Raw genomic sequence first — 57,671 nt, 5'->3', positions numbered from 1 at the left:
GCGCGCCGCCAACCTCAAGCAGACTGCAGGCGATCTGTACAACGCCTCCTCGCCTCGTCTCAAGCGCTTCTTCGAAGTCTACGCGCGGGGCGTCAACGCCTACCTGTTCCGCTACCGCGACAAGCTGCCTGCGGACCTGGCCGATGCTGGCTACAAACCCGAGTACTGGAAGCCGGAAGACTCGGCGCTGATCTTCGCCCTGCTCAACTTCAGCCTGTCGGTGAACCTGCAGGAAGAGATTTCCTCGCTGGTACTGGCGCAGAAGGTCGGACCCGAGAAGCTGGCGTGGCTGCTGCCGACCTACCCTGACGAAGAGTTGCCGTTCGCCGAGGCCGACAAACTCAAGGGCCTGAACCTGGGCACTCAGTTGCCTGGGTTGAGCGATCTGGACAAGGCCGCCCTGCAACTGTCCGACCTCAATCTGCTGGGCGTGTCGGCCTCCAACAATTGGGTGATCGCCCCGCAACGCGCCCGTGCCGGCAAGAGCCTCTTGGCCACCGACAGCCAGTTGCCGGCCACGCTTCCGTCGATGTGGAATTTCGTGCAGATTCGCGCGCCCAAGTACTTGGCTGCAGGGGCCACCGTCGCTGGTTTCCCGCTGGTGCTGTCGGGCTTCAACGGCAAGCTGGCCTGGGGCATGGGCCCGGCCATGGGTGACAACCAGGACCTGTTCCTGGAGAAACTCAAGCGCGAAGGCAACCGCCTGATGGTCATGGCCGACGGCAAGTGGGTGCCGGCTGGCGCCCATGAGGAAACCTATTTCGTGCGAGGTGACCGGCCCGTGCGCGAGGCGGCCTACACGACGCGCCATGGCGGCCTGCTCAACGGCGCTTCGGCGCAACTGGCCAACGGCCTGGGCATCGCTCTGCAGACCCCGGACGCCAAGGACGACAAATCCCTGGACGCACTGTTCGACCTGACCCGCGCGCAGAACGTGGAGCGCGCCTTCGACACCACCCGGGAAATCCGCGCCATTACCCTGAACATGGTGTTCGCCGATCCCTCGAACACCGGTTGGCAGGTCACTGGCCGCTACCCCAACCGTCGCGAAGGCCTGGGCCTGATTCCGTCGCCGGGCTGGGACAGCCGTTTCGACTGGGACGGTTACGCCGACGCCATGTTGCATCCTTATGATCAGGATCCGCAGCAAGGCTGGATCGCCACGGCCAACCAGCGCACCATGCCCAAGGGCTATGGCATGCAGTTGTCCAACTCCTGGGATTACCCCGAGCGTGCCGAGCGCATCGCGCAACTGGCTGGCAGCGGCAAGCAGGACACCCGCAGCACCATTGGCATGCAGTACGACCAGACCACCACGTTCGCGGCCAAGCTGAAGAAGATGTTCGAAGCGCCGGGCATGGCCACGCCGCTGAAACAGGCCATCGACGCACTCCCGGCCGGCGACCGCGACAAGGCTCGCGAAGCACTGAGCCGGCTGATGGCGTTCGACGGGCGCCTGTCGCCGGTGTCGGCTGACGCGGCGATCTATGAGCTGTTCCTGCAGGAAAGCGCGCGGCAGATCTTCCTCGATGAACTGGGCCCTGAAAGCAGCCCGGCCTGGAAAGCACTGGTGCAGAGCGCAGACCTTTCCTACTCGCCACAGGCCGACCACTTGCTGGGGCGCGAGGACAGCCCTTACTGGGATGACGTCAAAACCCCACAGAAAGAGGACAAACCCGCGATCCTCGCCCGCAGCCTGGCGGCGGCGATCACTGCCGGCGAAAGCCAGTTGGGCGCCGATCACAAGGCCTGGCAGTGGGGCAAGTTGCACCAGTACAAATGGACCTCGCAGAGCGCGCAGATCACCGCAGCCCTTGGTGGTAGCAAGGCAAGCACGATCAAGGGGCCGATGGCGGCCGGCGGCGACCACACGACGCTCAACGCTTCGGGCTTCCACTGGGGCCAGGACTTCGACGCAGCGGTGATCCCGGCGATGCGCATGATCGTCGACTTCGCCCAGCAGGAGCCGATGATGGCGCAGAACGCGGGCGGCCAGTCGGGCAACCCTGCCAGCCCTCATTACGCCGACGGAATCGATCCGTGGGTCAAGGGGCTGTACATGTCGGTGCCGATGCAACCGGAGAATTTCGACAAGGTGTATGGCAAGCAACGGTTGACGCTGACGCCTGGGAAATAACCCCAGGCAACACGCAAACCTGTAGGAGTGAGCTTGCTCGCGATTCGTCCTTTCAGGCACATCACCGCTGCCTGACACACCGCAATCGCGAGCAAGCTCACTCCTACAAGGGCGGCGGCAGGTCAGATGTTGATGATGCATCTGGCCCAACGCCGTCGCGGGCATGCGCGCTCCTACAGGTAAACAGACCGAACTTCTCGATCCCCCCGCTGCTCTACCTGACAAGCCCTCCACCCCGGCCAAGCCCATGGACCTTGTCATCGCCCGCCCCGAAGGCCTGTACTGCCCGCCCGGAGATTTCTACATCGACCCGTGGCGTCCGGTCGAGCGTTCGGTGATCACCCACGGCCACGGCGACCATGCCCGCACCGGCAACCAGCACTATCTCGCTGCCGCTCCCGGCGAAGGCATCCTGCGCTCGCGGCTGGGCCGGGACATCAACCTGCAGACTCTCGAATACGGCGAATCCATCACCCACCACGGGGTGAAACTGAGCCTGCACCCGGCCGGCCACGTGCTGGGTTCGGCGCAGGTCAGGCTCGAATACGGCGGCGAAGTCTGGGTCGCATCCGGCGACTACAAAGTCGAGCCCGACGGCACCTGCGCTCCATTCGAGCCGGTGCGCTGCCACACTTTCATCACCGAATCGACCTTCGGCCTGCCCATCTACCAGTGGGAGCCCCAAGCGCACATCTTCGCCGGGATCAACGACTGGTGGCGGGCCAATGCGGCCGTGGGCAAGGCCAGCGTGCTGTTCGCCTATTCCTTCGGCAAGGCCCAGCGAATCCTCCACGGCATCGACCCGAGCATCGGCCCGATCCTGGTCCACGGCGCAGTGGAGCCGCTCAATCGTGTCTACCGCGAAGCCGGGATACGAATCCCCGAAACCCAGTACGCAGGCGATTTCAAGAAGACCGACCCCGCCCTGCGCCATGCCCTGATCGTTGCCCCGCCTTCGGCTGGCGGCAGCACCTGGATGCGCCGCTTTGGCGACTTCAGCGATGCCTTTGCCAGCGGCTGGATGATGTTGCGTGGCACGCGGCGCCGCCGTGGGGTGGACCGAGGTTTCGCGTTGTCCGACCACGCCGACTGGCCCGGCCTGTTGTGGGCCATCGAAAACACCTGGGCCGAACGGGTGATGGTCACCCACGGCTCGGTCGCGGTGCTGGTGCGCTACCTGCGTGAACTGGGGCTGGACGCACAGGGCTTCACCACCGAGTACGGCGATGAAGAAGACGACGCGCCCGCCAAAGAGCCGGCCGAGGAGCAGTCCGAGCAAGAGACTGCGTCATGAAAGCCTTCGCCGAACTGTACGCTCAGCTCGACGCCACCACATCCAGCAACGCCAAGCTTGCGGCGATGCAGCACTACTTCGCCCACGCAGCACCGGAAGATGCCGCCTGGGCCGTGTACTTCCTCGCCGGCGGCCGTCCTCGTCAATTGGTGCCCACGCGCCTGCTGCGCGAGCAGGCGATGCAGCTTTCGGCGTTGCCCGAATGGTTGTTCGAGGAGAGCTATCAGGCCGTGGGCGATCTGGCGGAAACCCTGTCGCTGCTCCTGCCCCAGGCCGAGCACAGTTCCGAAGAAGGCCTGGCGAGCTGGATGGAGAACAAGCTGCTGCCCCTGCGCGGCCTGCCACCGGAAGAGTTGCAGGAGCGGCTGCCGACGTTCTGGGCGCAACTGGATCGCCAGTCGCTGATGGTCTGCCTGAAACTCATCACCGGCAGTTTTCGCGTCGGCGTGTCGAAATTGCTGGTCACCCGGGCACTGGCCGCACTGGCCGAGATCGACAGCAAACGGGTGGCCCAGCGCCTGGTGGGCTACACCGACCTGTCCCATCGCCCGAGCGCCGAAGGCTACCTGAAGCTGATCGCCGAAGAGTCGGACGACGAACACGCCCAGCGCGGCGGCCAGCCCTACCCGTTTTTTCTCGCCCACGCACTGCAACAACCGGTGGACCAGTTCGAGACCCTGCTCGGCCCTGCCGAAAATTGGCAGGTGGAATGGAAGTGGGACGGCATCCGCGCGCAAGTGGTCAAGCGCGAAGGACGACTGTGGATCTGGTCGCGGGGTGAGGAGCTGGTCACTGATCGTTTCCCGGAGCTGCACAGCCTGACCCCATGCCTGCCCGATGGCACGGTCATCGACGGCGAAATCGTCGTATGGAAGCCGTCGAATCCCGCCCCGGACGGCGAAAACGCCTTCGCCCTCAGAACGCCCTCGCCTGCCGAACCGGGCCAATCGGCACCCTCGGTCCAGCCTTTCGCCCTGCTGCAACAACGCATCGGCCGCAAGACCCTGGGCAAGAAGATCCTCGACGAGGTGCCGGTCGTGGTCCTGGCCTACGACCTGCTGGAGTGGGATGGCCACGACTGGCGCAGCCGGCCGCAGCATGAGCGACGCACTCAACTGGAGCAGGTGATCGCCCAGGCCAACAGCCCGGTGCTGATGCCTTCGCCGGTGCTCACCGGGAAGGACTGGCTCGACCTGGGGCGCCAGCGCGAAGCGTCGCGCAGCCTCGGCGTCGAAGGGATGATGCTCAAGGCGCGGGATGCGTTGTATGGCGTGGGGCGCACCAAGGACATGGGCGTGTGGTGGAAATGGAAGATTGATCCGTTCAGCGTCGATGCCGTGCTGATCTACGCCCAGCGTGGCCACGGACGCCGCGCCAGCCTGTACAGCGACTACACCTTTGCTGTGTGGGACGGCCCGCCAGAGGCCAGCCAACGGACTCTGGTGCCTTTCGCCAAGGCCTATTCAGGGCTCACCGATGAAGAGATGCGCAAGGTCGATGCGATCATCCGCAAGACCACGGTGGAAAAATTCGGCCCGGTGAGAAGTGTTACCCCGACCCTGGTGTTCGAGCTGGGGTTTGAAGGAATTGCCCTGTCCAAACGCCACAAGAGCGGCATCGCCGTGAGGTTCCCGAGGATGCTCCGCTGGCGGCTGGACAAGCCCGTGGCCGAGGCCGACACCCTGGCGACCTTGCAGGATTTATTGGCTTGAGCACCTTTTCGGTGCGTACGCCTCCCCTCGGATCACCCCGACGCACCCCGTAGCAGCACGGCTTGCCGGCGGGGGCGATCTTGAATACGTCACCGCCGGCAAGCCGGACTGCTACGAATCTATGCAGCGTCGGGTGAGGTGGTGTGCGCACCGTGCATCAACGGATTTTTTACGCGCCCTTTTTGGTCATTTCCGCTAATCTCCCCCTGCCTGCGGCGCCTGATAAAAAGACAATAGATGGCTCAAAGTCATCATTGCGACAACTCCGTACATTTAAAACGCACGTTCGTCTCTTTGGTTCGGAAATTGCTGTCTTTTTTCAGTCTGGCACCCGCCGGTAGCAAGCCTTCGCGTGTTCCCAACGCTCAATTTGGTTTTAAGGACTGAACGATGAAAAAAGCATGGCTGACCCTCTCTGCACTGGCCATCTGTCTGGCCGCTGGCAACGCAATGGCCAAGGAGTACAAGGAGCTGCGTTTCGGCGTTGACCCTTCCTACGCTCCGTTCGAATCGAAAGCTGCCGACGGCAGCCTGGTGGGCTTCGACATCGACCTGGGCAACGCGATCTGTGCCGAGCTGAAGGTCAAGTGCAAATGGGTCGAAAGCGATTTCGACGGCATGATTCCCGGTCTTAAAGCCAACAAGTTCGACGGCGTGATCTCCTCCATGACCGTCACCCCGGCTCGCGAGAAAGTCATCGACTTCTCCAGCGAACTGTTCTCCGGCCCGACTTCCCTGGTCTACAAGAAAGGCTCGGGCCTGTCGGCTGACACCGCGTCGCTCAAGGGCAAGACCGTTGGCTACGAGCAAGGCACCATTCAGGAAGCCTACGCCAAGGCCATTCTGGACAAGGCTGGCGTGAAGACCCAGGCCTACGCCAACCAGGACCAGGTTTACGCTGACCTGGTGTCCGGTCGTCTGGACGCCTCCGTACAAGACATGCTGCAAGCCGAACTGGGCTTCCTGAAGTCGCCACAAGGCGCCGACTACGAAGTCAGCAAGCCTATCGACGATCCACTGCTGCCAGCCAAGACTGCCGTCGGCATCGCTAAAGGTAACAAAGACCTGAAAGCGCTCTTGGACAAAGGTATCAAAGCGTTACACGATGACGGCAAATACGCCGAGATCCAGAAGAAGCACTTCGGCGATCTGAATCTGTACAGCGGTAAGTAAGAAAACAAACGCCTGTCGCGTTCAGGGGGTCATCCGAATCCCCCCTCTAAGCACGATGGGCGTTTTTATTGACTGCATAGGTTCCACATGTTCGAAACTCTCCTGCAAAACCTGGGACTGTCCGCGTTCAGCCTCAAGGGCTTCGGCCCGCTGCTGCTTCAGGGCACCTGGATGACCGTCAAACTCTCGGTAATGTCGCTGCTGCTGGCCATCGTGCTTGGCCTGCTGGGCGCCAGTGCCAAACTGTCCAAGGCCGCGATCCTGCGGATTCCGGCACAGGTCTACACCACGCTGATCCGTGGCGTACCGGACCTGGTGCTGATGCTGCTGATCTTCTACAGCCTGCAAACCTGGCTGACGACCTTTACCGAAGCGATGGAATGGGACTACATCGAGATCGATCCCTTCGCCGCCGGTGTCATCACCCTGGGCTTCATCTACGGCGCCTACTTCACCGAAACCTTCCGTGGCGCGATCCTCGCGGTGCCCCGTGGCCAGGTCGAAGCCGCCACCGCCTATGGCCTGAGCCGCAGCCAGCGTTTTCGCTTCGTGGTGTTTCCGCAGATGATGCGCTTCGCCCTTCCAGGTATCGGCAACAACTGGCAAGTGGTGCTCAAGGCCACGGCACTGGTGTCGATCATCGGCCTTGCGGACCTGGTCAAGGCCTCGCAGGACGCAGGCAAAAGCACCTATCAACTGTTCTATTTCCTGGTGCTCGCGGCGCTGATCTACCTGGTCATCACCAGCGTCTCCAACTTCGCCCTGCGCTGGGCTGAACGGCGTTACGCCGCAGGCAGCCGGGAGGCTCAACGATGATCGAATTGCTGCAAGAATACTGGCGCGCGTTTCTCTACACCGACGGGCAGAACATCACTGGCCTTGCCATGACCATGTGGCTGCTCAGCGCCTCGATCGCCATCGGTTTCATCGCTTCGATCCCGCTGTCCATCGCTCGCGTGTCACCCAACCCGCTGGTGCGCTGGCCGGTGCAGTTCTACACCTACCTGTTCCGCGGCACCCCGCTCTATATCCAGTTGCTGATCTGCTACACCGGGATCTACAGCCTGGAGGTGGTGCGCGACCAGCCCATGCTCAACACGTTCTTTCGCGATGCGATGAACTGCACCATCCTGGCCTTCGCCCTGAACACCTGCGCCTACACCACGGAAATCTTCGCCGGTGCCATCCGCAGCATGAACCACGGCGAGGTCGAGGCGGCCAAGGCCTACGGCCTGACCGGCTGGCGCCTGTACACCTACGTCATCATGCCGTCGGCGTTGCGTCGTTCGCTGCCCTACTACAGCAACGAAGTGATCCTGATGCTGCACTCCACCACCGTGGCCTTTACCGCCACCGTGCCGGACATCCTCAAGGTTGCGCGGGACGCCAACTCGGCGACCTTCCTGACCTTCCAGTCGTTCGGCATCGCCGCCCTCATCTACCTTGCGGTCACCTTCATGCTGGTGGGCCTGTTCCGCCTGGCCGAACGCCGCTGGCTGGCCTTCCTCGGCCCGACTCACTAGGACTCGCAGATGCGCCACCAGACTCATGACCTGCTGTCGCCGGTGCCAGGCACCGCGCGGCAGATTCACAGCTTTCACTATGGCCCGCAGGACGGTGCCTGCAAGATCTATATCCAGTCCTCCCTGCACGCCGACGAACTGCCCGGCATGCTGGTGTCCTGGTACCTCAAGCAACGCCTGGCCGAGCTTGAAAAGGCCGGCCAGTTGCTGGGGGAAATCGTCATCGTTCCGGTGGCCAATCCGATCGGCCTGGAACAGGTCCTGATGGACACCCCACTGGGCCGCTACGAGCTGGAAAGCGGGCAGAACTTCAACCGCTGGTTCGTCGATGTGGCGCAACAGGTGGGCGACGAGGTCGAGCCGCTTCTGGGCGATGACCCGAAAAGCAACGTGGCGCTGATCCGCAAAAGCCTGCGCGTTGCACTGCAGGCACGCAGCGGTTCCACTCAACTGGATTCGTTGCGCCTGGCCTTGCAGACCCTGGCCTGCGACGCCGACATGGTGCTGGATCTGCACTGCGATTTCGAATCGGTGGAGCATCTGTACACCACGCCGGAAGCCTGGTCCCGGGTCGAGCCGCTGTCGCGCTATCTGGGCGCACAGGCGAGCCTGCTGGCGACCGATTCGGGCGGGCAGTCGTTCGACGAATGCTTCACGCTGGTCTGGTGGCAATTGCAGCAGCGCTTCGAGAAGCGCTTCCCGATCCCGCTGGGCAGCTTCTCCGTGACCCTGGAACTGCGCGGCCAGGGCGATGTGAACCACGCCCTGGGCAGTCGCGACTGCCAGGCGATCATCAGTTACCTGATGCAATACGGCGCCATCGCCGGCGTGCCTGCGCCGGCCCCTGAACTGATTTATCCGGCGACGCCCCTGGCGGCGGTCGAACCGGTTGCCACCCCTGTAGGCGGCCTGCTGGTGTTCTGCACCCTGCCGGGCGAATACGTCGAGGCGGGTCAACTGATCGCCGAGGTCATCGACCCGATCAACGATCAGGTGACCCCGGTCCACGCGACCAACGCCGGACTCATGTACGCCCGCTCCTTGCGACGCATGGCCACGGCCGGCATGGTGATAGCCCATGTCGCCGGCACCGAGGCCTTTCGCAGCGGCTACCTACTTTCTCCTTGAGGATTGCCTGACATGTACAAACTGACCATCGATGGTCTGCACAAAAGCTACGGCGACCACGAAGTGCTCAAAGGTGTGTCGCTCAAGGCCAACGTCGGTGACGTGATCTGCCTGATCGGCGCCAGCGGCTCGGGCAAGAGTACCTTTCTGCGCTGCATCAACTTTCTCGAACAGCCCAACGACGGCGCCATGACCCTGGACGGCAAGCCGGTCAAGATGGTCAGCAACGCCAGCGGCATGCACGTGGCCGACCCTGCCGAACTGCAGCGCATTCGCACACGCCTGGCCATGGTATTCCAGCACTTCAACCTGTGGAGCCACATGACAGTGCTGGAGAACATCACCATGGCCCCGCGCCGGGTGCTGGGCGTGTCCAAGGCCGAAGCCGAAGACCGTGCGCGCAAATACCTGGAGAAGGTCGGGCTGCCTGCCCGCGTCGCCGATCAATACCCGGCGTTCCTTTCGGGCGGCCAGCAACAGCGCGTGGCGATTGCCCGGGCGCTGGCGATGGAGCCGGAAATCATGCTCTTCGACGAACCGACCTCGGCGCTGGACCCGGAGCTGGTCGGCGAAGTCTTGAAGGTGATTCAGGGCCTGGCCGAAGAAGGCCGCACCATGATCCTGGTGACCCACGAGATGGGCTTTGCGCGCAAAGTGGCCAATCAGGTGGTGTTCCTGCACCAGGGCCAGATCGAAGAAATCGGTCACCCGGACGACGTGCTGGGCAACCCCAAGAGCGAGCGCCTCAAGCAGTTCCTGAGCGGCAACCTGAAGTAAGCGACACGTGGCCTGCCCGCCGTCAGGGGCAGGCCACTATTGCAGCAACGAAGTAGCCAGCACCTTCGACGGCTCGCCAATCACTCCGGCGGCAAGCTGCACGAAATCCTCGGTGCTCACCTTGCCCATCCGCACCAGCCCCTGAATCACATCATCCAGCGATTTCTGGTCGCGGGTCTGCTGACGGATTTCCTGATCCAGCGCCGACAACAGCATCGCCGCTCGGGCGGTCATCCCCGGATCGACGTGCTCGGCACGCAGGGTCGTCACCTTGCGCCCCAGTCGCGTGAGAATCGATTGCCAGTCCTCGAAACGATCCTGGGTCATGCCACCGGCCCGACGCAGCAATTCGACCGAGTAATACTCGGCGACGCCTGCGCGGATCCAGTCGCTGCGATCACGCACCTGAATGCGCCCGAACACCTGCACCAGCTCACGCAGCAACGGGCTGGCCCCGCTCTCGCTGATCAGCGGGCGATTGGCGTTCAGGTAGATCGAGTCATGGGCGGCGCTGGCATTGCGCGCCATGGACTCACTGGCGCCGACCACCAGCAGTTTGTCCGGGGTGCGCGGGAACACCGCTTGCAGCCTGGGCCACACGAACGTGAGCAGGGTCAGGGTTTCCATGCGGCGCATGCCCTGCCCTTTCGGCGCACTGACCGTGACGTCGGTCTCGCCCAGCCTGGCGCGGCGATTGATCAGGTTGCCGGCCAGCATCCAGCCGTTGGGGCGGGCGAACAGACGCGAGACGTCATCGATGCGAAAGCGGTTCTTGCCGATGCGCGGCCACGAGGTTTCGACGTTTTTCCAGCCGGACGGCAAATCGACCGTCATGCGGGTTTGCAGGCGGATGCCGTCCTGCTGATCCAGACGCGCCCTGGGCACCAGGTCTTCGCCGCGAAACAGCGCCCAATCGGCGGTCATACGGCTTGCATAGCGGGGTTTGCCGTTGAGCGGGTCGGGGGCGTGGCGGTCGATGTGCACGCGGTAGGTCAGCGTCGCCTTGCCGCTGGCGGGCTTCCAGACGCCGCGCAGTGCGTTGCCGGTGCGAGCGGCGGCGGTTGACCACTGGCCGTCGGCGCTGAAATCGCTGAACTGGCCCTGCTCACCCAGATCCAGGTCCAGGCTGCGCACTGCCGTGCCCTGCTCAAGCGTGAGGCGCACCTGGGCCTGGTCGCTCTGGGGCAGCAACGTGATGTGGTAATCCAGATCGACTTTCTTCGCCGCCCATACCGGCAGGCTGAAAACAAGAACAGCAGCACACAACGGCAGTTGATAACGCACGAGCAGACCACTCCTGAAACCACAGGCTGTTGGATCGGGTGACGAGGCGCCGGGCGAATCAGCCCGCGCGGAAGATCAGGTAATCCTCCCAGTCATCTTCGGCCACGCTCTTTTCGCTGAGCATGCGCCCGGACTGGGAAATGCGTTGCTTGTGAACCTGCTCGCGGTCGCCACACACCAGGTGGTGCCACAGGGGCAGGTCCTTGCCTTCGCTGACCAGACGGTAGCCACAGGTCGGCGGCAGCCACTTGAATTCATCGGCCTGACCGGGCGTTAACTGAATGCAATCGGGCACCAGGGCCTTGCGATTCGGATAATCGGTGCACTGGCAGGTGTTCAGGTCCAGCAACTGGCAGGCGATGCGGGTGTAGTAGACGCTGCCGTCGTCCTCGTCTTCGAGCTTTTGCAGGCAGCACAGGCCGCAACCGTCGCACAGGGATTCCCACTCGACCGGATCGAGTTGGTCGAGGGTTTTGCGCATCCAGAACGGTTCGACTTTGGCGGCCATGATTTCGCGAGGATCGGTATCGACTAATGAAAAGGCCGCCAGTCTAGTGGCACATCGCAGCCGGGCCAAGCGTTGGCGACTGTCGGTAAGCGCGCACTTGTCAGTTGCAGTGCCGCGCAGTAGCTTTATGCCCTCGCACGCCCGCGCCAGAGCGCCCCTTGCGACACGCGCACGACCCCGTATTTTCGACGATGCCTGCCGTCCACGGCCCATCCGATCGTCCTCGCAGGCCGCACCCGGCCCTGCGATTCATTCAACCTTCAGGACCTGCAAACATGAGCGCCAACCCTCGCATTGCCGAATACGCCATTGACCCGCAATTCACCAATCGCTGGTCGCCACGGGCCTTTACCGGTGAGAGCATCCCACAGGAAACCCTGCTGAGCTTCTTCGAGGCGGCCCGCTGGGCGCCGTCGGCCTACAACTCGCAGCCATGGCGCTTCCTCTACGCGCGCCGTGACACGCCGAACTGGGAGCGCTTCCTGGGTCTGCTCAATGAATTCAACCGTGGCTGGGCACAGCATTGCCTCGGCCTTGGTGATCGTGATTTCCAAGACCACCTTCACCGCACCGGGCGCCAGCGAAGAAACGCCTGCGCTGTGGCACACCTTCGACACAGGTTCCGCCTGGGGGCATCTGGCGCTGCAAGCAAGCCTGAGCGGCTGGCACACCCATGGCATGGCCGGTTTCGATCAGGAACTGACCCGCAAGGAGCTGAAGATTCCGGAAGGCTACGCGCTGCACGCGGCGGTGGCGATCGGCAAGCTGGGCGACAAATCGACCCTGGCCGAATACCTGCAAGCCCGCGAAACCCCAAGCCCACGCCGGCCGTTGGTGGAATTGGCGGCTGAAGGGGATTTCAGCCTCTAATTTCCATCGATCAATGGAGATCTGTGGGAGCGGGCTTGCCCGCGAAGGCGGTGGGTCAGCCACCATCGATTCGTCAGGTCCGACGCCTTCGCGGGCAAGCCCGCTCCCACATAGACCCACCCCAGAACAATCAATACCCCTTCGCGAAATCCACTTCGCCGCGCAGCGCCTCACCGGCCGTGTAGGCCTTGAGGTTATCGACGAACAGCTGGGTCATTGCCGCAGGCGAGGTCGGCGCCGAACTGTGGCCGGTCAGGAGCAGGCCCCAGGCGGTCCAGAACGGGTGACGCTGGGGCAATGGCTCCTGACGGCAGACATCGATCACCGCCCCCGCCAGATGGCCTTCCTTCAAAGCCTCGACCAGATCGGCATCCACCACCGCCACGCCCCGCCCGACATTGATGAACAGCGCCGAAGGCTTGAAGCTGGCGAACAGTTTCGCGTCGTAGATATCGTGGGTCTGCGGCGTGTTGGGCAGCAGGTTGATGACGAAATCCACCTCCCCCACCAGACGCGGCAGATCCTGCAACGCCGCGACTTCCTTGAACGGAGCCAGCTCGCGAGCGGTGGAGGCTATGCCGTAGACCTCGACGCCGAACGGCACCAGGAACTGCGCCACGCTGACGCCGATATCGCCGGTGCCAACAATCAGCGCCTTGCGCCCGGCGAGGCCGGGACCGGTGCGCGTGTCCCATTTGCGCTCCACCTGGCTGACCAGCCGCGCCAGCACCTCGCGCTCATGCACCAGCATGTAGGTCAGTACGAATTCGGCCATGACCTGACCGAAGATTCCGACGGCGCGGGTCAGCCGGTAATTGCGCTGCAGACCTTCGGCCAGTAGCGGCGTGATCCCGGCCCAGGTCGATTGCAGCCATTGCGGCGAATGCCCCTGGCGCAACAGCGTGGCCAGCAGGTCAGGCTGGCCCAGCCAGATCGGCGTATCGGCCGCCATTTTCGCAAGCTCGGCGGAATCGCCACTGCTCAGGATCTCGATCTCGGGAGCAGCCTTGCGCAGCAAATCGGTGTAGAGGACGTAATCGTGTTCGGCAATCAGCACGCGCATGAATTAAAAACTCGAAAAAGCAAGACATGCGACCGCATCGCGCCCGGCGCTCCGGCCCTTTGACAGGCAACGGCGCAGGCCAGACGCAGACAACGGTCCGGTAAACCCCCTGCGATGAATTGCAGGGGCAGTCGTCGATCAGACCGGGTCGTTGCGGCGCAGCAACTCTTCGGGCAGGTGCTCGATGTACTCATCCTCGGCCGGCGGCATCTGCAGGTGATAGCCCTGCTTCTCCAGATTGGCCAGGACGGCGTGGATGTCCTCACGGGCCAGCGTACGCTCGGGGCTCAGGACCAGGTCGAAAGCATGCACCGGCTTGCCGAACACGGTGAGCAGGCCTTCGGGCACGCGCTCGAGGGCCTCGCTCTTGAGCACGTAGAGGTACATTTCGTTCTTGCGCGGGCTGCGATAGATGGAGCAGATCTGTTTCAAGGCTGTTCTCCGGCATTGGCCAGGCTGTCGAGCAGCATCTGGCCCATCAATTCGCGGCGCCAGCCACGCAGCGAATCGGGCAGTTTATAAGGACCGTCAGGGAACCCGGTCTTGAGCAAGGCTTCCAGCGTCTTCTTGCGCAGCATCAGTTCCGGCGCCATGTCCAGGCGCTCGGCTTGCTGCTGGCCGATGGCACGCAGGCTCTTGAGTACATTCGACGCTTCGATCGGCAGCGGCTCGGGCAACGCCGGCGGCCACAGATCAGGCGACACACTCCCGGCCTGCTTGATCAGGTCGAGCAGAAACTCGCCGTCCTGACGCACGGTCTTGGGGTGCATGTCTTCGATTTTCGCAAGCGCGCCAAGGTTGTCCGGCTGGGTCTTGGCCAGCGGCCACAGCGAGTGCTCGCGCAGGACCCGGTTGCGCGGCTGATTGCGCAGGCGGGCCTGGGTTTCGCGCCAGGCGCACAGCTCGCGCAGAACGGCCAGTTGCGAGCGGGACAGCTTCCACGCCAGCTTGGCCTCGCGATAGACCTCGTAGGGATCGGTTTCGCGGCGCAGGTTGGCGACCAGTTCGGCGCCGTCTTCCAGCACCCAGGCGTACTTCTCGTCCGACAGGCGCGGGCGCAGCAGACTGTAGACCTCGGCCAGGTGCACCGCGTCTTCGGCGGCGTAGCTGATCTGCGTCTCCGACAACGGCCGCTGCAGCCAGTCGGAGCGGGTTTCACCCTTGGGCAGCTCGATGTTCAGCACTTCCTGCACCAGACGCGAATAGCCCATCGAGAACCCCAGGTTCAGATAGGCGGCGGCCAGTTGGGTGTCGAACAGCGGCACCGGCAGGCTGCCGGTCAGGCGCAACAGCACTTCCAGATCTTCGCTGCAGGCGTGAACGACCTTGATGACGTCGGCGTTCTCCAGCAGTGCAGCCAGAGGTTGCCAGTCGCCGATCAGCAAGGGATCGATCAGAAAAGCCCGCGAGCCGTCGCCGATCTGCAGCAGCCCGGCGATGGGATAAAAAGTGTCGACCCGCATGAACTCGGTGTCGAGAGCGACGAATGGCAGCTTCTGCCACTGTGCGCAATGAAGGGCGAGGCTGTCGTCGTCGCGAATCCAGTGAATATCGATGGCCACACGGCTCTCCCTTGAAGAATGGCGCGCAGTATATATCGCTATGAGCGTTTACCGGGCATCCGTCCTGCAAGTCTTGAACAACTTCATGTGGAGTGTTTATCGATATCGCAAAGGATGACGACCGTTCATCGGAGCGATCAACTGTTCTTGCGCAGGATGTACACGCGCCACATGGCGTAGCCCGGCAGGAAATCGTGGTGCGTGACGATACGAAAGCCCGTCGCCAGGAACTCGGACTCGACCTCGGCCCGGCAGGCCACGAAACGATTGCGCGATTGCGGATGGCCGTCGGCTCCCAGCCGGCTGCCCTCCTGACGCTTGCGCCGCCAGGACTTGATGTTGCCATCGACCCACAAGGCGACGATGGCGGTATCACGAGTCACCCGGTAAAACTCCTCCAGGATCGCCATGCGCCGTTCGCCGTCGGCGATATGGTGAAACAGGCGCATGCAGAAGATGCAGTCCACCGCGTTGGCAGGCAGGCCAATGGACAGCGGCGAGCTCTGGAAGGTGCGGATGCGCTTGCTCACCGGCTCGGCCGACTGCGCCTTGGCGACGTCCAGCATGTCGGTCGAGGGGTCGGCCGCCAGAATCACCCGGTTGGCGTGTTCGGCCAGCACCGGCCAGAAACGCCCGGCGCCCGAGGGTACATCAAGCACCAGCCCCGGCTCGCCGGCATCACGCAGCGCCTGGCGCGCCAGTTGCGCATCGCGCCACAGGCTCAGGCGGCGGGCCAGCCCTTGCTCATGGCGTTGCACGTATTGCTGCACCTGATCGCGCTCTGTCGCCTGTTCATTCATTGGCCAGTACCCCGTCCGTATAAATCCCCCGACAACCGGCAAACATGTCCAGCGACGGGTTATAAACGCTGGTCTGAACCTTCAACAATCCCAACATCGAGTGGAACAGGTTGTCCTGGCTCAAAGGCGCATTACGTTCCTTCTGCAAACAATGGGTATCAACGGCGAACGACTGCTGATAGTTATCCGAGAACCAGGCGATCATCGGCACATGTTTCTGTTGATCCGGCGCCAGCATATAAGGCGTGCCGTGCAGAAACAGGTTGTATTCACCCAGCGATTCGCCGTGATCGGACAGGTACAACATGGCGGTGTCCACTTTGTCCTGATTGGTGCGCAGGATATCGATCAGGGATGCCAATACATGGTCGGTGTACAACAGGGTGTTGTCATAGCCGTTGACGATACTTCCCCGGGAGCAATTGTTCAGCGCATTGCTTTCACACACCGGGGTAAACTTTTCGAACTCTTTCGGGTAACGCTTGAAGTATTCAGGGCCATGGCTGCCCATCTGATGCAGCACCAGTACCGTATCTTTATCCAGGTTGTCGATGAAGTTCTGCAGGCCTTGAAGCAGGATTTCATCGCGGCATTCGTTGTTGGCGCACAGCACCGGATCCTTGAGGTTGCTGACGTCCTGCAGGGTCACACGGTCGCAGGTGCCCTTGCAGCCTGACTGGTTGTCCCGCCAGATCACGTCAAGGCCGGCGCGCTTGAGCACGTCGAGCATGCCTTCCTGGTTCTTGGCCTGGCTTGCGCTGTAGTCCTTGCGCCCCATGTCGGAGAACATGCACGGCACCGAGACAGCGGTTTCCGTGCCGCAGGAATGCACATCAGTGAACGTCAGCAGACCACGTTCTTTCTTGAGTTGCGGCGTGGTATCGCGGTTGTAGCCCAGGATACCGAAGTTCTCGGCCCGCGCACTTTCGCCCACCACCAGCACCGTCAGCGACTTGCGCTTGTGCTGCTGCCAGTCAGCGGCCAGTTTCGCGTCCTTGCCAATACTGACGAAGGGCTGTTGCGCGGACTTGACCTGCTCGCTCAGGTAGCCCACGGAGGCACCGATGTAGTTGCTGGGCACTACCATCAGCCGCAACTCGTGGTGGTTGCGGAACAGCGACGACAGGCCCTGATAATTCATCAATGCAACACCGCCGATGACACCGGCGCACACCGCGCTGACCACTACTTTGCTCAGCACCTCACGGGGCCAGCGACGATAGTTGACCGGCACTTTCCAGAGAATGACGGAAGGAAGAACACCGAGCAATAACAAGTACGCCGCCAACTTGAACGACAACAGACCTTGAACTTCTGAGACGTCGGTTTCGGCAAAGTTGCGAAACATGCCGGAGTCAATCAATACACCGTACTGACTCATGAAATAAGCGACACCGGCGCTGATCATGAACAACGCAATCAACACGGGTTTAAGCACTTTCCTGAAGGCAAACAGGGTCAGGAAAATATTGAACGCACAGAACACCATCAGCGCAAAAGCGCCGCGCAATAACAGGCCTTTACCGTTGAATTCGGTAATGGTGAACAAATGCTGCCAGAGCGTCAGGTTAAAACCGAGCAACAAAAAGGCACTGGCGAGCACAGTCACAAGCTCGGGGCGAACTGCTTTTACGTTCAACATGGGGCTCTACTTGGCTAAAAAAGGCACCGCCGATCAAGAGCAACAAAAACTCTTTCGACATCGCAAACTTTAGGCAGCTGGCCATCAATTTTTTGTGAAAAGGATGCGAACAAATGGTGGGATGCGACTTCTTTTGCTGTAGGAGTTTTCCTCGCAATTTAGGCAGCGTTGATTGCTCTTGGCGCCAGGGCTTGCTGACGGTGGCGTCCGCGCAATCGCTCCCGCCGGCAAGCCGCGCTGCTACGGGGTTTTGGCGTGACTTAGACCTGTGAACACCCCGACCTCCGTAGCAGCCGGGCTTGCCCGCGGGAGCGGCCTCATGATGGCCCCGCCGGCAAGCCGTGCCGCTACAGCACCGGTTCCGCAGTCCAGACCCTGGATGCACTCGATTCCTTCACTTCGTCCTCGATAATCATCTGCGCTGCCTTCTCGGCGATCATCACCGTGGGCGAGCAGGTGTTGCCGGAGGTGATGGTGGGCATGATCGAGGCGTCGACCACGCGCAGGCCGGTGACGCCGTGCACCCGCAGCCGGTCGTCGACCACCGCATCGCGCCCGTGGCCCATCTTGCAGGTGCCCACCGGGTGGAAGATGGTGGTGCCGATGGTGCTGGCGGCCTGGCGCAGTTGTTCTTCGCTTTGCAGGCTGGCGCCGGGCAGATATTCCACCGGTTCGAAGCTGGCCAGTGCCGGGGCGGCGGCGATGCGGCGGGTCAGGCGGATGGCGTCGGCGGCGACCGCAAGGTCGGTCTCGTGGCTCAGGTAATTGGGGCGAATGATCGGCGCGGCGTCGGCGTGAGGCGAGCGGATTTCCACAGTCCCCCGGCTTTGCGGGCGCAGGTCGCACACTGATGCGGTGAAGGCTGGAAAGCCGTGCAAGGGTTCGCCGAAGCGCTCCAGCGACAGGGGTTGCACATGGTATTCCAGATTCGCGGTGGCCTGCTCGGGGCCTGACCGGGCAAACGCACCGAGCTGGCTCGGCGCCATGGCCAGCGGCCCGCTGCGATTGAGCGCATACCGCAACCCCATGTTCATCTTGCCCCAGAGGCTGCCCGCCATCTGATTCAGGGTGTGACCGTTGCTGACCTTGTAGATCAGACGCAATTGCAGGTGATCCTGAAGGTTCGCGCCCACACCGGGCAGTTCCACCCGCACGCCGATGCCGTGCTTCTCCAGCAATGGGCGCGGGCCTATCCCGGAGCGTTGCAGCACCATGGGCGAACCAATCGAGCCACAGCAGAGAATGATTTCACGACGGGCACCGAGCTTGCGCTCCTGGCCGCCCACCCTGGCCAGCACGGCACTGGCGCGGCCGTTTTCAAATTCGATCCGCGAGACTTCGGCGCCGGTCATCACGGTCAGGTTCGGCCGCTGGGCGACTGGCCGCAGAAACGCCTTGGACGCATTCCAGCGCACGCCGCGCCGCTGATTGACCTGAAAATAGCTGCAGCCTTCGTTGTCGCCGCCGTTGAAGTCCGGGATCGAGGCGATGCCAGTCTGGGCTGCTGCTTCGCGAAACGCATCGAGCAACGTCCACGACAGGCGCTGCTGTTCCACCCGCCATTCGCCCTTGGCGCCGTGCAATTCGGAGTCTCCGGCGTAGTGACTTTCCGAGCGTTTGAAGATCGGCAGCACATCCTGCCAGCCCCAGCCCTTGTTGCCCTGCGCAGCCCACTCGTCGTAGTCACGGGACTGGCCGCGCATGTAGATCATGCCGTTGATCGAGGAACAGCCACCCAAGACCTTGCCCCGCGGGTAGTTGAGCGCGCGCCCGTTCAGGCCGGGTTCGGCTTCGGTCTTGAAGCACCAGTCGGTGCGCGGATTGCCGATGCAGTAGAGGTAACCCACCGGCACGTGAATCCAGGGGTAGTTGTCCTGCCCGCCCGCTTCGAGCAGCAGCACACGATGGGAGGGGTTGTGCGACAGCCGGTTGGCCAACAGGCACCCGGCGGGGCCCGCGCCGACGATCACATAGTCATAGAGCACACTGTCCGTTTGCATGCGTCCCTCGATGATTTTGTTGTTTTCTATCGATGGGTCATCCTGAAGTCTTTTGCTGCAAAACAAAAGACCGCCTTGTGAGGCGGTCTTTTGCAAATCGCGCCGTCCGTAGCAGCCCGGCCGGGCGGCGCTCCGCTTGCCGGCGGGAGCGGTGGGTCAGTGACGGATATGTCGGCTGACACACCGCCCCCGCCGGCAAGCCGTGCTGCTACGAGGACTGCGTCGAGTCGGGCTTACACCGCGCTACGGCGATAGCTGCGGTAGTTGGGCATCCAGAAGTGACGCTCGATGGCTTCCACCAGCATCTCTTCGGTGGTTTCCAGCGCGACGTTCTCAGCCTGGGCCTGTTTGGCCACGGCCAGGGCGATCTTCTTGCTCACTTCCTGAATTTCCTTGAGCGGCGGCAATACTGCATCGCCTTTGCCGGTGACCATCGGCGAGCATTCAGCCAGCGCGTTGGACGCTGCCATCAGCATCTTGTCGGTGATGCGCGTAGCCTTTGCCGCGATCACACCCAGGCCGATGCCCGGGAAGATGTAGGAGTTGTTGCACTGGGCAATGTGGAACGTGCGATCGCCCACAGTCACCGGTGCAAACGGACTACCGGTGGCCACCAGCGCGTCGCCGTTGGTCCAGGTCAGGACTTCCTGCGGCGTGACTTCGACCTTCGAGGTCGGGTTGGACAGCGGCATCACCAGCGGCTTGGCGCAGTGCTTGTGCATTTCGCGGATGATCTGCTCGGTGAACAGGCCACGCTGGCCGGACACACCGATCAGCACGGTCGGCTTGCCGTTGGTGACCACGTCGAGCAGGCCCGGATACTCTTCGGACGAGGACCAGCCCGCCACGTCGCCAGCTTTCTGTGCGAGGTTCTTCTGGAAGTCCAGCAGGTTGTCCATGCTGTCGGTCAGCAGGCCGAAACGGTCGACCATCATCACGCGCTTGCGCGCTTCGGCTTCGCTCAGGCCTTCGATGACCATGGCCGCGATGATGTGCTCGGCGATGCCGCAACCGGCTGAACCTGCGCCCAGGAACACCACGCGCTGCTGGCCCAGGGTTTCGTTCTTGGCCTTGCACGCGGCCAGCAAGGTACCCACGGCCACCGACGCGGTGCCCTGGATGTCGTCGTTGAAGCAGCACAGCTCGTCGCGGTACTTCTCCAGCAACGGCATGGCGTTGGTCTGGGCGAAGTCTTCGAACTGCAGCAGCACGTCCGGCCAGCGGCGCTGAACGGCTTCGATGAACAGCGCAACGAAGTCTTCGTACTCCTTGCCGGTCACGCGCTTGTGGCGCCAGCCCATGTACATCGGGTCGTCCAGCAGTTCCTGGTTGTTGGTGCCCACGTCCAGCACGATCGGCAGCGTGTAGGCCGGGCTGATACCGCCACAGGCGGTGTACAGCGACAGCTTGCCGATCGGGATGCCCATGCCGCCAATGCCCTGGTCGCCAAGGCCCAGGATGCGCTCGCTGTCGGTCACCACGATGATCTTGATGCGATCCTTGGTTGCGCTGCGCAGGATGTCGTCGATGCGGTCGCGGTCAGGGTAGGAAATGAACAGGCCGCGGTGGGTGCGGTAGATCTTGGAGAATTCCTGGCACGCCTGGCCCACGGTCGGGGTGTAGATGATCGGCAGCATCTCTTCCAGATGCGAGTCCAGCAGGCGGAAGAACAAGGTTTCGTTGTTGTCCTGGATCGAGCGCAGGTAGATGTGCTTGTCCAGGTCGCTCGCGCATTGCTGGTACTGGTTGTAGACGCGGGTCACCTGCTCTTCGATGGTTTCAACGTTCTGTGGCAACAGGCCGATCAGGTTGAAATCCACACGCTCCTGCGGCGTGAAAGCACTGCCCTTGTTGAGCAGCGGCATCTCCAGCAGCGAGGGGCCAGCGTAGGAAATATATAAAGGTCGCGAAGTTTTGGTCATCAGTAATCGCCTTTTCTCTATTTGCTCTATCAATACATGCCCGAAGGGATGCCCCGGAGGTCGGTCTTTCACGACGCTCGACGCAGGCTCCGTCCGAAAAAATGAGGGGGTGGAAAAATCAGGGGGCCTATCTTACTCGTCTGGAAGCAATTGCGACATTTTGTCACGCTTTTGATTGCCAAATGATGGCTGAAACAAAAGCCGTGCACAGTGAAAGAGTTGTCAGGCAGGCGGGGGACTTGGGCGGTCAAACAGGCGTCAAAATGTTTCAGCAATGGGCAATTCCGGGCTGTTGCGTCGCATCTGGACGCAAAAAATCGGTTTCGCCCTTTCGATCCCCTGCGAGTGAAGGCACAATCGCCGTCCTTTTTCGGCTGGCATTGCTGGAGGCCACGAAATGATCAAAACGCCGTACTACCTCATCGACAAACAAAAGCTGCTGCGCAACATGGAAAAGATCGCCTACATGCGCGAGAACTCCGGTGCGAAAGCCCTGTTGGCCCTCAAGTGCTTTGCGACCTGGTCGGTGTTCGACCTGATGCAGCAATACATGGACGGGACCACCTCCTCCTCGCTGTACGAGCTGAAACTGGGTCGCCAGAAGTTCGCCGGCGAAGCGCACGCCTACAGCGTGGCCTGGGCAGATGACGAGATCGAGGAGATGCTCGACAACTGCGACAAGATCATCTTCAACTCCATCAGCCAGCTGGAGCGCCACGCCCCTGCCTGCGCCGGCAAGGTCCGCGGCTTGCGCGTCAACCCGCAGGTCAGCAGCTCTGACTACCTGCTGGCCGACCCGGCTCGTCCGTTCAGCCGCCTGGGTGAATGGGACCCGGCTAAAATCGAGAAGGTGATCGGCGAGATCACCGGCTTCATGTTCCACAACAACTGCGAGAACGGCGATTTCAGCCTGTTCGACCAGATGCTGTCGACCATCGAAGAGCGCTTCGGCCACCTGCTGCACAAGGTCGAGTGGGTCAGCCTGGGCGGCGGCATCCACTTCACCGGCGAAGGCTATCCGCTGGACCAGTTCTGCGCGCGCCTGAAGGCCTTCTCGCAGAAGTACGGCGTGCAGGTTTACCTGGAGCCGGGCGAAGCGGCGATCACCCAGAGCGCCTCGCTGGAAGTGACCGTGCTCGACACCCTGTTCAACGGCAAGAACCTGGCCGTGGTCGACAGCTCTATCGAAGCCCACATGCTGGACCTGCTGATCTACCGCCTGGACGCGAAACTCGCCCCAAGCGCAGGCGATCACACGTACATGGTATGCGGCAAGTCGTGCCTGGCCGGAGACATCTTCGGTGAATACCAATTCGAGCGTCCGCTGGCCATCGGCGACCGTCTGTCGTTCGTTGACGCCGCGGGTTACACCATGGTCAAGAAGAACTGGTTCAACGGCCTGAAAATGCCGTCCATTGCAGTGAAACAACTCGACGGTACTGTCGAGGTGGTTCGTGAGTTCGGTTTTGACGATTACCTGTCCAGCCTCTCGTAAGCTGGCGGATTTTAAGGAGAGAGAAACAAATTGAAGAAGAACGTTCTTATCATTGGTGCGGGAGGTGTCGCCAAGGTGGTGGCCCACAAGTGCGCGCAGCACAACGACGAACTCGGTCGTATTGCTATCGCGTCGCGTAACATCTCCAAGTGCCAGGCCATCATCGACAGCGTCAACGCCAAGGGCAGCCTCAAGCAGCCTGCGGAGATCAAGGCCTACGCCCTGAACGCGCTGGACATCGAAGCGACCAAATCGCTGATTCTGGAGACCGAGTCCCAGATCGTGATCAACGTCGGCTCCTCCTTCCTCAACATGTCGGTCCTGCGTGCCTGCATCGACACCGGCGTGGCTTACCTGGATACCGCTATCCACGAAGAGCCGGGCAAGGTCTGCGAAACGCCGCCCTGGTATGGCAACTACGAGTGGAAACACCTCGAGGAATGCCAACAGAAGAACATCACCGCCATTCTCGGTATCGGTTTCGACCCGGGTGTGGTCAATGCCTACGCCGCACTGGCGCAGCAAGAATATTTCGACCGCATTGATTCGATCGACATCCTCGACGTCAATGCCGGCTCGCACGGCAAATACTTTGCCACCAACTTCGATCCGGAAATCAACTTCCGCGAGTTCACCGGACAAGTGTGGAGCTGGCAGAACAGCCAGTGGACCAGCAACACCATGTTCGAAGTCAAGCGCACCGACGACCTGCCAGTCGTAGGCTCCCAGGACCTGTACCTCACCGGTCACGATGAAGTGCACTCGATCTCCAAGAACCTCGACGTGCCCAACGTCCGCTTCTGGATGAGCTTCGGCGCGCACTACATCAACGTGTTCACCGTGCTGAAGAACCTGGGCCTGCTCTCCGAGCAACCGGTCAAGACCGCCGAAGGCGTCGAGATCGTGCCGCTCAAAGTGGTCAAGGCCGTGCTGCCTGACCCTGCCTCGCTGGCGCCGGGCTACACCGGCAAGACCTGCATTGGCGACCTGGTCAAAGGCACCAAGGACGGCAAGGCGCGCGAAGTGTTCATCTACAACGTAGCCGACCACGAAGAAGCCTTCGCCGAAACCGACAGCCAGGGCATCTCCTACACCGCAGGCGTGCCGCCCGTGGCCGCAGCCCTGCTGGTTGCCCGTGGCGAGTGGGATGTGAACCGCATGGTCAACGTCGAAGAGCTGCCTGCCAAGGCGTTCCTCAAGGCGCTGGACGTGATGGGCCTGCCGACCCGCATCAAGGACGAAAACGGCGATCGCGCCTGGGACGAATAAGTTCTCAGGATCGATTCCCGACATGAGGTGCGCCCGCCCGGGCGCATCCTCTTCTGATACAACCTCCGCCATCCAGCGCTCAGGCGACTTCGCCCGACGCGTACCTCGCAAGACACTGCGAGATTCCTGCACAGCGCCACGCACTCACTAACCAGTGGGTTAAAAACCTGTGGAAGGGCCTGTTCAGAGCCTTTGCGACGCAGAACACACAAATAGTAACCAATGTGTCGGAAACTCTTGCATACCCGTTGATTCTGGATACAAGCTGACGGTCTACCAGGCTATCCAGACCTTCATCTTTTAAAGGTATGCGATGAGTTTCGACAGATTCAGTCCTGAAAGATCCGACCAAGGAAGCGGTCTGGATTTCCCCGTCCCGGATGACGCGATCTGTTTCGGTCCCTTTGCGCTCATACCTCAGCATCACCAGTTGCTGAAAAATGGCGAGCCCGTGCAGTTGGGGAGCCGGGCGATGTTGCTGCTCATCGCCATGGCCACCCGTCCCGGCGAATTGCTTGAAAAGTCCGAACTGCTGGGGCTGGTCTGGCCGAAGGTCGTGGTCGAGGAATGCAACCTGCGCGCGCAGGTCCTGACCCTGCGTCGGGCCCTGGGCGATGACGGGGACTCGACCTGGATCGTGACTGTGCCGGGACGCGGCTATCGCTTCGTCGCGCCGATCATTGCCCCTGCCGTTCATGACGTGCAGGCCGTCAGCCCCGCTCAGCCCGAGGTGCAGTTCAGCACCCGGCCCGTCTTCGGCCGGGAGAAACTGCTGGCGGTGCTCGGTGAGCAGCTCGAGGCTCGCCGCTTCGTGACCATCACCGGCCACGCTGGCATCGGCAAGACCACCGTCGCCCAGGCCTTGGCCGACCGCGTGCAGCCGCACTACGGGCAAGGCGTGTGTTTCATCGATCTTGCGTCGGTGAGCCGTGGGCAACTGGTGCATGTGGTCATCGCTGCGGCGCTGAAGATCGAGTGCAACGCCGAGGATCCGCTGCGCGGGATTGCCAGGCGGCTGGCCGCCAACAAGGTGCTGCTGATTCTGGACAACTGCGAGCACGTGCTCGAAGAAACCGCGACTGCCATCGAAGTAATCCTGCACGACGCCCGCCAATGCTCGGTGCTGGTCACCAGTCGCGAGCCGCTGCGCGCCCAGGGCGAGTTCGTGCATGAACTGGCGCCGCTGCCCTACCCGCCCGACGCCCCTGACCTGAATACCGAGCAGGCGATGCAGTACCCGGCCATTGAGCTGCTGGTCGAGCGTATCGCCGCCCATGACCTGGGTTACGTATTCCGTGATCGCGACGTGCAGGCCGCAGCGGCGATCTGCCGCAAACTGGACGGCAACGCGCTGGCTATCGAGATCGCCGCTGCACGGGTCAAGGCGTTCGGCATCGCCCACTTGCCGGAAATGCTCGACGGGGGTTTCCGCTTGCAGATGACCGGCCGACGCACCGCCCTGCCCCGGCATAGAACCCTTGGCGCAGCGCTGGACTGGACCTACGCGATGCTGTCGGCGCAGGAACAGGCCATGCTGCGCCAACTGTCGGTGTTCACCGGTCTGTTCACCCTCAATGCGGTGCAGGCGGTGATCGACGTGCCTGCCGAGGTTTCAGCGCAACTGATGGAAAGCCTGCTGGATAAATCGCTGGTGATGTCACGCGAGCGCAACGCCATCAAGCGTTATCGCCTGCTGGAAACCACCCGCCTCTACGCACAGCACAAGCTGGAAGAACACGGCGAAACCGATGCCACCGCACTGCGTCACGCCGACTGGGCGCTCGATGAGTTGCACAAATCGGTGCAGGACCTGGTCGGGACCACTCCGCAGGCGTGGCTTGCGCGCTACGGCGCAGATGTCGATAGCGTTCGCGCGGCGCTGGAGTGGGCCTACTCGCCACAGGGCGACCGCGAACTGGCGGTCGAGCTGACGTTGGTCAGCGCGCCGCTGTGGCTGCGCCTGTCCCTGACTGCCGAATGCTATGACTGGGTCAGCCGAGGCCTGCAACCGGCGGGTGAACATGCGCAGATCCCGCAGCGTCAGCGCATGCAGTTGCTGACCATCTCGGCCAGCGTCATGACCCTGACGTTCGGTGGCGGCACGAAAATCCGCGAAGCCTGGCTGCAAGTCAGCGAAGACGCCCACGCCCTGAACGACACCGAACACAAACTGCGTGCGTTGTGGGGCATGTGGAATGACCTGAGTTGCCGCAACCAGTACGTCGCCGCGCTGGAACTGGCGGACAGCTACGTCGAGCTGATCCGCGATTGCAGCCGCAGCGAACGCAAGCTGCTGGGATTGCGCATGCGCGCCGCCGCCCTGTTCCACATGGGACGGCTGGAGGATGCTCATCGCACCGTGGTCGAGGCCTTGAGTTCGCCGTTGTCGGCGAACACCCACCTGATCGACCTGCACTTCGACCAGCGCATCGCGGCCAGCTCGCTCAAGGCGCAGATCCAGTTGCTGCAGGGTGACGTGAACACGGCGCTGCTGGCCCTTGAGCAGAGCGTCAGCCAGGCCATCCGCCTCAACCACCCTGCCACTCTCTGGTACACCCTGAGCCTGAGCGCGATCCCGATCACCTTGTTGTCTGGGCGGCTGGATAAAACCCGGCATTATCTGTCCGTGCTGCAAGACAGCATGGAGGGGCACGACCTGTACCTGTGGCGCCAGTTCGCCCACTGTTTCGAGCACATCCTGCAGATCCGCCAGGGCGCCGCCGAAGAAGCCCTGCCGCACTTGGGCGAGGTGCTGGAACAGTTGCAGGATCAGGGCGGCAGCCCGCTCTACAGCCTGATGCGTTGCGAATATGCAAAAGGCCTGGCGATGCTCGGGCTGGCGCACCGCGCGCTGGAAGTGATCGAACAGACGCTGGACACCGCAATCGGCCGCCAGGAACGCTGGCTGGTGCCGGAACTGCTGCGCACCAAAGCGCAGTTGCTCGCCCAGGACGACACCCTGATCGCCCAGGCCCACCAGGTCCTGCAAGAGGCCCAGAGCGAAGCCATCGCCCAGGGCGCGAGCTTCTGGTCGATCCAACTGTGCGCCGACCTCAACCGGCTGGAAGAGAAAGATGATCTGGTCTGCCAACCAGATAATTAAAGCCCGAGGCGCAATCGTTTGCATGATGGGCTCCGGTGAAGGCCTGGCGGTGGTGGTGCCCTACAGATCGCTCCCGCGGGCAAGCCCGGCTGCTACGTGGGGTTGCGTCGGGCGTTCTGGCGAATGTGGCCTTGAGGATGCCGTCGCGGGCAAGCGCGCTCCTACAGGGTTGGGGTGAGTTTCATTTCTTCGCCATATCCCAAGGTCGTAGCATCCCGGCTTGCCGGCGTCGGCGATTTTGAAGACGCCCCCGCCGGCAAGCCGTGCTGCTACGGGGCGGGGTTTAGCCAGAGATTTTGATCTGGCTTTTGATCTTCTTACGCGATGGTGCAGGCGCCGCCGAACGCGACGTTAAGGCGCCAGGCCGAGCGCAGGTGTCGTGGAGGGGGATGAGCGGCAGGACGCCGCGAAAGCCGTGCGGGCCAGGGACGGCCCATCACGGCGTGCCCCCGGAACGACGCCGGAGGGAGGGAACCGAGACGAAGTCGAGGCCCAGCCTGTCGCAAATGGTTTGGTTACTTTGCCGAAACAAAGTAACGCGCCGTAAGGGCGCAAAGGTGAATCATCACCACCACCGCAAACGGATATACACCCAATCTCCGCGTCAACCCAAAACGCGGAGCGTCAAGACGGCAGTTACCACGCAGCGCGTGGGAACGATCAATATGTGGCGCAACGCAGGGAAATCCTCAGATCAACCGCGCCGCCACCAGCAGATCCGCCACCGCCTGAAAGGTATTGTCCGGCACCGGATCACCCGGCACTGCACGCCTGGCTATCTCATTCGCAAGCCTTGCATCCATGCCATGAGCGATGCCCAACGTCGCCGCCTGCGCCAGCATCGCCTGCGCATCCTCAGGCTCAGCACGGCACACCACCACCGGCACCGGGGTTTCCCCCCGCACATAGCGCACCCCGATCACCCAACTGTCCGCCGTGCCGATCATCAGCGACGCGCGGGCCAGGCCAAGCTTGGTCGCCAGCGCCTGCATCTCCCGACGTTGGCGCTGCCGCTCGCTCTTGATCAGCGGATCGCCATCGACATCCTTGCGCTCACGCTTCTGCTCACTGCGGGTCATCTTCATGTCACGCCCGAACAGCCAGCGCTGCATCAGCACATCGACGCCACCCACCAGCAGAAACGCCGCCAGCACCGTGAACATCAACGGCTTGAGCACCAGATAAAAGGTCGACTCGATGCAGCCAGCGCCACAGCGCGACGACTCCATCAGCGCCTGCAACGCATGGCGTCCCACCACGTAGAACGCCAGCGCCAGCAGCAACAGCTTGACCAGCCCCTTGAGGAACTCGACAAAGCTGCGCATGGAAAAAATCCGCTTGAAACCCTCTGCCGGATTGATCCGCTTGAACTCCGGCGTAATCGGCTCTACCGCAAACACCACACCACGCATGGTGATGATGTTGGTCAGCACCACCACCGCCACCGTCACCGCAACCACCGGCAGGGTGATGGTCAACACCAGTTGCTCAGCGGTGTCGATCACCCGCGGCCAAACCGTGTTGAACGGCTCGATGTAGATCAGCGCAACCATGTCCAGCAACGCCGTCACCTGCGCCTGCGCCTGGGGCAACAGGATCGAGATGCACAGGGTGCAGAACAGGATGACCATCCCCGACACCAGGTCCTGGCTCTTGGCGACCTGGCCCTTCTGCCGCGCATCACGCAACTTCTTGTCCGTGGCCGGCTGGGATTTCTCTTCGCTGCTATCGGCCATGCCGGCTCCTGTTCAAGTCCGGGCCTACTCCGAGCCTGCCAGGGTTTTGAGGAACTCCACGGTGCCCCGGAATTCCGCCAGTTGGTCGAGCATCACCGGAATCAGGAAGCCGATGTAGATCACCATCAGCACGGTGAAAAACAGGTTCTTCACCGGCAGCGACATATCGAAGATGTGCAGGCTGGGCGCCATCCGCGACAGGTAGGCAAGCATCAGATCAGTGACCAGCAGGCAGATGATCAGCGGCGCGACCATGATCACGCCGACCCGCGACACCTGGTCGAGTATCGACAGCACCGCCATCAGCGCGGAGCTCGCGAACAGCGGCGTGAAGGCGGTCACCGGCCATAACTGATAGCTGTGGTAGTAACCGTCGACCATCATGATGAAGCCGCCTGACATGAAGAACAGAGCGATCAGCATCACCGTCAACAGCGTCGCCATCACGCTGGATTCCCCGGACGCCAGCGGGTCGAGCAATTGCGCCATGGTCGAGCCGCGTTGCAGGTCCACCAGCTCCCCCGCCACCTCTGCGGCCCAGAACGGAATGCCGAACAGCAGCCCGATCAGCACGCCAATCAGCAGCTCCTTGATCATCAGGCCCACCAGCAGAAACCCGCCGTGCTCCGGCAGCGCGGTGAACGCGCCGAACACCGGCATGAACATCGGCACGGCAATGGCCACCGCCACGCAGCCACGGATCATGCCGGTCAGGCCCAGGCGATTGAACGCCGGAGTGATGACTACCACACCCATGGCCCGGCTGGCCGCCAGCGCCGCGGAGCTGATGACCGGGTACGCCACTTCGAGAAAGGCATTGGCAACGTTCACGTCCATGGTCGGTCAGCGCGTCCAGGCCGGGAAGTTGTCCAGCACCTGGCTGCCCAGTTCGAGCACCTGGCTTGCCAGCAAGGGGCCGACGAACACAATCACCAGCAGCACCGCCACCAGCTTCACCACCTGCGGCAGGGTCTGGTCCTGAATCTGCGTCAGGGCCTGCAACAGGCCGACGCTCAGGCCCACGACGATGGCAACCCCCAGCGCCGGCGCCGACAGCAGCAACACCGTCATCAGCGCCTTGTTCATCAACGATAGAAAGACGTCCTGGCCCATGGCTTCACCCGTAGCTCAATATCAGGCCGTGCATCAGCCGTGACCAGCCGCTCAAGGCGACAAACAGAAAGATCTTCAGCGGTATCGATATCAGCGTCGGCGACACCATCGACATGCCCATCGCCATCAGCACGTTGGCGACCAGCAGATCCACCACCAGGAACGGGATGTACAACAGAAAGCCGATCTCGAAGGCGCGGGTCAGCTCGGAACTGACGAACGCCGGCACCAGCACCACCAGGTCGTTGTCGCGCAGCTCGGCGCGGGCCTCCGGCGACCAGATGGTCTCGGTGGCCTGCATGAAGAACCCGCGTTCGCTCTCGTTGGCAAAACGCGACAGGTGCGCTTGCAGCGGCGGCCTCAGGGCATCGCCGAACTCCTTCACCTGCTCGACGTTTTCCATGTTCAGATCGCGGCCCTCCACCTGCCGGTACATGTCGCCGATCAAGGGTGTGGTCACGTACACCGAGAGGATCAGGGCGATGCCGTACAGCACCAGGTTCGGCGGCGTCTGCTGCACGCCCAGGGCGTTGCGGATCAGGAACAGCACCACGGAAATCTTCATGAAGCCGGTCAGGGTCACCACCGCCAGCGGGATCAACCCGATGGTGGCAACGACCAGAATGATTTCAATCAGGTTGGGCTGGTACCCACTCATGGCGTGACCAGGCTCAACAGACGCACGCCCAGGCCGTCGCCCATTTTCACCAGTTGCCCCTGGCCGATGCGCCGGCCATTGACCAGCAGGTCCACGCCATCGCGCATCTGCGGCGTCAGTTGCAACAGGCTGCCCTCACCCATTTCCCGCAGTTGCGCCAGCGACAGTTCGACACTGCCGACCTGACACACCAGTTTCAACGGCAGCTCGTCCAGCGAGCTTTCCACAGCGGACTCGACAGCAGATTCAGTCATGCAAACATCCTTCAAAGAAGATACAGCCATCGGTTGTTCAAGCAGTGTTGCGCGGGTGCCGTCCAGCACGGCACGGGCCTGCAAGCGGTCGTCGAGTACCAGCCGCACATGGCCTGCGGGCCAGTCGTCGAGCATCACCACATCGCCCGGTCGCAGGCTGCGCAGCTCGGCCACGCTCAGCGGCGCTTCACCGGCGTGCACCGGCAATTGCCAGCCGAGCGCCGCCAGTCCGTGGGCGACGGGAGGCAGGTGCGCGTCCAGTCCATCCGCCAGAAGCTGCGCGGCTTCGGCGCTCAGGTGCAGCGGCACGGCCAGGGGTTCGCCGCCGGCGCAGGTCACCTCCAGCGTCAGGTGCAGCACGAACGGTTCGCTCAACGCCACTTCCGGCGCTTCGACCACCTGCAGAGGCCGCCCGGCCGCACGCTCAAGGGGTTCGATGAAACCCAGCAGCGCCAGCTCCAGCAGCATCGTGCCGGGCAACCCGGTCAGGTGATCGGCCTGCCCGGCCAGCCCCAGCGAAGCCAGCGCCGCCGTCGGCAATTGCAACAACAGCGCGGCGCTGCCGAGGGTCAGATGAATGTCCAGCAAGGGTTCAGCGACCGGCGCAACGCTGGCCCACTGCACCGCGACCGGCTGCCCGCCAAACTCTCCCTGCCAGGCTCGGCGGCGGCGATGCAGACGGTTATGCAGTGCCAGCCATCGTGGATCGCAGCCCGCCCGCCACTCGATGCGCGTGTCAGCGCCCGGCCCGGAAGACCAGGGAGCGCTTTCCCGACACGTCATGCACCGCTCCTCGCGGACGCCACGGGCAGGTCATCTGATTCGTCACGACGCTCGCGGGCCTGAAGCTCGCTGCGCAGCCGGTGGTCGAGCAGCGAATCACAGGCCTCGGCCTGACGCTGACGGGCCATGCGCGCGGCACGGAACACATCGCGTTCGCGCTCTTGCGCCGCCAGGGCCTGCTCGTTCAGATCGACGCTGCTTTCCAGCGCGCGCTGGTTGTCGGCCAGTTCGTCGAGGTGGTCCTGAGCGGCCTGCCAGGCGCTGACCGACAGGCCCTCGCTGAAGTTGCCGTAGATCTGCTCGGCCTTGCGCGCCAGAGCTTCGCGGTGCAGGCGCAGTTTCTCCTTGGCGTCGTCCAGCGCGCTGTGGGTCTCGCGGCAGCGTTGCTGCTGGGCGGCCAACTGGCTGGAGGCGCGCTGTTCGCGCAACTGACGCAGTGCCTGGAGGCTACGTAGATCATTGGTGTTCATGGGTTCTCCGGTAAGGTCACGCCAGGACCTTGCGCATGTGGTTGAGGGTCTGGGCCGCACTGCTCGACTCCGAGGCAGGCTGGCGCAGGAAAGCTTCGATGGCGTCGTGCCGGGCGATCGCTTCGTCGGCCAGCGGATCGCTGCCGGGTGCGTATTCGCCCACGCGGATGAGCATTTCGATTTCATTGCGCCGCGCCATCAGGTCGCGCATGCGCATGGCCAGGCGGCGCTGTTCTTCGCTGGCCACCTGATCCATCAGACGGCTGCGGCTGCGCAGCACGTCCACGGCAGGAAAGTAGTTACGCTGGGCGAGTTCAGCGCTGAGCACGATGTGGCCGTCGAGGATCGAACGCGTCTCTTCGGCCACCGGATCGCTGGCCACGTCGCCTTCGGTGAGCACGGTGTAGAGCGCGGTGATGCTGCCGACCGCGCCGGGGCCGGCACGCTCCAGCAGGCGCGGCAAGGCCGAGAAAAAAGACGGCGGGTAACCGCGCCGGGTCGGAGGTTCGCCCACCGCCAGGCCGATCTCCCTTTGCGCACGGGCGAAGCGCGTCAGGCTGTCCATCAGCAACAGCACATTGCGCCCCTGGTCACGGTGATATTCGGCCAGCGCGGTGGCAACGAACGCCGCCCGCACCCGCTCCGCCGCAGGCCGGTCAGAGGTGGCGACCACGGCCACGCTGCGCGCCCGGGCCTGGGCATCGAGTTGCACGTCCAGCAGTTCGCGCACTTCCCGGCCACGCTCGCCGATCAGGCCGATCACAATCACATCCGCCTCGGTGTGGCGCACGATGCTCGCCAGCAGGGACGACTTGCCGACGCCCGGTTCGCCGAAGATGCCCATGCGCTGGCCCTGGGCGAGGGTCAGCAGACCGTCGATGGAGCGCACGCCCAGAGACAGCGGCTTGACGATCAATTGCCGGGCGAACGGCGCAGGCGGCTCGGCGTGCAGCGGGTAGCGTTGCAGCACACCGAGCGGCGCGTCACCGTCGAGAAAATCGCCCATGGGGCTGATGACTCGCCCCAGCTGCGCATCGCCCACACTGACGCCCAGGGTCTCGCCGGTGGCGATGATTTGCGTGCGGGTCGACAGCCCCTCCATCGAACCGATGGGCGACAGAATCGCTTCGTCCTGTTCAAAGCCGATGACTTCCGCCGCCAGGCTGCGACCGTTGCCGGGGTCGCGCAACTGGCACAGCTCACCGATACGCACGCCAGCCACACTGGCCCGCAGCAACACGCCGCGAATGCTGCGCACCGTGCCTTTCATGGGCCGAGGCCGGGCGTCGCGCAGGCGCTCGCCAAGGCGCGGGATGATTGCGTCAAGGTCAACGCTCAAGCTGCACCTCATCGACGAAGGGCAGCAGGCTGCGACGCAGGTTGTTCAGTTGCGCGTCCAGCCCCAGTTCCACCGAACCGACCGGCCCGCTCAGGCGTGCCTGGCCGGAGTGCAGTTGCTCGTCCGGCTCGACCGTGATCGGCAGGTGGTCGGCTTCGGATTTCAGGCGCAAACGCACCGCTTCGACTTGCCCTGCACAGACGAACAAGGTCAGGGCCTGGTCCTGGCGAAACGCAGTCAGCGCCTTGCGTGTGCAGCGCAGGATACGTTCGGGCTCGTCCATCTCGCCGATCACTTCACGCACGATGTCCAGCGCCAGATCGGCCAGCGACACTTCCAGCCCACCGAGCCAGGCATCGGCCCTGGCGGCTGTCTGCGCCAGTAACGCAGAGACCTCTTCGGCCCCCTGTTGCCGGGCATGCTCGAAGCCCTCCTCGCGGGCCTGCTCCAGCCACTGGGCGCTCTGCTCGCGGATCGTGTCCGCCTGCTCCTGGGCAGCACGAACGAACGCATAACCATCGATCCACAGATCAGCCTGCTCGGCGCGGATGATTCGCGACGCAGGTCGGCTTGGTAGTTCGCTCATCAGGCGGCCTCTCCCGTGGATTGATTCAAGGTCGAGGCGGCACGTCGCACGATCTCGACGCCCGCACCGATGGGTGAGCCGTCCGCCACCGGCAGATCCAGGCGCAGTGCAAGCCAGGCGCGCAGGTCGGCGGGCTGCTGTTGGACCCAGGCGGCGATGCAACTGGCGCCGTCGCGGTCGATGGCCTGCACCAGATCGGCGGGCTGGCGCAACAAGTCAGCGGCCCCGGCCAGCGCACGATGTGCCAGGGCCGTGGCGAACACTTCGCTGCCCAGCAGCTCGCGCAACTGGGTGACCACGTCGCTGCGAATTTCACGGGCCAGGGTCGCCGAATGCCAGATCGCCCCGCACAGGCGCGGCAGGGCCTTGAACGCCGCAGGTGGCAACAGCAACACGGCCAGGTCGCTGTCGTGGGGCGATGAAGTCTGCGCCAGCGGCGGCAAGTCGAAATGGCCGGTCATGACCCGCAACAGCCGGTCATGGAAGCGCGGCGTGTTGCGCAGTGCCGTGCATTGTTGATCGCTCAAACCGTCCGGCAGGCAATCGCGCAGGTGCTGTGGCCGGACGAAACTCAGCGGCTGCTCAAGCAAGCCCTGCCAGGTCTGGCGCTGCGCGCTCATCGGGCGTCCTCCAGCGTGTAAAGCGCATCGGCGCGGCGGCGCTGCCATTGTTGCCAGCCAAGGACACCCGCCAGCCCGAGGATACCCAGCAGCAACACGCCGAAAATCATCCGCGCTCGGGGCACGTTGTCTTCGAGCATCCACATGCCCAGGAAACTCGCCAGGCGCGGCTGAGCGTTCGCCTGCTGACGGGCGACCGAAGCCTTGATCGCGGTCACCGAGACACCGTCGTAGTTCAGCCCCGAGATGCCGTTGGCGACCAGGGTCTTGATCTGCGGGATCAGTTGATTGATATCGACGGCCGGGTCATAGCGCACCAGCACCGAGGCCGACGATGGCGAAATCACTCGCTTGAGCAGGTCGTTGTCGGGCAACACCACATGCACCCGTGCCGCGAGAATGCCGTCGATTTCCGACACGCTGTGGGACAGTTCTTCGCTCAGCGCATAGACCATCTGCGCCCGTTCCTGAACCGGTGATGACACCAGCCCGTTGCTCTTGAACACCTGGCCCATGTTGGAGAACGACTGGCCCGGCAGACCGGCGTTGTCCAGCACCGCCATGGCCTGGGCGAAGCGCTTCTCGTCGACCACCACCGACAGCTGGCCGTTGTCCTGCACCTTGCGTGACGCCGCAATGCCTTCGCGCAACAGCACCGCGACCATGGCATTGGCTTCGCGCTCGCCCAGGTTGGTGTACAGGGCGGTGTCGCAGGCCTGAAGCAGGCCGGCAAACACCACGACAATCATCAAACGCAGGGCACGACAACGGCTGGACATGAATTATTGACCTTTCAAAAGCGTGTTGGCGGAGCCGGAAATCTGCGTGGCGCCGCGCACCACCATCTGGGTTTCGATGGAGTAGTCGAACATCCGCCCGAGCGAGTTGACGATCTGGTCCACCTGCTGCTCGGCCACCCGCTTAGGCGGTTGGCCGTCACTGCCCGGCGTCTGCGCCGAGGCCAGGCGCTGCGGTTCGCTGGCCGATGTCGGACTGCTTGGCGCATTGCTGCGGGCGGTGCCATTGGCCAGGCCTTCGGCGCGCTCGGAAAAAGTCCGCGAGCGGTCGATGAAGCCGTTCAAGCGCTCCATGAGACCTTCGCCGATCTGATGCGGGCTCGCGCCTTCGGGCATGCTCTTGGCATTGCTGGCCATGTGTTCGAACAGGTTCTGGGACGCCTGCACACCGGCAGGCCCTCCTGACGGCGGCAATGCCGCCGTGGCTGGTGCTGCGAGACTGGCAGTCATGGTGGCGACCTACTCTTCGTCGTCTTCGGACGACTGGGCTTCGTTCAGCATTTCCTGGGCCTTGGGCATGATGATGAACTGCCCGCCGATGGTGACCGCCTGGGTGATCAGCGCATCGTTGAACTCCTCATCGCTCATCTCGGTCTTGGACTTGTCCACGGCCGCGTTGAACTGTGCCTCGGAGGTGGCGCCGACGTTGGGGGTGGTGCTGTCAATGGGAGTGACGGACATCGTTGTGCTCCTTCTTCAGGTTGGGTTTTGCTGCTTCAGTTGCTCACTTCGGTAACGCTGCTGCCGCGAAATACCCGCACACCGCGTTCCCGCATGACGGGGGCGGCGACCGGGCGACGTTGCTGGTCGACATGCTGCGCAACCATGTTCAGATACGCCGGCGGCCCGGACACGAACAGCTCGTCGCCATCGGGGCCGAAGCGCGACGACAACTGCTTGCCGTACACGTCCAGGCTGTTGAGCCAGGCCTCTAGTTGCTCCGATTGCAACTCCTGGGACTTGAACAGCCGGGTGCCGATTTCGGCGTCGCTGTTGAGGTACAGGATGTTGCCGTCGTAGTACCAGCTCAGGCCGTTGGTCTCGCACAGCTGGGCCAGGAAATCCCCCGCCGAACGGCCACGTACGCTGCTGCGGGCCTTGCCGTGAACCTTGTCCGACATGACCACGATCAACCCCAGGTTGCGGCCGAATTCTTCCAGCGCGGCGCGCACGTCCTGCTCCACCAGCAAGTAGGCATAGGGCTGGGTGAACCACTGCGGGTTATCGCCCGTTGCCTCTTCGGCCAGGGCGATCCCCGGTGCGGCCACGCCCAGCCACACAGCCAGCAGCCATACGAAACGATTACCCATGAAGACGGCTCCGGCAAAGGGTGTCGGCGATGATCGAAGGCATGAAAAACCTGCGCAGATAACGGTCGCCATCGCGCCTCAAGTGGATAGAATGGAGGCCCTTTCGGGAGAGCCGACCCGATCGCGCAGTGACCCTGAGCGATCGCTTCGAGGCCCCGCCGTTCTCGACCCAAGAGCCTTGTCCATGTCCAACCGTTTCCTGCGTACCCTGATGTTGTCCGGCAGCGTGATGCTCGCCTCCTGCGCCAGCCAGCCGGCGGCCGACAGCAGTTACGAACGCTTCATGCGCCTGGCCGCCGACCTTGAAAAACGCGGTGACCCGGCCACCGCAGCCGGGCTCTACGAGAAGGCCACGCAACAGCCCCAGGCGCAGCAACAGGCCTGGCTCAAGCTTGGCGAAACGCGCCTGGCCAGCGGCGACGCACGGGGTGCCGAGCGCGCCTACCAGCAGGCGCTGGAACTTGAGCCCGACGACGCCGCAGCGCTGCTGGGACTGGGCACCGCGCAATTGCGCGAAGGCAAACTGGACCGCGCCGTCACCGTGCTGACCCAGGCCAGCGCCCACGCCGATCAGCCCGAAGCGCTCAACCGTCTGGGCATCGCGCAGATCCTGCGTGGCCAGGCCAGCGAAGCCCAGGCCGCGTTCACCAAGAGTCTCGCGCTGACCCCCAACGATCTCGACACCCGCTGCAACCTCGCCCTGGCCTACGCGCTGGGCGGCCAGTCGCGCCAGGCGCTGGACACCATCGGCAGCGTCGCCAATTCGGCCCGTGCCCTGCCCCGCCATCAACGCAACCAGTTGCTGGTGACGGTGCTGGCCGGACAAGAGAGCGATGTGCAGGCGCTGCGCCTTGATGACATCCCGGCCGCCGACCGGCAGAAGCTGCTGACCGAAGCCCGGCGAATCAAATCCATCAAGGACCCGCAGGCCCAGGCCCGGGAACTGGGTCTGATCGACAGCCATTGAGCGCAACACGGTCACTGGCGCTCCTGCTTGTCGACCGTGGCCTGCTGCTCTGACTGACGTCGGCGCAGCTCCTCGCGATCGTAACCATCGATGTACACCTGCGCCGCACGCCCGACGGGCGCGGCCATGGTCGGGCCGCTCGCCCGGCCCTGCAGCAGGTCCTCGCGCCGCTCGACCATCTGCAGCAAGGTCAGGTTGTTGGCGCAGCCCGGCGGCAGCAACGGCACATAGGTCTCTTCGTCGGTGTCGAACTTGTCCTCCACCGACGGCTTGAGGCATTCATCCGGGATCAGTTCGACACGCCCGTCAGCGCGGGTCATGGTCCGGTAGTCCGGCGAATAGGAGGCAGGCTCCAGATGGGTCTGGCAGCCGCTCAAGAGCATCAGCACCAGGCCCAGCACAGTGACCGGGCGAACGGATGCAGACGTTGCGCGCTTCATGGCTGATCCCCCGCTCATTTGAGGTAGAACCCGAACATGCCGCCATTGCGCGGCCCGGCGGACGCCGTGGTCGCACCTTCGGGGCGGGCGTCGAGGGGCGTGGCCAGAGTGCGGGTGCGCACCGGCTGCACCAGATACGGCGTGATCAGAATCACCAGTTCCGTCTCGTTGCGCTGGAAGCGCTTGGAGCGGAACAGGTTGCCCAGGATCGGCATCTCGCCGAGCATCGGCACCTTCTCGACGTCCTGGCTGCTTTCGCGCTGGAACAGGCCGGCGATGGCGAAGGTCTGGCCGCTGCCGACTTCTACCCGAGTGTCGGCGCGCCGCACCCGGAACGAAGGCACCTGATAGCCGCTGACATTGACTGTGCTTGAGCCCATCAGGCTGCTGACTTCGGGGCGCACTTGCAGGGCGATGCGCTCGTTGGGCAATACCGTGGGGCTGAACAGCAGCGACACGCCGTATTGCTTGTACTCGATGCCTACCAGATCGCGATTGACCGGCACCGGCACCGCCACCTCGCCACCGGCCAGGAAGCTGGCGGTCTGGCCGGTCATGGCGGTGATGTTGGGCTCCGCCAGAATCTCCAGGATGCCGTTGCTTTGCAGGGCTTCGAGCATGGCGTCGATGTTGACGTTGCCCGAAGACAGCCCGGCGCTGATGACGTTGGATGCGCCGCTGGCTGCATCGGCCGCCAGCGAGCCACCGGTCAGCAGGCCAAAGGAAAAGGTGCCGTTGTTGAACAGGGCGTTCCAGTTGACCCCATAACGCAGCAGCTCCGAACGCGACACTTCGGCGAAGCGCACGCGGATGTTGACCTGGGCAGAGCCGGGGTAGGACGCGCCGTTGATCGCGGTCTTGAAGTCCTGGCCTTCGGTGCTGAGCAGGGCGTTGAGGTCGGTCGCCTCGCCTACGCTTTTCACGCTGCCGCTGGCCAGCACGCGGTTGCCCGCGCCTTCGATGCGTGCGGTGCTGCCGGGGTTGAGGCTTTGCAGTGGGCGGCTGACGGCGGTGGTGTTGCTGCTGACTGCAAGGCTCAAAGAGGCGATCTGTTCACCGTCGGCGCCCAGGGCGATCAGGCTGGTCTGCCCGGGCGCCTTGCCGAACACGTAGATCACGCCGGGAGACACCACCTGCAAATCGGCGATGCCGGGTTCGGCGACCATCACCGAATCCACCGGCGCCTTGAAGTTGAGGATGCGCCCTTCACCGGAGGCCAGGTCAACCGTGCCGGTGCTGCCACGGGTGATGTTCTGGGCGAGCGCCAGCGACGGCCCCGCCAACGCAGCAAGCATGACCACACAGATGCCGAAGAAACCACGCAAGCGAAACAGAGAAGAACAGATCATGAGGCAGTCGCCATGGGGGTATTGGCCACGCCGCTGGGCGCGCGGCGGTCGGTGATTTCGTTGAGGCTGACCGTGCCCACGGCCTGCAGGTTGTATTCGCCGGCCAGTTCGCGGAACGACAGCACCGCCAGCTCCAGTTCGCCCCGCACGATCAGGCGACGCATCGCCCGGCGCAGTTCCGGATGCACCAGCAACACGGTGTCCTGTTGTTCGGACAGCCGCTCGCAGGCGTGGCGCAACTGCACCAGCAAGGCGCGGTTGGTGTGTTCGGCAAAAGCATCACGGGTGTTTTCCTGACGGCGCAAGGTGGTGCGCAGTTGCTCTTCCAGGCCCGGGGTCAGCACGAAGGCGCTGATGACCCGGTTGCGGTCGGCGAACTGGTGGCTGATCTGCCGTGCCAGCGCCACGCGCAACTGTTCGGCCAGGCGTATCGCATCGGTTTCACGGCCGCCCCACTCCACCATCGCCTCAAGCAGCGCGCGCTGGTTGCGGATCGACACACCCTCGGCGATCAGCAAGCGCAAGGTTTCGGCAATACGTTGCAGGGGCACACTGCGCAGCACTTCCTTGATGAGTTCGCCGTAGCTGCCCTCAAGGCGTTCCAGAATCGCTCGTGTTTCCTGGATCCCGAGGAAGTCCGCGGCATAGCGGCGCAGGGTGCGCTCGACCACCGCGCCCAGCACTTCATCGGCGCGCATGAAGGCCACGCCCGCCTCCTGCAAACTGTCCTGATGATGCTGCTCGAACCATTGCGCAGGTCGGCGGCTGAGCGGTGAGTCCGCCTCAAGGGCTGGCACGTCGAGCAATTGCGCATGCACCGGATCGTCCTTGAGCAACAGGCAGTCCGTCGGCAGCTCGCCCTCGCTGACCGGCACGCCTTCAAGCTCAATGACGAAACGATTGGCCGCCATGGCCGGGTCCACGAACACGTCGGGCACCGGCACCTCAATACCCAGCTCACCACGCACCTCATGACACAGGGCTTCGATGCGCTGGCGCAATGGCTGGGCAGGCGCTGCCAGTGCGAGGCTGGAACCGAGGCTGAGCAGGATGCGGCTGTCCAGCGGCTTGCTGAGCATCTGCACCGGCTCCGGTGCTTCATACTCGACCTCCGGCGCCTCGATCACATCAGCTTCAGGTGAGGCTTGGATCACCCGACTGCGGCGGTAGATCACCCAGGCCGAGGTGCCGAGCAGCGCCGAAAGCCCGATGAACACGAATGCCGGAAAGCCCGGCAGCAGCGCCACGCCCAACAGAATCAGTGCGGTCAGGCCCAGGGCCATGTGGCTGTTGCCCAACTGCTGGATGATCTCGCTGCCCAGGTTGCCCTGAGCGCTGTCGCTGTTGACGCGGGTCACCACGGTACCGGCAGCCACCGAAATCAACAGCGCGGGGATCTGCGCAATCAGCCCGTCGCCCACGGTCAGCAGCGAGTAGGTATGGACCGCTTCGCCAAACGGCATGTCGCGCTCCAGCATGCCGATCAGCATGCCGCCCAACAGGTTGACCGCAAGAATCACCAGGCCCGCGATGGCGTCGCCCTTGACGAATTTCATGGCGCCATCCATCGCGCCGAACATCTGGCTCTCACGCTCCAGACGCGAGCGACGGCGACGGGCTTCGTGCTGGTCGATGTCGCCGTTGCGCAGGTCGTTGTCGATGCTCATCTGCTTGCCGGGCATCGCATCGAGGGTAAAGCGCGCGGCGACTTCGGCCACCCGCTCGGCACCCTTGGTGATGACCACGAACTGCGCGACGGTGATGATCAGGAACACTACCAGCCCCACGACCACCTGCCCTGCGATCACGAAATCACCGAAGGCCTTGACGATATGACCGGCGTTGCCGTCGAGCAGAATCAGGCGCGTGGTGGTGATCGACAGCGCCAGGCGGAACAGCGTGCTCAACAGAATCAGCGGCGGCAGCGCGGAAAATTCCACCGAGTGCGAGATGTAGAACGCGACGATCAGGATCAGGATGCTCAGCGAGATATTGAGGCCGATCAGCACGTCCACCAGCCAGGTCGGCAGCGGAATGATCATCATGACGATGGCCATCAGCATGAACGCGACGATGATCACGTCACTGCGCCCCGCAGCAATCCGGGCCAGGTCGTTGAAGCGGTTCATGAGCATCATTGCGCGGCTCTCCGGGCGATCAGATAGTCTTTGAAGCATTGCCGCGCCTCGACCTTGCGCGCCGCCCGCCACAGGGCCCGGCTGCGCAAGAGCAACAGGTCGGGCGAATCGCCTTCGATCTCGGTCAGCCGGTCAATCGCGCGCAGCGCCCGGTCGGGCTGCCCACCGGCGGTGAAGGCGGTCGCCAGGCTACGCAGCAACGCCGGATCGTCAGGCGACAGGTGCGCGGCGATCAGCAGCATCACCAGCCCTCGCTGCACCTGGCCGCCCCGGCGATACAGCTCGCCCATGCCCTTGAGCAGCTCGACGGCATCCTGGCTTTGACGAGTGGACCTGTTCACCGGCATCAGGCCTGAGCCTCGGCGCGCTGTTCTTCAAGGCTGCGGCGCAGGTCGATCTCTTCACGAATCAGCGCCTGGGCCAGCTCCTTCACCTGGGGCTCGGCGTCCAGCTCCGGCACCACCTGCTCCAGCACATATTCCAGAAGCTCCACCGACCGCGCGGTGCCAAACAGTTCAGGGCTGATGCCGGTGGTGGACGAGGCGCTTTCGACGTCGCCACGCAATGAGCGACGGGCACGGATTTCGCGCTTGCTCAGGACCGCTTCGAAGCGCGCACCCTGGCGCTGATGGACCGGCTGGACGGCGTCGACCGCAGGGGTTTTTTCGGAAATCGTGGGCAGCGTCGGGCGCGGATCGATTTTCATAGGGTGAAGGTGAACCGCTCTTCGCCACGGGCGAGGATCACCTGATCGTTCTCGATGCGCTCCAGCGTCCAGTCGTCCGCTAGCGCCGCGCCTGGGTACAGCCGCTTGCCGCTCTCATTGACGACGTAGGGATTGGGACCGAACCAGATCGCCTGAAAACGCACCCTTGGCCTTGCGATTTCTGCACGCGGCGTCACCTCGGCATGCAGCACGACCGACTGCCCGTAGCGGCTGTCGAAGGCCTGTTGCACGCTCATCCAGCGCGGCTTGCTGGCCGGGTCGTAGCTGCCTTTCAGGCTGAGCTGGCCTCCGGTTTCGCTGACCTTGATCTGGTTCAGGCCTGCAGCCGCCAGTTGTTTCTCCAGCCACACGCCCGCCTCTGCGGTACCGGGCGATTGACGGTCGTTGCTGACCGCAGGCACAGGGGCTTGGGCGACCTCGGTCGGCGCGACAGCTTCGCCGCGAAAGGCAAACGCACCCACACACAGAAACATCAGCAGCAGCGCGATGATCCAGTGCGGCTTGAGCGCTCTGCTCGATTTGAGAGGGGCGGCATGGGCCGGTGAAGCGGCGGTATCGGTCAACGTCAGGCGTGCCTCGCCCAGGCGAATGTCCACCGGGAAATAGGTGCGGTGGCCGCTGCCGACTGGCACTTTTATTTCCCGGGCGTGACGGCCGATGACGATCACTTCGCCGCCCAGCGCTTCGATCGCCACCTGACCATTGGTAAACCGCAGGGCCATGTGCCGCTCGACGACACCGGCGTCACACAGCAGCAGGTCCGCAGCACCTGCGCTGCCGATGACATAGGCGGCCTTGTCCAGAGACAGGCACACACCCTGGTGCAGGCCATGGGTGATACGCAGTTGGGGAGCGCTCATTCCCGGCGCCAGGGGCGCAGGCACGGAAGTCAGTGAAATCTGGGCTGTCATGTCGGTATACCCGAATCAGGCGTGCAGGCAATGGCGAGGTAGACGCAAAAAAAATCGGGTGATGCCAGAAAAAAACATGCGGGCAGCCTTGCAGCTGCCCGCATGAGCACATCAGTTCTGAGGACGTTGCTTGGTCGCGTCGAGCTCAGCCTTCTTGGCGGTGGTCAGCTCGGTGATCTTTGCCGACTTCTCGATAGCCATGTTGAAGGTGGCTTCCATTTTCGCGATCGCTGCGTCTGCGCCGCCGCCGGAGCTTGCTGGAGGGACTTCTGCCATTTTCTTTCTCCTTACAGGGATGGGGATGTCTTCAGCCGCATTGCGGCACATGGATCATTCATGCACTACCGTAAGGCCGGTTTATTACAAATGAACTTCGGCGTCACGTCAGTGCACGAATCCATACTACGCAGATGAAATTATTCACCGCTGTGAAAACTTGTGAAACGTCATATCCGTCACCCATCCGGCAACTAGGGAGCGCTGAACTGTCACATTAAGCCTGGCGGCTGATACTTGAACTCACGTCCCAATTTCACATTTTTCCGGGCCCGAGTTTGAACTTTATTTTTATTCGTTGTCGCGTCGACTGAAAATCGACGCCAGTTTTACTGCGCATCTCACGGCGACGATACTGGCCAGAAGCCTTGATTCACGCGGCCCAGCCAGGTTGTGAAATCTTGTGAAAACTTGCGCACAGTACGCTCCGCGCCTCGACACTCTGATAGGGTTCCAGCCGTTCGTTAGTTCAAGTCCGACGGTAGATGTCTGTCTGGAGTTCAATGCATTCATGATTCAACATGATTCTGCACGAGATCAGGCACCTCATCTATTCGTCCAGTACGCCCAACTAACCGGTCTGACCCGGCACACTTTCACAGGCGGCTTCCAACTTTAAACCCGTGAGAACAACACGATAACTTGACCGTTCAGACAGGCCCTTGCGTCACCGCCCGAGCGGTTCCAACAGGAGTTCTACCCGATGTCCACTCTCCCCCTGAACAGCACTCTCGATCCGAAAAACCTGACACGGGGCGCAGTGGCGCCGAAGACGCCCTTTACCGCATTTCTAAAGAGCAGCGTAAAGAACGCCGACCAGTACCGGCCTGCCACCGCCGATGAAAAAGCGCCGGCCCTCAAGGACTACAAGTCCATCGAGGAGCCGGGCACCGTGGGTGCCGACATCGTGCGTTTCACCACTCAGGACGGCGAGCAGGTGCTGGTGAGCAAGGCCACCAACCCCAAGCTCTATCAGCAGGTGGTCAATGACCGCCCGGCCCTGGAAGCGATCAAGCAGAGCGGCGATGAAGGCTACACACTCGCCGCTGGCGATGCTCCGCCACCGGAAACCCTCGGCGCCTACAAGTACATCGGGCCGCCGGATGAAAAAGGCTCGGGGCTGATCCGCTATGAACTGCAGGACGGCACCAAGGTGATCGTCGCCGAACAGGAAAACCCCGAGCTGTTCAAGCAGGTCGCCGAGGACTTCAAGGCGCTGTCGGGCATCAATGCCAGCGAAGCGGACGGCTACAAACAGGTCGCAGGCGACGCCAAGCCGCCCAAGACCGGCGACTACCTGAGCATCGGCCCTGCCGACGAAGTCGGGCCGGGGGTGGTGCGTTACGTGACCCAGGACGGCGAGAAGCACATCGTTTCCGAACGCGACAATCCGACCCTGTTCAAGGCCGTGAACGATGCCTACGACACCCTGAGCGGGATCAGCGCCAGCGAGGCCGATGGCTATCGCCGCGCGACCGACAACGAAGTCTGGCCGCCCTACTCCGGCACCGCGGTTGGCGAGGTGGACGAGGTCGGCCCGGGCCTGATCCGCTACAACACCGACACTGACAAGGTGGTCGTCGCCCGCGATGACAACCCGCAACTGTTCGACTACCTCACCTCGCTGCACGAGGTCATCAACGACCCGGCCAAATCCGCCGACATCAATACTGCGGTGTCCGACGGCGCTGTATTGGCCGACCGCGGTACGCCGGTGCCGGGCCTCAATGACTACAAGAACTTCAACTGGACCGTGGGCCAGGAAGGCGAGACGCTGACCTACGAGCTGCATGACGGCACCAAGGTCGTGGTATCCAGGGACCTGACCCCGGAGCTGTTCGAAAGCGCCAGCACCGCCAACGAGACCTGGGGCAAGATCCACAAGAGCGAGGACGAAGGCTACAAACTGGCAGGACCGAACGATTTCCTGAAAAACACCGACATCACCTTCGGCTCGCCGGACGAACTGGGTGACGGTCTGATCCGCTACGAGACCAGCGAAGGCAAGGTCATCGTCTCCAAGGAACTGAGCCCGCAACTGTATGACGACGTGGTCGCCAAGTGGGAAGCCTGGACCAAGACCGAAGTCGACGACACACGCAGCAAGGCCGGCCTGCCGTCCCATGACGAACTGGACGTGCTCAGCCTGGGCACGGGCGTGAAAGCCGACGACAAGGACGAGAACTCCCCGGAGCTGACTGTCAGCGAACTGGCGACCAAGGAGCTGCTTGACGACTACCGCAAGGGCGTCGAGGACGGCTCGATTGCCAAGGACGATCCGCGCGCCAAGCTGGTCCGTGCTCTGGAAGCCCAGGCGGCCTACCAGAACGGTCGCGGCCTGACCGGCTACGAAGAAGAACCCGGCGCCTTTGGCGGCACCTGGCGGGTGTTCGATGACAAGCAGACCGAGCTGACCTCAGCCGACATGCACGACATCATCGACGGCGGGAAACTGCAGGAGCAGATCGGCACCCTGTTCTCCGACCCGACCGTCAGCGCCGACTACAAGTCGAAGATGGACGGCGCCATCAACCGCCTGCCGAACAAGGACGAGATCAAGCAGAAGCTGCTGGACCTCACCAACAACCCGGATTACGTCACCTACCTCAAGGACCTGCAGAAACAGGGCAAGGAGCACGAAGCACAGCAGGACCTCAGCGATACCCTGACTTCGCTGTCGCTGTTCGATCCGGACGCTGCCACCAAGGCCGCGCAATCTATCCAGGCCGACGGCCTGACCAGCGACCTGAACGACCTGATCGCCGACCCGAGCAAGATCTCCGACGAGAACAAGGAACTGGCGACCAAGGACGAATTCGGCCTGCTCAAAAGCGTGCTCAAGGGCGAGTTGCTCGACCTGCCACGCCGTACCCAGGAAGTCATCGAGAAGTTTCTTGAAGAAGGTCTGGGGGACAAGAAGAAATTGTCCGCCGTCACCAAGGCGCTGGAAGAAGTGGGCGAAGCCTACAAGACCAACGGCAAGGTCACCGAGGCCGACATCAAGACCGCGCTGTCCAAGTCCTACGTACCGATTGCCGACCGCGGCACCCTGGGCGAGGTATTCAGCGCGCTCAACACCAAGGGCATCCTGGGCTCCATGGGGGCCGGTGTCTCGTTGTTCTCCGGGATCTACCAGTTGGCAGGCAACGGCGGCAAGCTCGCGGAAACTCCGCAGCAGCGCCTGGCCATCGCCAAGGACTTCCTGAGTTTCGCCGGCGCCGGCAACCACTTCGTCAAGCTGGGTGATGCCGTCGCCGACCTGGTGGGCAAAGGCGGCATGGTCGATTTCCTCGGCCTGGACAAGACCCTGCCGGAAATCTGGGGCAAGCAAGGCATCCAGTCACCGCTGGTGGATGTGCGCGATCCCAAGCTGTCCGAAGCGCTCAAGACCAAGATCGGCAACGCGCTGGACATCACCCCGGACATCTCCAACATCCTGGGCGATGGCAAGGGCACTTTCGCCGACGCCGAGAAGATCCAGGGCGGCATCACCCAACGTCTGGACGACGCGGTGTCCGGCGCCGGTGCGGCGAAACTGGGTGCCGGCAAGGCCGCGAAAATCGCAGGCTCGGTCATCAAGGTGCTGGGCCCGGCCTCCGACGTGGTGGGCGGCTTTGCCGACATCGTGCTCGGCGCGTTCACCATCAAGAGCGGCGTCGAAACCGGTGACCCGCTGGCCAAGGCCGCCGGTGGCCTGCAGATCGCCGCAGGTGCGTTCGGCGCATCGGCCGGTGTGCTGGGTGCCGCAGCGCTGGTCGGCGCGGGGTCGGCGGCGGCGCTGACCGGGCCGTTCTTCCTGGTGGGCGTGGTGCTGGCAGTGATCGGCGGGATCATCGGCTACTTCGTCGACCACAACAAAAAACAGAAGGCCAGCGAGAAGGAAAACGACTGGTACCGCGACCTCGCCGCCGACGGCCTGTTGCAGGACAACTGGGGCGACAAGGTCGAGTACCTGCACTACTCGATCCACAACTACGGTGGCCGCGAGGCCCCGCCCGATGACAGCCTGTTCCGCTTCCAGAGCGCCGAGTGGCAGCACTTCGACGAAACGCCACAGAAAGGCGGATCGTCGAGCAACCGCCTGGACGATGAACTGCACGTCGATTACGACAAGAAATAACCCCTTCACGCCGCGTCCCGCCAGTGACGCGGCGTTCACCGTTTCAGTCCAGGAGCCTGCCAAATGTCCCTCGCTGTCAACGAAGTCACCAAGACCAATGCCGTTGTCGATGGCAAATCAGACGCCCTCTGGGGCGACGCCGTCGACCGCGCCAAAGCCAAGGATGCCGGCATCGAATGGCAACTGCCCAAGGATGACCACCGCACGGTCGAACACATCATCGACGACAGCCCGCTGCTCAAGAACCTCGGCAACCAGAGCGGCGTGAAGGACAAACTCAAGGAGCGCGTCGGTGATTTCGAAACCGACCGTGACGCAGCCTATCGCGCCACCCAGGTGCTCGATCACATCGAGCAACTGGACGAGGGCGGCAGCCGCATCGCGGGCAAGGACGTGAACAACGGCAGGGTCGACGGCTTCACCAAAGGCGGCGATGCCAGGCACGGGACCGAGGCCGGCCGTCTCCAGGACTTCGGCAAGTACGGCTTCGAAAACCTCAAGGGCGAGCTTAAGCACATTGAAACGGCGGGCGACAACAGCGCCTCCAAAGAGAAGGCCGAGGCCCTGGGGATCAAGTGGGAGCGCCCGGAAGGTGACACCCGCTCGGCCCAGGACATCATTGACGACAACCCGCTGCTCAAGAACCTGGGCAACCAGAGCGGCGTGAAAGACATGCTCAAGGAGCAGGTCGGCGACTTCGAAAAAGACCCTGATGCAGCCTTTCGCGCAAGCCAGGTGCTGGATCGCATCGTCGGCTACGACGAGAACGGCAAGGTCCTCACCGGCGATGACGTCGCCAACAGCAGTGTTGACGGCTTTACCAAAAGCGGCGAAGCCAAGCACGGCACCGAAGCCGGACGCCTCCAGGACTTCGGCAAGTACGGCTTCGAATCCCTGCCCAAGGCCCAGGCCAGCGAAGACATCGCAAGCTACAAGGATTACCTCAAGGCCAAGCCGGATGCCGACGCCGGGTCCAAGGAAATCGCCGAGTACGCGGCGATCCTCGAACAGAAGTACGACTCGATCCGCGGCAAGACCGACGCAGGCGATACGCTGACCGCGCAGAACATCAAGGATTACAAGGACGCCAATGGGCAGCTGTCCGACAAGGAAAAGGCCGCACTGGATTTCTGGTCGCAACCGGGTGCGTTCAAGATCCTTGATACGTCCAGCAAACTCCTGGCCGGCGGCGCTGACGGCAAAGCCAGCAAGGCGGACATCCAGACCTGGCTGAAGGATTCCGCCCCGGCCGACGCCACCGGCCTGAGCGCGCTGCTGTCAACTGTCGTCTCGGGCAACGTCACGGCGAATGTCGACACCAGCAAACTGGGCAAGGACGTCTTCGAACATCCCGAAAAATATTCCGCAGAAGAAAAGGCCGCCGTGCTGCTCGATCTGCAAAACGCCCAGAAGCTGGTGATCGAGGGCGCCAAGGCCGGAATGTGGGGGGATGACTACGGCAAGGTGGCGATTGCCAACGGATCTGGCGCGTTCTGGGAGCCGGACAAGGTCCTGCAGGACATCAACGACCACATGAGCATCCTGCAGAACGACAAGCCCACGGCCGAGTACATCAAGAACAAGGGGGACGAGTCGATCAAGTCGCTGTTCGACTCCAGCCCGGGCCTCAAGGACGCCGTGACCAAGACCTACGAGGACCAGATCAAGTCCGGCAAGGCGCTGGACGCCGCGTGGGACGCCTCCACCCAGGACGGCAAGACCAACCAGCCCGAAGCACTGGCCAATTTCTATGCGACAGCACAGAGTTACCAGTCGATGCTCGGCATCAGCGATCCCGCCGATATCCAGGCCGCCGTGGGCAAGTCATCCCATAACGAAGCGATCCAGGCGTATTACAAGGACTCGCTGGCCTCGGGCGACCGCCTGCGTGAACTGCTCAAGACCGAAACCCCTGAAGCGGCCGGCAGCACATTCAGCCTTGAAGTGGCACTGTACAACGGTGCACTGGACCCGGAATTCACCAACCAGTTCGACAAGCAGCTCAACGACAACTTCTCCAGCATCGCTCAGGAAAACGCCTTCAAGGGCTCGAGCTTCGACGACCTCAAGGCCGCCTATGGCAAGGATGGCGGCGCCGAGCTGGACGAAGACAAGCTGCGCGAGCGCATCGACCAGATCCGCAACGACTCCCCCGAACTGCTGATGAACGAAGACGGCAGCGTTGCCACCACCGATCAGATCGTCGCGGGTTTCCGTGGCAACTGGGACATGTTCCGTCAGGGCACCAAGTTCCTGGACAAGATGGGCAAACTGTCCGACTTCGACCCAAGTGGCGATGCCAAGGGCGCGTACGGCAGTGGCACCCTGCACGCCGTGAGTGGCCTGTTCCTGGCTGGCGTGACCATCGCTCGCGGGACCCAGAACGGCGGCAAACTCTCGGACAAGAATATCTCCGACATCACCACCGGCTCGGTACAGACCACCACCGTGCTCACCGAGGGCGGCTCCAAGGCCTATCAGCAGTACCTGGACGGCGCGATCGAGAAAGGCAATAAACTGGTCGCCGACAATAACCTGCCCGCCGACCAGCTCGACAAGATCAAGGACAACGTCAAGGACGGCAAGAACTACAAGAACATCGCGAAGAACTTCGAAGAAAGCGCCAAGGGTATTGGCGGCCTGGCCGGCATCGCAGCGGGGGCGTACGGCATCTTCGACGGCGTGCAGGCGATCCGTCGAGGCGACACACTGACCGGCGGCTTCGGCATCACAGCAGGCTCGTTGGGTATCCTGGCAGGCTCGGCGTCGGTCGCAGAGGGCAGCATGGCGCTGCTGGGCGTCACGCGCTTCCTGCCCGCAGTGGCTTCCGTCGCGGGGGCCCTGGGCTTCCTGGGCGCTGGCGTGGCGGTGCTCGGCGCGATCATTCCGGGGCTGGTCAAAGAGGGCCAGCAGCAAGCCAAGGCCGACGACTTCGCCCAGGTGCTGGGCGGCTCGATCGAACGCTATGGCATCGACGGCGTGAAGGACGGCACCATCAGCGACATCCCGACCAAGGACTGGCCGGGTGGCGAAACCTGGACCTCATGACCTGATCAAGCTTCGCCATACATCCTGTAGGAGCGCGCTTGCCCGCGATAGCGGTTTGTCAGTCACGCTCAATGTGACTGGCAAACTGGATCGCGGGCAAGCGCGCTCCTACAAGGCATGAATGTCACTCTTATACTTCGTACAAAAAAATCCCCGGGCCATGACCTGGGGATTTTTTTGTAACCAGCGCTTTGTAATCAGTTGCTCGGACGCTGCTTGGTCGAGTCCAGCTCAGCCTTCTTGCCGGTGGTCAGCTCAGTGATCTGCGCCGACTTGGCGATGGCCAGATCAAAGGTGTCCTGCATCTTGGCGATAGCATCGGTCGCCGTGCCGTTCAGACCGCCGCTGGCTGCCCATTCGAAGTTCCACACGCCCGACAGGTTATCGGCACCGGCCACGTCATGGGTCTCGATGGCGGTGAACACATCCGGATGACGCTGCATGTACTGCGCCGCGCTCGACACATCGGCAGGCACCTTGCCCGACGTATCACTGGCCAGCTTCGCCAGATCCTGGCTGGTGATCGCACCCTTGCCGTTCTGCTTCATGTAATCGGCGATGATCTTGCTGGACTTGGCGATGTTCAACTTGTCATCGAACGCCGTCGTCGAGGATTTCTGGCTGCTTGGCTGGTTGCCGGTAGGCGATACGGTACTCATTGCGCTGCTCCCTCACTCGAATGATGGCACCGTCACACTAACGATACCCCACCGAGGACGTTAGCATGGGCAAATCGCCTTTATTGCGAGGCTTCACAACGTTTCACAGGGTGGGGAAGATTTCACGGTGTGGGCTGGGCCAGGCGGCTTTTCAGATGACGGGGCAGAGAAGTGCTTGCGCATCTTTGAGTGACGCCCTACCATCGGCATACGCCAATGACGCACACAAGGGATTGCATGATTTTCATCGAGTCGCCGATTTTCACGTCAGATTTGAAAGAGCATCTGAGCGACGATGAGTATGGAAAGCTGCAAACCTATCTCGCAGAGCATCCCGAGGCTGGCTCGCTTATGGAAGACACGGGCGGTCTTCGAAAGATTCGTTGGGCGGCAAAAGGCAAAGGCAAAAGTGGTGGCGTTCGAGTGATTTATTACTATGTCACTGCAGCCCGTCAGATACGGCTGGTTTTGATCTATCGCAAGGGAATCATGGATACCTTGACTGACAGCCAGAAAGCGCAGCTTCGCGCACTTAACAAGGGGTGGAAATAATGGAAAAGAATCTCTTCGATCGTCTTGTGGAAAGCATGACTCAGATGGATGAGATCGATCGCGGTGAGCGCCAACCATCGCGTGAATTCCACGTAGACGCAGTCCAGGTCAAAAAGATTCGTCAAGCAACGGGACTTTCCCAGGCCATGTTTGCCAAGCGTATCGATGTGGCTGTTGGAACCCTGCGCAATTGGGAACAAGGCCGCCGCGAACCGGAAGGCCCAGCCCGCGCGTTGCTTCGAGCCATTCACAACGACCCCAAACATGTGCTTGCTGCGCTGAGCGCTCAAATTGATTAAAGCCCGCTGATAGCGGGCTTTTTTCTGCCTATCTGGCCTGTGACGGATTTTGTCGGACCGAAACGAAAAAGCCCCGAACGCTTTCACGTTCGGGGCTTTTCAAATAATGGCGGAGAGATAGGGATTTGAACCCTAGGTACTGTCGCCAGTACAACGGATTTCGAATCCGTCCCGTTCGGCCACTCCGGCATCTCTCCAACGGCGCGCATCATAACAGCTTGGGGTGAAAACGCGAACCTTTTTTTCAAAATTTTCGCGTTTTTTCAGATGCTTGCGACGGTTTCTCTTTTTAGAGAGGCACGCCCAGGCGGTTTGCCACTTCTTCGTAGGCTTCGATGACGTCACCGAGGCCCTGGCGGAAGCGGTCCTTGTCCATCTTCTTCTTGGTGTCCTTGTCCCACAGGCGGCAGCCGTCCGGGCTGAATTCGTCGCCCAGGACGATGGAGCCGTCGCTGAACACGCCGAATTCCAGTTTGAAGTCGACCAGCAGCAGGCCTGCGTCGTCGAACAGTTTGCTCAGGACTTCATTGACCTTGAGCGACAGTTCTTTCATGCGCGCCAGTTGCTCGGCGGTGCCCCAGCCGAACGCCACGACGTGGGATTCGTTGATGAACGGGTCGCCCTTGGCGTCGTCCTTCAGGAACAGCTCGAAGGTGTACGGGTTGAGCTTCATGCCCTCTTCGACGCCCAGGCGCTTGACCAGGCTGCCGGCGGCGTAGTTACGCACGACGCACTCGACCGGGATCATGTCGAGTTTCTTGACCAGCACTTCGTTGTCGGCCAGCAGTTTGTCGAACTGGGTCGGAATGCCGGCCGCTTCGAGTTTCTGCATGATGAAGGCGTTGAACTTGTTGTTCACCATGCCCTTGCGGTCGAGCTGTTCGATGCGCTTGCCGTCGAACGCCGAGGTGTCGTTGCGAAACAGCAGGATCAAGCGGTCAGCGTCGTCGGTCTTGTAAACCGACTTGGCTTTGCCGCGGTAGAGTTCTTCACGTTTTTCCATGATGGGCTCCGCTTGCAGAAATGTTCGGGGCAGGTGCCCTTTAAAAATAGACGGGCTGTCGCCCATTCGGGATGTCAGGCGATTTCGCGCCAGTCGAGCCCACAATCTTGATCGGCCAATTGTAGCCAGTCCGGATCGCACCCGAGGGTGTCGACGAAACATTGCCGGGCCAGGTGCGGCAGGTTGTTCTTGCTGCTCAGGTGGGCCAGCACCAGGTGTTGCAGGCCCTGCCATCCCAGCTCGCTCACCAGGCTTGCGGCCTGGTGGTTGTTCAAATGTCCGAATTGCCCGCCCACCCGTTGTTTCAGGAAGTACGGGTAATGCCCTCGCGCCAGCAGGTCACGGCAGTGGTTGGACTCGATCATCAGCGCATCCAGCCCGCTGTAGCTGGCCAGCACCGAGGGGCAGTACGAGCCCAGGTCGGTCAACAGGCCAAAGCGGCGGCGCCCGTCATTGAAGACGAACTGTGTCGGCTCCAGCGCATCGTGGGCCACCGAGACCACATCGATGTTCAGGCCGCCGATCTGCACGCCCTGCCCCGCCACCAGCTTCATTCCCGCCTCGACCGGCTTGCGCATGCCGCGCAAGGTGCCGTCGCTGAGATAGACCGGTACATCGTAGCGCCGGGACAGCAAACCCACGCCATGCACGTGGTCGGCATGTTCGTGGGTCACCATGATGGCGCTCAACTGATGACCGCTGACGCCCAGCCTGTCCAGCCGACGCTCGGTTTCCTTCAGGGAGAAACCGCAGTCGACCAGGACATACGTGTCGTTGCTCGCAACCAGCGTGCCGTTGCCACGGCTGCCGCTGCCAAGAACCGCGAAACGCACTTAGCCGAGGTTGTCTTGAATGACGCTCAACACGCGACGGGCAATTTCAGCCGGCGCCACGGTATTGATGTTCTTCTCGACGGTCACTTGAACGTTGTCGCCAACCTTGCTCAGGCGCACCTGATAGCGCTCTGCACGGGCTTCTTTCTGTTCCTTGGTCTCTTCACTGCCAAACATGCGGGCGAAGAAGCCAGGCTTGTTCTCGGGCTTGTCGGCCTTTTCCGCAAGGTTGATGTAGTACAGGCCCAGGCTGCGGTTGATGTCTTCGACGCGCCAGTCACCCTGGTTCAGTGCACGACCTACGCTTGACCATGCGCGATCCAGGTCGGCGCCCAGGTTCAGCACCGGGTTGCCGCTACCGTCTTCGGACAGCGAGACGCGGCTCGGGGTGTCGTAATCACGTGCGGCCAGCAGGGACACCGAACCGCCCTTCTCGGCAGTGCGGCTCAGGCTAGCCAGCATGTCGTCGGTCAGGACCGAATCCAGGCCGACGTTGGTGCTGCGAGAAGGGAAGGCAGGCTCTTCGCTGCTGCCAGCCGGACGCTGGACGCTGACCACGTAGATTTCACTGGTGTTGCGCTGCACGCCCGGTTCGATCCGAACACGTACGCGGGTTTCGGTGCTGGCACTGTCACCCGCCCCGGCCAGGCGCTTGCCAACCGATGCGGACAGTTCGTCTGCACGCTGCCAGGTGGTGTTGAATTCGCCAGTCTGAGGACGGTCTTCGGCGATGCGGAAACCGTTGTCTTCAAAATACTGGTGGGCCACCGGCCAGACTTCGGCAGGTGCGCGCTGCGCCAGGACCCAGCGGTTGTCGCCGCTCTTCTGCAGCGAGTAGTCGCTGGACTCGGCAACGGTGGACAGCGGCTGCGGACGCGGGACCTTGAATTCACCCTTCTGGGTGTCATCGGCGACGTTGCGCGGAATCGGCAGCAGAGGGTCCAGGCGCTTGGCTTCCTGGATGCCTTCAGGCAATTGCATCGGTGGTTTCTGGGTCGCTTCCAGGTAATCGCTGCTGCGATCACGGAAGTAACCGTCCTGCCCGAACAGCCAGCTGCAACCGCTGGTGCTGGAAATGATCAAGGCTAGTGCGGAAAGTCCGGCCAGTCGCTTCATTGCGTAGTGCTTCCTCATTAAACCAAAACACCGGACTGACGCAGGGCCTGACGTACCGGCTCGTGGCAGGACTCGCTGAGCCAGGTGAGCGGCAGACGGATACCGTCCGGCATCATTCCCATCTCATGCAGGGCCCATTTCACGGGGATAGGGTTGGATTCGATGAACAGGGTCTTGTTCAGCGGCATCAGTTTTTCGTGGATGGCGCGGGCGGTGACGGCGTCACCGGCCATCGCGGCGCGGCACAGGTCGGCCATGGCACGCGGTGCGACGTTGGCGGTCACGGAGATGTTGCCCTTGCCACCGAGCAGGATCAGCTCCACGGCGGTCGGATCGTCACCGGAGTAGACCAGGAAGTCGCTGTCGACGCCGGCCAGGATGTCCTTGGCGCGCTGCAGGTCGCCGGTGGCTTCCTTGATGGCGATGATGTTCTTGATCTTCGACAGGCGGATCACGGTCTCGGCTTTCATGTCGCAGGCGGTGCGGCCTGGCACGTTGTAGAGGATCTGCGGGATATCGACGGCTTCGGCGATGAACTTGAAGTGCTGGTACAGGCCTTCCTGGGTCGGCTTGTTGTAGTACGGGGTAACCAGCAGGCAGGCGTCGGCGCCGGCGGTCTTGGCGTTGCGGGTCAGCTCGACCGCTTCGTGGGTGGAGTTGGCACCTGTGCCCGCGATCACCGGAATGCGACCGGCGACCTGCTTGACCACGTGACGGATGACTTCGATGTGTTCGTTGACGTCCAGCGTCGCCGACTCACCTGTAGTACCGACGGCAACGATGGCGTCGGTGCCCTCTTTCAGGTGAAAGTCCACCAGTTTGCTCAGGCTGTCCCAGTCAAGACGACCCTGTGCATCCATAGGTGTGACCAGTGCCACCATACTGCCCGCAATCATGCAAACCGCTCCTGCCGGAAAAAGAGAGCGGTAATGGTACTGGCGCCATCAACCTTGCACAAGCGAAGTACCACGGTTTCAGCCGCCGAGAGCATTCCCCTCGGCGACGGTTTTCGCTACCCTTCGGTCTTTGATCGGTACCGGTCATCTGCGCAGCTCGTCCGAGAGTTCGTTTTCTTCACTACAAACCCCGTTCCAGCAGTGCTGCCGCCCGATGCGAGAGGCTGCACGGGCACGGGTTCCAGTCGAAGCCACGATCGATACTTTCACCGAGTCCGCCGCACCGACCCACAATGTACCGACCGCTCATCGCTTAGGAATGCTGCATGTCGTCCATCCCCACAGTTCGCGAACAATTCCTTGTCATCAGTGCCCTTGGGGCCAACCCGATGGAGCTGACCAACGTCCTGTGCCGCGCCAGTCATGAAAACCGTTGCTCGGTAGTCAGCTCGCGCCTCACTCGCCATGGCGAATGCAGCGCGTTGATCCTGCAGGTCTCCGGCAGCTGGGACGCCCTGGCGCGCCTGGAGACCGGCCTGCCGAACCTGGCCAAGAAGCATGCGTTCACCGTCAACGTGGTGCGCAGCGCCTCGCTGGAAAGCCGTCCGGAAGCCCTGCCTTACGTTGCGTACGTAAGCTCGGCCTACCGCCCGGACATCATCAACGAGCTGTGCCAGTTCTTCATCGACCACCATGTCGAGCTGGAAAATCTGATCTGCGACACCTATCAGGCCCCGCAGACCGGCGGCACCATGCTCAATGCGACGTTCACCGTGACCCTGCCGGCCGGCACCCAGATCAGTTGGCTGCGTGACCAGTTCCTGGACTTCGCCGACGCCCTCAACCTCGATGCGCTGATCGAACCATGGCGCCCGCAAGCCCCAATGTAAGGACATCCCATGGCTGTAGAACTGGACAAACCCGTTGCCGACTTTCAGGTACAGGCCACCAGCGACCAGGTGGTAAGCCTGTCGGCCCTCAAGGGCCAGCAAGTGGTGATTTACTTCTACCCCAAGGACAGCACGCCAGGCTGCACCAGCGAGGGCCAGGGCTTTCGCGATCAGTTCGCGGACTTCAAGGCGGCCAACACCCTGGTGTTCGGCGTGTCCCGCGATGGCCTGAAATCCCATGAGAATTTCAAGGCCAAGCAGGCATTCCCCTTCGAGCTGATTTCCGACAAGGACGAGGCGCTTTGCCAGCTGTTCGACGTGATCAAGCTCAAGAAGCTGTACGGCAAGGAATACATGGGCGTTGATCGCAGCACCTTCCTGATCGACAAGAACGGTGTGCTGCGCAAGGAATGGCGTGGGGTGAAGGTACCGGGGCATGTGGCCGCGGTGCTGGAAGCGGCTCAGGCGCTGAACAACGCCTGACACGATTTCCATGTAGCAGCACGGCTTGCCGGCGGG

At 62.6% G+C, this 57,671-nt stretch carries 52 protein-coding genes, 1 tRNA gene and 1 pseudogene (1 of these 54 running past the window's edge); 19 read left to right on the top strand and 35 right to left on the bottom strand.

What is annotated here, in order from left to right:
* From NPS29_RS20260 to NPS29_RS20225, 8 genes are all read left to right on the top strand, one after another.
* On the top strand, positions 1-2,137 hold the 3' portion of the coding sequence (locus NPS29_RS20260; protein WP_274134613.1) for a penicillin acylase family protein. It extends 347 nt beyond the left edge of the window; 2,137 of the gene's 2,484 nt are visible here — the last part of the coding sequence; its start codon lies beyond the left edge, outside the window; the stop codon is at positions 2,135-2,137.
* A gap of 247 nt (positions 2,138-2,384) precedes the next feature.
* Entirely contained in the window at positions 2,385-3,431 is a 1,047-nt protein-coding gene (locus tag NPS29_RS20255; RefSeq protein WP_274134612.1) for a ligase-associated DNA damage response exonuclease, read from the top strand.
* Entirely contained in the window at positions 3,428-5,143 is a 1,716-nt protein-coding gene (locus NPS29_RS20250) for an ATP-dependent DNA ligase (RefSeq protein WP_274134611.1), read from the top strand. The genes NPS29_RS20255 and NPS29_RS20250 overlap by 4 nt, the downstream gene beginning before the upstream one ends.
* A 390-nt stretch (positions 5,144-5,533) precedes the next feature.
* Positions 5,534-6,316, top strand: a complete 783-nt coding sequence (locus NPS29_RS20245) for a transporter substrate-binding domain-containing protein (protein ID WP_274134610.1) — start codon at positions 5,534-5,536, stop codon at positions 6,314-6,316.
* Between the two features lie 87 nt (positions 6,317-6,403).
* Positions 6,404-7,132 carry an ABC transporter permease gene (locus tag NPS29_RS20240; RefSeq protein WP_274134609.1) on the top strand — a complete coding sequence of 243 codons (729 nt, stop codon included), beginning with the start codon at positions 6,404-6,406 and terminating at the stop codon, positions 7,130-7,132.
* Positions 7,129-7,839 (top strand): ABC transporter permease, encoded by a 711-nt coding sequence (locus NPS29_RS20235; RefSeq protein WP_274134608.1) that lies wholly within the window; start codon positions 7,129-7,131, stop codon positions 7,837-7,839. Before NPS29_RS20240 ends, NPS29_RS20235 begins: the two co-directional genes overlap by 4 nt.
* Before the next feature lie 9 nt (positions 7,840-7,848).
* Positions 7,849-8,967, top strand: coding sequence for a succinylglutamate desuccinylase/aspartoacylase family protein (locus NPS29_RS20230; protein ID WP_274134607.1), 1,119 nt, complete (start codon positions 7,849-7,851; stop codon positions 8,965-8,967).
* Between the two features lie 12 nt (positions 8,968-8,979).
* Positions 8,980-9,744, top strand: a complete 765-nt coding sequence (locus tag NPS29_RS20225) for an ABC transporter ATP-binding protein (protein WP_274134606.1) — start codon at positions 8,980-8,982, stop codon at positions 9,742-9,744.
* Positions 9,745-9,780: 36 nt separating this feature from the next.
* Here the strand turns inward: NPS29_RS20225 and NPS29_RS20220 are convergent, their stop codons facing one another.
* Both NPS29_RS20220 and NPS29_RS20215 read right to left on the bottom strand, forming a co-directional pair.
* Complete coding sequence (locus tag NPS29_RS20220; RefSeq protein ID WP_274134624.1) at positions 9,781-11,034, bottom strand: hypothetical protein; 1,254 nt, start codon at positions 11,032-11,034, stop codon at positions 9,781-9,783.
* A gap of 52 nt (positions 11,035-11,086) precedes the next feature.
* A complete protein-coding gene (locus tag NPS29_RS20215) occupies positions 11,087-11,536 on the bottom strand; it encodes a YcgN family cysteine cluster protein (protein ID WP_274134605.1) in 450 nt (149 codons plus the stop codon).
* A 275-nt stretch (positions 11,537-11,811) separates the two neighbouring features.
* Between NPS29_RS20215 and NPS29_RS20210 the strand changes: the two are divergent.
* Positions 11,812-12,406: pseudogene (locus NPS29_RS20210) on the top strand (nitroreductase family protein).
* A gap of 130 nt (positions 12,407-12,536) precedes the next feature.
* Here the strand turns inward: NPS29_RS20210 and NPS29_RS20205 are convergent.
* The 7 genes from NPS29_RS20205 to NPS29_RS20175 form a co-directional block, all read right to left on the bottom strand.
* Positions 12,537-13,469 (bottom strand): D-2-hydroxyacid dehydrogenase, encoded by a 933-nt coding sequence (locus NPS29_RS20205; RefSeq protein ID WP_274134603.1) that lies wholly within the window; start codon positions 13,467-13,469, stop codon positions 12,537-12,539.
* A 138-nt stretch (positions 13,470-13,607) separates the two neighbouring features.
* The gene (locus NPS29_RS20200) at positions 13,608-13,901 is read right to left on the bottom strand and encodes a YcgL domain-containing protein (protein WP_274134602.1); all 294 of its coding nucleotides are present in this window, start codon (positions 13,899-13,901) and stop codon (positions 13,608-13,610) included.
* Positions 13,898-15,031, bottom strand: coding sequence for a ribonuclease D (rnd, locus tag NPS29_RS20195; RefSeq protein ID WP_274134601.1), 1,134 nt, complete (start codon positions 15,029-15,031; stop codon positions 13,898-13,900). Before rnd ends, NPS29_RS20200 begins: the two co-directional genes overlap by 4 nt.
* 137 nt (positions 15,032-15,168) lie before the next feature.
* Positions 15,169-15,831, bottom strand: coding sequence for a class I SAM-dependent methyltransferase (locus tag NPS29_RS20190; protein ID WP_274134599.1), 663 nt, complete (start codon positions 15,829-15,831; stop codon positions 15,169-15,171).
* On the bottom strand, positions 15,824-17,473 hold the full coding sequence (locus NPS29_RS20185; protein ID WP_274134598.1) for a phosphoethanolamine transferase: 1,650 nt from the start codon (positions 17,471-17,473) through the stop codon (positions 15,824-15,826). The genes NPS29_RS20190 and NPS29_RS20185 overlap by 8 nt, the downstream gene beginning before the upstream one ends.
* A 347-nt stretch (positions 17,474-17,820) precedes the next feature.
* Positions 17,821-19,473, bottom strand: a complete 1,653-nt coding sequence (locus NPS29_RS20180) for a GMC family oxidoreductase (RefSeq protein ID WP_274134597.1) — start codon at positions 19,471-19,473, stop codon at positions 17,821-17,823.
* A gap of 233 nt (positions 19,474-19,706) precedes the next feature.
* Entirely contained in the window at positions 19,707-21,395 is a 1,689-nt protein-coding gene (locus NPS29_RS20175; protein ID WP_274134596.1) for an NAD-dependent malic enzyme, read from the bottom strand.
* A 397-nt stretch (positions 21,396-21,792) separates the two neighbouring features.
* On the opposite strand from NPS29_RS20175, the gene NPS29_RS20170 reads away from it, so the two are divergent.
* From NPS29_RS20170 to NPS29_RS20160, 3 genes are all read left to right on the top strand, one after another.
* The gene (locus NPS29_RS20170; protein WP_274134595.1) at positions 21,793-22,890 is read left to right on the top strand and encodes a carboxynorspermidine decarboxylase; all 1,098 of its coding nucleotides are present in this window, start codon (positions 21,793-21,795) and stop codon (positions 22,888-22,890) included.
* Between the two features lie 30 nt (positions 22,891-22,920).
* Positions 22,921-24,159, top strand: a complete 1,239-nt coding sequence (locus NPS29_RS20165) for a saccharopine dehydrogenase family protein (protein ID WP_274134593.1) — start codon at positions 22,921-22,923, stop codon at positions 24,157-24,159.
* A 313-nt stretch (positions 24,160-24,472) separates the two neighbouring features.
* Complete coding sequence (locus NPS29_RS20160; RefSeq protein WP_274134592.1) at positions 24,473-27,262, top strand: ATP-binding protein; 2,790 nt, start codon at positions 24,473-24,475, stop codon at positions 27,260-27,262.
* 689 nt (positions 27,263-27,951) lie between these two features.
* On the opposite strand, the gene NPS29_RS20155 is transcribed toward NPS29_RS20160, so the two are convergent.
* From NPS29_RS20155 to NPS29_RS20095, 13 genes are read right to left on the bottom strand one after another with little or no spacing between them, the layout of a single operon-like run.
* Positions 27,952-28,998, bottom strand: coding sequence for an EscU/YscU/HrcU family type III secretion system export apparatus switch protein (locus tag NPS29_RS20155; RefSeq protein WP_274134591.1), 1,047 nt, complete (start codon positions 28,996-28,998; stop codon positions 27,952-27,954).
* 24 nt (positions 28,999-29,022) lie between these two features.
* A complete protein-coding gene (gene sctT, locus NPS29_RS20150) occupies positions 29,023-29,835 on the bottom strand; it encodes a type III secretion system export apparatus subunit SctT (protein ID WP_274134590.1) in 813 nt (270 codons plus the stop codon).
* A 6-nt stretch (positions 29,836-29,841) separates the two neighbouring features.
* Positions 29,842-30,111 (bottom strand): type III secretion system export apparatus subunit SctS, encoded by a 270-nt coding sequence (gene sctS, locus NPS29_RS20145; RefSeq protein WP_274134589.1) that lies wholly within the window; start codon positions 30,109-30,111, stop codon positions 29,842-29,844.
* 4 nt (positions 30,112-30,115) lie between these two features.
* Positions 30,116-30,769, bottom strand: coding sequence for a type III secretion system export apparatus subunit SctR (gene sctR, locus NPS29_RS20140; protein ID WP_274134588.1), 654 nt, complete (start codon positions 30,767-30,769; stop codon positions 30,116-30,118).
* Positions 30,766-31,806 carry a type III secretion system cytoplasmic ring protein SctQ gene (gene sctQ / locus NPS29_RS20135; RefSeq protein WP_274134587.1) on the bottom strand — a complete coding sequence of 347 codons (1,041 nt, stop codon included), beginning with the start codon at positions 31,804-31,806 and terminating at the stop codon, positions 30,766-30,768. Before sctQ ends, sctR begins: the two co-directional genes overlap by 4 nt.
* Entirely contained in the window at positions 31,803-32,276 is a 474-nt protein-coding gene (locus NPS29_RS20130; RefSeq protein ID WP_274134585.1) for a hypothetical protein, read from the bottom strand. Before NPS29_RS20130 ends, sctQ begins: the two co-directional genes overlap by 4 nt.
* 16 nt (positions 32,277-32,292) lie before the next feature.
* On the bottom strand, positions 32,293-33,627 hold the full coding sequence (locus NPS29_RS20125) for a FliI/YscN family ATPase (protein WP_274134584.1): 1,335 nt from the start codon (positions 33,625-33,627) through the stop codon (positions 32,293-32,295).
* Positions 33,605-34,201, bottom strand: a complete 597-nt coding sequence (sctL, locus tag NPS29_RS20120; protein WP_274134583.1) for a type III secretion system stator protein SctL — start codon at positions 34,199-34,201, stop codon at positions 33,605-33,607. The genes NPS29_RS20125 and sctL overlap by 23 nt, the downstream gene beginning before the upstream one ends.
* Positions 34,201-34,821 (bottom strand): type III secretion protein, encoded by a 621-nt coding sequence (locus tag NPS29_RS20115; RefSeq protein WP_274134582.1) that lies wholly within the window; start codon positions 34,819-34,821, stop codon positions 34,201-34,203. The genes sctL and NPS29_RS20115 overlap by 1 nt, the downstream gene beginning before the upstream one ends.
* Entirely contained in the window at positions 34,818-35,600 is a 783-nt protein-coding gene (gene sctJ / locus NPS29_RS20110; RefSeq protein ID WP_274134580.1) for a type III secretion system inner membrane ring lipoprotein SctJ, read from the bottom strand. Before sctJ ends, NPS29_RS20115 begins: the two co-directional genes overlap by 4 nt.
* Before the next feature lie 3 nt (positions 35,601-35,603).
* On the bottom strand, positions 35,604-36,068 hold the full coding sequence (locus NPS29_RS20105; RefSeq protein ID WP_274134578.1) for a hypothetical protein: 465 nt from the start codon (positions 36,066-36,068) through the stop codon (positions 35,604-35,606).
* Positions 36,069-36,077: 9 nt separating this feature from the next.
* The gene (locus tag NPS29_RS20100) at positions 36,078-36,299 is read right to left on the bottom strand and encodes a hypothetical protein (RefSeq protein WP_274134576.1); all 222 of its coding nucleotides are present in this window, start codon (positions 36,297-36,299) and stop codon (positions 36,078-36,080) included.
* Positions 36,300-36,334: 35 nt separating this feature from the next.
* Entirely contained in the window at positions 36,335-36,928 is a 594-nt protein-coding gene (locus NPS29_RS20095) for a type III secretion protein (protein ID WP_274134575.1), read from the bottom strand.
* A gap of 184 nt (positions 36,929-37,112) precedes the next feature.
* Here NPS29_RS20095 and NPS29_RS20090 point away from each other — a divergent pair, with 184 nt between their 5' ends.
* A complete protein-coding gene (locus tag NPS29_RS20090; protein WP_274134573.1) occupies positions 37,113-37,895 on the top strand; it encodes a tetratricopeptide repeat protein in 783 nt (260 codons plus the stop codon).
* A gap of 11 nt (positions 37,896-37,906) precedes the next feature.
* Here NPS29_RS20090 and NPS29_RS20085 read toward each other — a convergent pair whose 3' ends face one another.
* The 7 genes from NPS29_RS20085 to NPS29_RS20055 all read right to left on the bottom strand — a co-directional run bounded on the left by NPS29_RS20085 (position 37,907) and on the right by NPS29_RS20055 (position 43,736).
* Positions 37,907-38,335 carry a hypothetical protein gene (locus NPS29_RS20085; protein WP_274134571.1) on the bottom strand — a complete coding sequence of 143 codons (429 nt, stop codon included), beginning with the start codon at positions 38,333-38,335 and terminating at the stop codon, positions 37,907-37,909.
* A gap of 14 nt (positions 38,336-38,349) precedes the next feature.
* A complete protein-coding gene (locus NPS29_RS20080; RefSeq protein ID WP_274134623.1) occupies positions 38,350-39,630 on the bottom strand; it encodes a type II and III secretion system protein family protein in 1,281 nt (426 codons plus the stop codon).
* Positions 39,631-39,680: 50 nt separating this feature from the next.
* Positions 39,681-41,822: a type III secretion system export apparatus subunit SctV gene (gene sctV, locus NPS29_RS20075; RefSeq protein WP_274134569.1), complete on the bottom strand. Its 2,142-nt coding sequence runs from the start codon at positions 41,820-41,822 to the stop codon at positions 39,681-39,683.
* The gene (locus NPS29_RS20070) at positions 41,819-42,112 is read right to left on the bottom strand and encodes a tetratricopeptide repeat protein (protein ID WP_274134622.1); all 294 of its coding nucleotides are present in this window, start codon (positions 42,110-42,112) and stop codon (positions 41,819-41,821) included. The genes sctV and NPS29_RS20070 overlap by 4 nt, the downstream gene beginning before the upstream one ends.
* A gap of 56 nt (positions 42,113-42,168) precedes the next feature.
* Positions 42,169-42,528, bottom strand: coding sequence for a hypothetical protein (locus NPS29_RS20065; RefSeq protein WP_274134568.1), 360 nt, complete (start codon positions 42,526-42,528; stop codon positions 42,169-42,171).
* On the bottom strand, positions 42,525-43,460 hold the full coding sequence (locus NPS29_RS20060; RefSeq protein WP_274134567.1) for a SctD/MshK family protein: 936 nt from the start codon (positions 43,458-43,460) through the stop codon (positions 42,525-42,527). Before NPS29_RS20060 ends, NPS29_RS20065 begins: the two co-directional genes overlap by 4 nt.
* Positions 43,461-43,571: 111 nt before the next feature.
* Complete coding sequence (locus tag NPS29_RS20055; RefSeq protein ID WP_268800027.1) at positions 43,572-43,736, bottom strand: hypothetical protein; 165 nt, start codon at positions 43,734-43,736, stop codon at positions 43,572-43,574.
* Between the two features lie 703 nt (positions 43,737-44,439).
* Between NPS29_RS20055 and NPS29_RS20050 the strand changes: the two genes are divergently transcribed.
* Both NPS29_RS20050 and NPS29_RS20045 read left to right on the top strand, forming a co-directional pair.
* Positions 44,440-47,856, top strand: a complete 3,417-nt coding sequence (locus NPS29_RS20050; RefSeq protein ID WP_274134566.1) for a hypothetical protein — start codon at positions 44,440-44,442, stop codon at positions 47,854-47,856.
* Between the two features lie 63 nt (positions 47,857-47,919).
* Positions 47,920-50,904: a type III effector HrpK domain-containing protein gene (locus NPS29_RS20045; protein WP_274134565.1), complete on the top strand. Its 2,985-nt coding sequence runs from the start codon at positions 47,920-47,922 to the stop codon at positions 50,902-50,904.
* A gap of 197 nt (positions 50,905-51,101) precedes the next feature.
* Here the strand turns inward: NPS29_RS20045 and NPS29_RS20040 are convergent, their stop codons facing one another.
* Positions 51,102-51,563, bottom strand: coding sequence for a hypothetical protein (locus NPS29_RS20040; RefSeq protein ID WP_274134564.1), 462 nt, complete (start codon positions 51,561-51,563; stop codon positions 51,102-51,104).
* Between the two features lie 237 nt (positions 51,564-51,800).
* Here NPS29_RS20040 and NPS29_RS20035 point away from each other — a divergent pair, with 237 nt between their 5' ends.
* Complete coding sequence (locus NPS29_RS20035) at positions 51,801-52,115, top strand: type II toxin-antitoxin system RelE/ParE family toxin (RefSeq protein ID WP_274134563.1); 315 nt, start codon at positions 51,801-51,803, stop codon at positions 52,113-52,115.
* A complete protein-coding gene (locus tag NPS29_RS20030) occupies positions 52,115-52,414 on the top strand; it encodes a helix-turn-helix domain-containing protein (RefSeq protein WP_274134562.1) in 300 nt (99 codons plus the stop codon). Before NPS29_RS20035 ends, NPS29_RS20030 begins: the two co-directional genes overlap by 1 nt.
* A gap of 107 nt (positions 52,415-52,521) precedes the next feature.
* Here the strand turns inward: NPS29_RS20030 and NPS29_RS20025 are convergent.
* The 5 genes from NPS29_RS20025 to dapA all read right to left on the bottom strand — a co-directional run bounded on the left by NPS29_RS20025 (position 52,522) and on the right by dapA (position 56,262).
* Positions 52,522-52,611 (bottom strand) — tRNA-Ser (locus NPS29_RS20025).
* A gap of 92 nt (positions 52,612-52,703) precedes the next feature.
* Positions 52,704-53,417, bottom strand: coding sequence for a phosphoribosylaminoimidazolesuccinocarboxamide synthase (gene purC / locus NPS29_RS20020; RefSeq protein ID WP_007958019.1), 714 nt, complete (start codon positions 53,415-53,417; stop codon positions 52,704-52,706).
* Positions 53,418-53,491: 74 nt separating this feature from the next.
* On the bottom strand, positions 53,492-54,250 hold the full coding sequence (locus tag NPS29_RS20015; RefSeq protein ID WP_274134561.1) for an MBL fold metallo-hydrolase: 759 nt from the start codon (positions 54,248-54,250) through the stop codon (positions 53,492-53,494).
* On the bottom strand, positions 54,251-55,366 hold the full coding sequence (gene bamC / locus NPS29_RS20010) for an outer membrane protein assembly factor BamC (protein ID WP_274134560.1): 1,116 nt from the start codon (positions 55,364-55,366) through the stop codon (positions 54,251-54,253).
* Between the two features lie 17 nt (positions 55,367-55,383).
* Positions 55,384-56,262 (bottom strand): 4-hydroxy-tetrahydrodipicolinate synthase, encoded by an 879-nt coding sequence (gene dapA / locus NPS29_RS20005; RefSeq protein WP_274134558.1) that lies wholly within the window; start codon positions 56,260-56,262, stop codon positions 55,384-55,386.
* Between the two features lie 326 nt (positions 56,263-56,588).
* Between dapA and NPS29_RS20000 the strand changes: the two genes are divergently transcribed.
* Entirely contained in the window at positions 56,589-57,152 is a 564-nt protein-coding gene (locus NPS29_RS20000; RefSeq protein WP_274134556.1) for a glycine cleavage system protein R, read from the top strand.
* A 9-nt stretch (positions 57,153-57,161) separates the two neighbouring features.
* The gene (locus tag NPS29_RS19995) at positions 57,162-57,635 is read left to right on the top strand and encodes a peroxiredoxin (RefSeq protein ID WP_274134555.1); all 474 of its coding nucleotides are present in this window, start codon (positions 57,162-57,164) and stop codon (positions 57,633-57,635) included.
* Positions 57,636-57,671: the final 36 nt, after the last annotated feature.

Source organism: Pseudomonas putida, assembly GCF_028682175.1.
In the GTDB taxonomy this organism is placed as follows: Bacteria; Pseudomonadota; Gammaproteobacteria; order Pseudomonadales; family Pseudomonadaceae; genus Aquipseudomonas; species Aquipseudomonas putida_AD.
Note: the sequence above shows the minus strand (reverse complement) of the source record. Positions and strands in the feature narration are given on the sequence as shown.

Coding starts and splice junctions, on each gene's coding strand:
- NPS29_RS20255 (WP_274134612.1), top strand. CDS start 2,385: ATGGACCTTGTCATCGCCCGCCCCGAAGGCCTGTACTGCCCGCCCGGA.
- NPS29_RS20250 (WP_274134611.1), top strand. CDS start 3,428: ATGAAAGCCTTCGCCGAACTGTACGCTCAGCTCGACGCCACCACATCC.
- NPS29_RS20245 (WP_274134610.1), top strand. CDS start 5,534: ATGAAAAAAGCATGGCTGACCCTCTCTGCACTGGCCATCTGTCTGGCC.
- NPS29_RS20240 (WP_274134609.1), top strand. CDS start 6,404: ATGTTCGAAACTCTCCTGCAAAACCTGGGACTGTCCGCGTTCAGCCTC.
- NPS29_RS20235 (WP_274134608.1), top strand. CDS start 7,129: ATGATCGAATTGCTGCAAGAATACTGGCGCGCGTTTCTCTACACCGAC.
- NPS29_RS20230 (WP_274134607.1), top strand. CDS start 7,849: ATGCGCCACCAGACTCATGACCTGCTGTCGCCGGTGCCAGGCACCGCG.
- NPS29_RS20225 (WP_274134606.1), top strand. CDS start 8,980: ATGTACAAACTGACCATCGATGGTCTGCACAAAAGCTACGGCGACCAC.
- NPS29_RS20215 (WP_274134605.1), bottom strand. CDS start 11,536: ATGGCCGCCAAAGTCGAACCGTTCTGGATGCGCAAAACCCTCGACCAA.
- NPS29_RS20205 (WP_274134603.1), bottom strand. CDS start 13,469: ATGCGCGTGCTGATTGCCGAACACGATTACGTCCTCTACACCGATTTG.
- NPS29_RS20190 (WP_274134599.1), bottom strand. CDS start 15,831: ATGAATGAACAGGCGACAGAGCGCGATCAGGTGCAGCAATACGTGCAA.
- NPS29_RS20185 (WP_274134598.1), bottom strand. CDS start 17,473: ATGTTGAACGTAAAAGCAGTTCGCCCCGAGCTTGTGACTGTGCTCGCC.
- NPS29_RS20180 (WP_274134597.1), bottom strand. CDS start 19,473: ATGCAAACGGACAGTGTGCTCTATGACTATGTGATCGTCGGCGCGGGC.
- NPS29_RS20175 (WP_274134596.1), bottom strand. CDS start 21,395: ATGACCAAAACTTCGCGACCTTTATATATTTCCTACGCTGGCCCCTCG.
- NPS29_RS20170 (WP_274134595.1), top strand. CDS start 21,793: ATGATCAAAACGCCGTACTACCTCATCGACAAACAAAAGCTGCTGCGC.
- NPS29_RS20160 (WP_274134592.1), top strand. CDS start 24,473: ATGAGTTTCGACAGATTCAGTCCTGAAAGATCCGACCAAGGAAGCGGT.
- NPS29_RS20155 (WP_274134591.1), bottom strand. CDS start 28,998: ATGGCCGATAGCAGCGAAGAGAAATCCCAGCCGGCCACGGACAAGAAG.
- sctT (WP_274134590.1), bottom strand. CDS start 29,835: ATGGACGTGAACGTTGCCAATGCCTTTCTCGAAGTGGCGTACCCGGTC.
- sctS (WP_274134589.1), bottom strand. CDS start 30,111: ATGGGCCAGGACGTCTTTCTATCGTTGATGAACAAGGCGCTGATGACG.
- sctR (WP_274134588.1), bottom strand. CDS start 30,769: ATGAGTGGGTACCAGCCCAACCTGATTGAAATCATTCTGGTCGTTGCC.
- sctQ (WP_274134587.1), bottom strand. CDS start 31,806: ATGACGTGTCGGGAAAGCGCTCCCTGGTCTTCCGGGCCGGGCGCTGAC.
- NPS29_RS20130 (WP_274134585.1), bottom strand. CDS start 32,276: ATGAACACCAATGATCTACGTAGCCTCCAGGCACTGCGTCAGTTGCGC.
- NPS29_RS20125 (WP_274134584.1), bottom strand. CDS start 33,627: ATGAGGTGCAGCTTGAGCGTTGACCTTGACGCAATCATCCCGCGCCTT.
- sctL (WP_274134583.1), bottom strand. CDS start 34,201: ATGAGCGAACTACCAAGCCGACCTGCGTCGCGAATCATCCGCGCCGAG.
- NPS29_RS20115 (WP_274134582.1), bottom strand. CDS start 34,821: ATGAGCGCGCAGCGCCAGACCTGGCAGGGCTTGCTTGAGCAGCCGCTG.
- sctJ (WP_274134580.1), bottom strand. CDS start 35,600: ATGTCCAGCCGTTGTCGTGCCCTGCGTTTGATGATTGTCGTGGTGTTT.
- NPS29_RS20105 (WP_274134578.1), bottom strand. CDS start 36,068: ATGACTGCCAGTCTCGCAGCACCAGCCACGGCGGCATTGCCGCCGTCA.
- NPS29_RS20100 (WP_274134576.1), bottom strand. CDS start 36,299: ATGTCCGTCACTCCCATTGACAGCACCACCCCCAACGTCGGCGCCACC.
- NPS29_RS20095 (WP_274134575.1), bottom strand. CDS start 36,928: ATGGGTAATCGTTTCGTATGGCTGCTGGCTGTGTGGCTGGGCGTGGCC.
- NPS29_RS20090 (WP_274134573.1), top strand. CDS start 37,113: ATGTCCAACCGTTTCCTGCGTACCCTGATGTTGTCCGGCAGCGTGATG.
- NPS29_RS20085 (WP_274134571.1), bottom strand. CDS start 38,335: ATGAAGCGCGCAACGTCTGCATCCGTTCGCCCGGTCACTGTGCTGGGC.
- NPS29_RS20080 (WP_274134623.1), bottom strand. CDS start 39,630: ATGCTTGCTGCGTTGGCGGGGCCGTCGCTGGCGCTCGCCCAGAACATC.
- sctV (WP_274134569.1), bottom strand. CDS start 41,822: ATGATGCTCATGAACCGCTTCAACGACCTGGCCCGGATTGCTGCGGGG.
- NPS29_RS20070 (WP_274134622.1), bottom strand. CDS start 42,112: ATGGGCGAGCTGTATCGCCGGGGCGGCCAGGTGCAGCGAGGGCTGGTG.
- NPS29_RS20065 (WP_274134568.1), bottom strand. CDS start 42,528: ATGAAAATCGATCCGCGCCCGACGCTGCCCACGATTTCCGAAAAAACC.
- NPS29_RS20060 (WP_274134567.1), bottom strand. CDS start 43,460: ATGACAGCCCAGATTTCACTGACTTCCGTGCCTGCGCCCCTGGCGCCG.
- NPS29_RS20055 (WP_268800027.1), bottom strand. CDS start 43,736: ATGGCAGAAGTCCCTCCAGCAAGCTCCGGCGGCGGCGCAGACGCAGCG.
- NPS29_RS20050 (WP_274134566.1), top strand. CDS start 44,440: ATGTCCACTCTCCCCCTGAACAGCACTCTCGATCCGAAAAACCTGACA.
- NPS29_RS20045 (WP_274134565.1), top strand. CDS start 47,920: ATGTCCCTCGCTGTCAACGAAGTCACCAAGACCAATGCCGTTGTCGAT.
- NPS29_RS20040 (WP_274134564.1), bottom strand. CDS start 51,563: ATGAGTACCGTATCGCCTACCGGCAACCAGCCAAGCAGCCAGAAATCC.
- NPS29_RS20035 (WP_274134563.1), top strand. CDS start 51,801: ATGATTTTCATCGAGTCGCCGATTTTCACGTCAGATTTGAAAGAGCAT.
- NPS29_RS20030 (WP_274134562.1), top strand. CDS start 52,115: ATGGAAAAGAATCTCTTCGATCGTCTTGTGGAAAGCATGACTCAGATG.
- purC (WP_007958019.1), bottom strand. CDS start 53,417: ATGGAAAAACGTGAAGAACTCTACCGCGGCAAAGCCAAGTCGGTTTAC.
- bamC (WP_274134560.1), bottom strand. CDS start 55,366: ATGAAGCGACTGGCCGGACTTTCCGCACTAGCCTTGATCATTTCCAGC.
- dapA (WP_274134558.1), bottom strand. CDS start 56,262: ATGATTGCGGGCAGTATGGTGGCACTGGTCACACCTATGGATGCACAG.
- NPS29_RS20000 (WP_274134556.1), top strand. CDS start 56,589: ATGTCGTCCATCCCCACAGTTCGCGAACAATTCCTTGTCATCAGTGCC.
- NPS29_RS19995 (WP_274134555.1), top strand. CDS start 57,162: ATGGCTGTAGAACTGGACAAACCCGTTGCCGACTTTCAGGTACAGGCC.